Annotated in this window: 62 protein-coding genes (1 of these 62 cut by a window edge); 55 read left to right on the top strand and 7 right to left on the bottom strand. The window is 69.4% G+C overall.

The features are described 5' to 3' along the window. The first annotated feature begins 100 nt into the window (after window positions 1-100). From rplL to ACZ6CV_RS08395, 8 genes are all read left to right on the top strand, one after another. Window positions 101-484 (top strand): 50S ribosomal protein L7/L12, encoded by a 384-nt coding sequence (rplL, locus tag ACZ6CV_RS08430; RefSeq protein WP_362363412.1) that lies wholly within the window; start codon window positions 101-103, stop codon window positions 482-484. Window positions 485-1,076: 592 nt separating this feature from the next. Further along, on the top strand, window positions 1,077-4,562 hold the full coding sequence (gene rpoB, locus ACZ6CV_RS08425) for a DNA-directed RNA polymerase subunit beta (RefSeq protein WP_355803861.1): 3,486 nt from the start codon (window positions 1,077-1,079) through the stop codon (window positions 4,560-4,562). A 124-nt stretch (window positions 4,563-4,686) separates the two neighbouring features. After that, window positions 4,687-8,601: a DNA-directed RNA polymerase subunit beta' gene (locus tag ACZ6CV_RS08420; RefSeq protein ID WP_469250105.1), complete on the top strand. Its 3,915-nt coding sequence runs from the start codon at window positions 4,687-4,689 to the stop codon at window positions 8,599-8,601. 474 nt (window positions 8,602-9,075) lie between these two features. Continuing rightward, the gene (rpsL, locus tag ACZ6CV_RS08415; protein WP_003948652.1) at window positions 9,076-9,447 is read left to right on the top strand and encodes a 30S ribosomal protein S12; all 372 of its coding nucleotides are present in this window, start codon (window positions 9,076-9,078) and stop codon (window positions 9,445-9,447) included. 2 nt (window positions 9,448-9,449) lie between these two features. Then, complete coding sequence (gene rpsG / locus ACZ6CV_RS08410; RefSeq protein ID WP_003974303.1) at window positions 9,450-9,920, top strand: 30S ribosomal protein S7; 471 nt, start codon at window positions 9,450-9,452, stop codon at window positions 9,918-9,920. A gap of 39 nt (window positions 9,921-9,959) precedes the next feature. Further along, window positions 9,960-12,086, top strand: coding sequence for an elongation factor G (gene fusA / locus ACZ6CV_RS08405; RefSeq protein WP_362363435.1), 2,127 nt, complete (start codon window positions 9,960-9,962; stop codon window positions 12,084-12,086). A 142-nt stretch (window positions 12,087-12,228) separates the two neighbouring features. Then, window positions 12,229-13,422, top strand: a complete 1,194-nt coding sequence (gene tuf, locus ACZ6CV_RS08400) for an elongation factor Tu (RefSeq protein ID WP_150171078.1) — start codon at window positions 12,229-12,231, stop codon at window positions 13,420-13,422. 160 nt (window positions 13,423-13,582) lie between these two features. Beyond that, on the top strand, window positions 13,583-14,104 hold the full coding sequence (locus tag ACZ6CV_RS08395) for a hypothetical protein (RefSeq protein ID WP_469250104.1): 522 nt from the start codon (window positions 13,583-13,585) through the stop codon (window positions 14,102-14,104). A 39-nt stretch (window positions 14,105-14,143) separates the two neighbouring features. On the opposite strand, the gene ACZ6CV_RS08390 is transcribed toward ACZ6CV_RS08395, so the two are convergent. Further along, complete coding sequence (locus ACZ6CV_RS08390; protein ID WP_469250103.1) at window positions 14,144-15,631, bottom strand: ADP-ribosylglycohydrolase family protein; 1,488 nt, start codon at window positions 15,629-15,631, stop codon at window positions 14,144-14,146. A gap of 478 nt (window positions 15,632-16,109) precedes the next feature. On the opposite strand from ACZ6CV_RS08390, the gene rpsJ reads away from it, so the two are divergent. The 31 genes from rpsJ (at window position 16,110) to truA (ending at window position 33,424) form a co-directional block, all read left to right on the top strand. Continuing rightward, complete coding sequence (gene rpsJ, locus ACZ6CV_RS08385; protein WP_003948644.1) at window positions 16,110-16,418, top strand: 30S ribosomal protein S10; 309 nt, start codon at window positions 16,110-16,112, stop codon at window positions 16,416-16,418. A 14-nt stretch (window positions 16,419-16,432) separates the two neighbouring features. Then, window positions 16,433-17,077: a 50S ribosomal protein L3 gene (rplC, locus tag ACZ6CV_RS08380; protein WP_055553489.1), complete on the top strand. Its 645-nt coding sequence runs from the start codon at window positions 16,433-16,435 to the stop codon at window positions 17,075-17,077. Window positions 17,078-17,085: 8 nt separating this feature from the next. Continuing rightward, window positions 17,086-17,739 (top strand): 50S ribosomal protein L4, encoded by a 654-nt coding sequence (gene rplD, locus ACZ6CV_RS08375; protein ID WP_355803850.1) that lies wholly within the window; start codon window positions 17,086-17,088, stop codon window positions 17,737-17,739. After that, entirely contained in the window at window positions 17,739-18,158 is a 420-nt protein-coding gene (gene rplW / locus ACZ6CV_RS08370) for a 50S ribosomal protein L23 (protein ID WP_055564827.1), read from the top strand. Before rplD ends, rplW begins: the two co-directional genes overlap by 1 nt. A gap of 39 nt (window positions 18,159-18,197) precedes the next feature. After that, window positions 18,198-19,034, top strand: a complete 837-nt coding sequence (gene rplB / locus ACZ6CV_RS08365; protein ID WP_355803847.1) for a 50S ribosomal protein L2 — start codon at window positions 18,198-18,200, stop codon at window positions 19,032-19,034. A 12-nt stretch (window positions 19,035-19,046) separates the two neighbouring features. Continuing rightward, a complete protein-coding gene (gene rpsS / locus ACZ6CV_RS08360) occupies window positions 19,047-19,328 on the top strand; it encodes a 30S ribosomal protein S19 (protein WP_069770399.1) in 282 nt (93 codons plus the stop codon). A 41-nt stretch (window positions 19,329-19,369) separates the two neighbouring features. After that, the gene (rplV, locus tag ACZ6CV_RS08355; RefSeq protein ID WP_004571827.1) at window positions 19,370-19,717 is read left to right on the top strand and encodes a 50S ribosomal protein L22; all 348 of its coding nucleotides are present in this window, start codon (window positions 19,370-19,372) and stop codon (window positions 19,715-19,717) included. Next, on the top strand, window positions 19,717-20,559 hold the full coding sequence (rpsC, locus tag ACZ6CV_RS08350) for a 30S ribosomal protein S3 (RefSeq protein WP_125514476.1): 843 nt from the start codon (window positions 19,717-19,719) through the stop codon (window positions 20,557-20,559). Before rplV ends, rpsC begins: the two co-directional genes overlap by 1 nt. A 5-nt stretch (window positions 20,560-20,564) precedes the next feature. Further along, window positions 20,565-20,984: a 50S ribosomal protein L16 gene (gene rplP / locus ACZ6CV_RS08345; protein ID WP_030782563.1), complete on the top strand. Its 420-nt coding sequence runs from the start codon at window positions 20,565-20,567 to the stop codon at window positions 20,982-20,984. Next, window positions 20,984-21,208: a 50S ribosomal protein L29 gene (gene rpmC, locus ACZ6CV_RS08340; RefSeq protein WP_127912615.1), complete on the top strand. Its 225-nt coding sequence runs from the start codon at window positions 20,984-20,986 to the stop codon at window positions 21,206-21,208. The genes rplP and rpmC overlap by 1 nt, the downstream gene beginning before the upstream one ends. Continuing rightward, window positions 21,208-21,495 (top strand): 30S ribosomal protein S17, encoded by a 288-nt coding sequence (rpsQ, locus tag ACZ6CV_RS08335; protein ID WP_150171090.1) that lies wholly within the window; start codon window positions 21,208-21,210, stop codon window positions 21,493-21,495. The genes rpmC and rpsQ overlap by 1 nt, the downstream gene beginning before the upstream one ends. Before the next feature lie 107 nt (window positions 21,496-21,602). Continuing rightward, window positions 21,603-21,971, top strand: coding sequence for a 50S ribosomal protein L14 (gene rplN, locus ACZ6CV_RS08330; RefSeq protein WP_003974257.1), 369 nt, complete (start codon window positions 21,603-21,605; stop codon window positions 21,969-21,971). Between the two features lie 2 nt (window positions 21,972-21,973). Next, window positions 21,974-22,297, top strand: coding sequence for a 50S ribosomal protein L24 (rplX, locus tag ACZ6CV_RS08325; RefSeq protein ID WP_016645174.1), 324 nt, complete (start codon window positions 21,974-21,976; stop codon window positions 22,295-22,297). Beyond that, on the top strand, window positions 22,297-22,854 hold the full coding sequence (gene rplE, locus ACZ6CV_RS08320) for a 50S ribosomal protein L5 (protein WP_355803841.1): 558 nt from the start codon (window positions 22,297-22,299) through the stop codon (window positions 22,852-22,854). Before rplX ends, rplE begins: the two co-directional genes overlap by 1 nt. Window positions 22,855-22,859: 5 nt before the next feature. Continuing rightward, window positions 22,860-23,045 carry a type Z 30S ribosomal protein S14 gene (locus ACZ6CV_RS08315; protein WP_003956452.1) on the top strand — a complete coding sequence of 62 codons (186 nt, stop codon included), beginning with the start codon at window positions 22,860-22,862 and terminating at the stop codon, window positions 23,043-23,045. 220 nt (window positions 23,046-23,265) lie between these two features. Beyond that, a complete protein-coding gene (gene rpsH, locus ACZ6CV_RS08310) occupies window positions 23,266-23,664 on the top strand; it encodes a 30S ribosomal protein S8 (RefSeq protein ID WP_018528360.1) in 399 nt (132 codons plus the stop codon). Window positions 23,665-23,685: 21 nt separating this feature from the next. Continuing rightward, window positions 23,686-24,225 (top strand): 50S ribosomal protein L6, encoded by a 540-nt coding sequence (gene rplF / locus ACZ6CV_RS08305; protein ID WP_362363444.1) that lies wholly within the window; start codon window positions 23,686-23,688, stop codon window positions 24,223-24,225. Between the two features lie 3 nt (window positions 24,226-24,228). Beyond that, window positions 24,229-24,612 carry a 50S ribosomal protein L18 gene (rplR, locus tag ACZ6CV_RS08300; protein WP_055564833.1) on the top strand — a complete coding sequence of 128 codons (384 nt, stop codon included), beginning with the start codon at window positions 24,229-24,231 and terminating at the stop codon, window positions 24,610-24,612. Between the two features lie 41 nt (window positions 24,613-24,653). Then, window positions 24,654-25,256 (top strand): 30S ribosomal protein S5, encoded by a 603-nt coding sequence (rpsE, locus tag ACZ6CV_RS08295; RefSeq protein ID WP_055553512.1) that lies wholly within the window; start codon window positions 24,654-24,656, stop codon window positions 25,254-25,256. Next, complete coding sequence (rpmD, locus tag ACZ6CV_RS08290) at window positions 25,256-25,438, top strand: 50S ribosomal protein L30 (RefSeq protein ID WP_030567278.1); 183 nt, start codon at window positions 25,256-25,258, stop codon at window positions 25,436-25,438. The genes rpsE and rpmD overlap by 1 nt, the downstream gene beginning before the upstream one ends. A gap of 1 nt (window position 25,439) precedes the next feature. Further along, window positions 25,440-25,895 (top strand): 50S ribosomal protein L15, encoded by a 456-nt coding sequence (gene rplO, locus ACZ6CV_RS08285; RefSeq protein ID WP_098244248.1) that lies wholly within the window; start codon window positions 25,440-25,442, stop codon window positions 25,893-25,895. Between the two features lie 226 nt (window positions 25,896-26,121). Next, window positions 26,122-27,435 carry a preprotein translocase subunit SecY gene (gene secY / locus ACZ6CV_RS08280; protein ID WP_362363447.1) on the top strand — a complete coding sequence of 438 codons (1,314 nt, stop codon included), beginning with the start codon at window positions 26,122-26,124 and terminating at the stop codon, window positions 27,433-27,435. Next, window positions 27,435-28,088 (top strand): adenylate kinase, encoded by a 654-nt coding sequence (locus ACZ6CV_RS08275; protein ID WP_355803833.1) that lies wholly within the window; start codon window positions 27,435-27,437, stop codon window positions 28,086-28,088. The genes secY and ACZ6CV_RS08275 overlap by 1 nt, the downstream gene beginning before the upstream one ends. A gap of 115 nt (window positions 28,089-28,203) precedes the next feature. Then, window positions 28,204-29,040, top strand: a complete 837-nt coding sequence (gene map, locus ACZ6CV_RS08270) for a type I methionyl aminopeptidase (RefSeq protein WP_362363453.1) — start codon at window positions 28,204-28,206, stop codon at window positions 29,038-29,040. A 175-nt stretch (window positions 29,041-29,215) separates the two neighbouring features. Further along, window positions 29,216-29,437, top strand: coding sequence for a translation initiation factor IF-1 (gene infA, locus ACZ6CV_RS08265; protein WP_003948620.1), 222 nt, complete (start codon window positions 29,216-29,218; stop codon window positions 29,435-29,437). 58 nt (window positions 29,438-29,495) lie between these two features. After that, the gene (rpmJ, locus tag ACZ6CV_RS08260; protein ID WP_003948619.1) at window positions 29,496-29,609 is read left to right on the top strand and encodes a 50S ribosomal protein L36; all 114 of its coding nucleotides are present in this window, start codon (window positions 29,496-29,498) and stop codon (window positions 29,607-29,609) included. A gap of 213 nt (window positions 29,610-29,822) precedes the next feature. After that, entirely contained in the window at window positions 29,823-30,203 is a 381-nt protein-coding gene (gene rpsM / locus ACZ6CV_RS08255) for a 30S ribosomal protein S13 (RefSeq protein WP_355803828.1), read from the top strand. A 65-nt stretch (window positions 30,204-30,268) separates the two neighbouring features. Then, window positions 30,269-30,673 carry a 30S ribosomal protein S11 gene (gene rpsK / locus ACZ6CV_RS08250; protein WP_003948617.1) on the top strand — a complete coding sequence of 135 codons (405 nt, stop codon included), beginning with the start codon at window positions 30,269-30,271 and terminating at the stop codon, window positions 30,671-30,673. A 124-nt stretch (window positions 30,674-30,797) separates the two neighbouring features. Beyond that, window positions 30,798-31,820 carry a DNA-directed RNA polymerase subunit alpha gene (locus tag ACZ6CV_RS08245; RefSeq protein ID WP_016645160.1) on the top strand — a complete coding sequence of 341 codons (1,023 nt, stop codon included), beginning with the start codon at window positions 30,798-30,800 and terminating at the stop codon, window positions 31,818-31,820. A 181-nt stretch (window positions 31,821-32,001) separates the two neighbouring features. Beyond that, window positions 32,002-32,490, top strand: a complete 489-nt coding sequence (rplQ, locus tag ACZ6CV_RS08240; protein ID WP_358712079.1) for a 50S ribosomal protein L17 — start codon at window positions 32,002-32,004, stop codon at window positions 32,488-32,490. A gap of 79 nt (window positions 32,491-32,569) precedes the next feature. Further along, on the top strand, window positions 32,570-33,424 hold the full coding sequence (gene truA / locus ACZ6CV_RS08235) for a tRNA pseudouridine(38-40) synthase TruA (RefSeq protein ID WP_469250102.1): 855 nt from the start codon (window positions 32,570-32,572) through the stop codon (window positions 33,422-33,424). A 48-nt stretch (window positions 33,425-33,472) separates the two neighbouring features. On the opposite strand, the gene ACZ6CV_RS08230 is transcribed toward truA, so the two are convergent. Next, complete coding sequence (locus tag ACZ6CV_RS08230) at window positions 33,473-34,339, bottom strand: hypothetical protein (RefSeq protein WP_469250101.1); 867 nt, start codon at window positions 34,337-34,339, stop codon at window positions 33,473-33,475. Window positions 34,340-34,413: 74 nt separating this feature from the next. Between ACZ6CV_RS08230 and ACZ6CV_RS08225 the strand changes: the two genes are divergently transcribed. The 4 genes from ACZ6CV_RS08225 to glmM all read left to right on the top strand — a co-directional run bounded on the left by ACZ6CV_RS08225 (window position 34,414) and on the right by glmM (window position 38,394). After that, window positions 34,414-35,634, top strand: coding sequence for a glycosyltransferase family 87 protein (locus ACZ6CV_RS08225; protein WP_469250100.1), 1,221 nt, complete (start codon window positions 34,414-34,416; stop codon window positions 35,632-35,634). A 238-nt stretch (window positions 35,635-35,872) separates the two neighbouring features. Further along, a complete protein-coding gene (rplM, locus tag ACZ6CV_RS08220) occupies window positions 35,873-36,316 on the top strand; it encodes a 50S ribosomal protein L13 (RefSeq protein ID WP_362363468.1) in 444 nt (147 codons plus the stop codon). Window positions 36,317-36,358: 42 nt separating this feature from the next. Continuing rightward, window positions 36,359-36,880: a 30S ribosomal protein S9 gene (rpsI, locus tag ACZ6CV_RS08215; protein ID WP_355803815.1), complete on the top strand. Its 522-nt coding sequence runs from the start codon at window positions 36,359-36,361 to the stop codon at window positions 36,878-36,880. 155 nt (window positions 36,881-37,035) lie between these two features. Then, on the top strand, window positions 37,036-38,394 hold the full coding sequence (glmM, locus tag ACZ6CV_RS08210; RefSeq protein WP_362363471.1) for a phosphoglucosamine mutase: 1,359 nt from the start codon (window positions 37,036-37,038) through the stop codon (window positions 38,392-38,394). On the opposite strand, the gene ACZ6CV_RS08205 is transcribed toward glmM, so the two are convergent. Both ACZ6CV_RS08205 and coaA read right to left on the bottom strand, forming a co-directional pair. After that, window positions 38,391-39,359: a DUF389 domain-containing protein gene (locus tag ACZ6CV_RS08205; RefSeq protein ID WP_469250099.1), complete on the bottom strand. Its 969-nt coding sequence runs from the start codon at window positions 39,357-39,359 to the stop codon at window positions 38,391-38,393. The genes glmM and ACZ6CV_RS08205 overlap by 4 nt on opposite strands. A gap of 52 nt (window positions 39,360-39,411) precedes the next feature. Next, window positions 39,412-40,392, bottom strand: coding sequence for a type I pantothenate kinase (gene coaA / locus ACZ6CV_RS08200; protein WP_362363477.1), 981 nt, complete (start codon window positions 40,390-40,392; stop codon window positions 39,412-39,414). A gap of 115 nt (window positions 40,393-40,507) precedes the next feature. On the opposite strand from coaA, the gene ACZ6CV_RS08195 reads away from it, so the two are divergent. From ACZ6CV_RS08195 to ACZ6CV_RS08170, 6 genes are all read left to right on the top strand, one after another. Then, window positions 40,508-40,876 (top strand): holo-ACP synthase, encoded by a 369-nt coding sequence (locus tag ACZ6CV_RS08195; RefSeq protein WP_362363480.1) that lies wholly within the window; start codon window positions 40,508-40,510, stop codon window positions 40,874-40,876. A 1,142-nt stretch (window positions 40,877-42,018) separates the two neighbouring features. Then, on the top strand, window positions 42,019-43,455 hold the full coding sequence (locus tag ACZ6CV_RS08190) for an NAD(P)H-hydrate dehydratase (RefSeq protein WP_469250098.1): 1,437 nt from the start codon (window positions 42,019-42,021) through the stop codon (window positions 43,453-43,455). Between the two features lie 527 nt (window positions 43,456-43,982). Further along, window positions 43,983-45,134 carry an alanine racemase gene (gene alr / locus ACZ6CV_RS08185; RefSeq protein ID WP_469250097.1) on the top strand — a complete coding sequence of 384 codons (1,152 nt, stop codon included), beginning with the start codon at window positions 43,983-43,985 and terminating at the stop codon, window positions 45,132-45,134. 49 nt (window positions 45,135-45,183) lie between these two features. Further along, a complete protein-coding gene (locus tag ACZ6CV_RS08180; RefSeq protein WP_469250096.1) occupies window positions 45,184-46,425 on the top strand; it encodes an alpha/beta fold hydrolase in 1,242 nt (413 codons plus the stop codon). A gap of 45 nt (window positions 46,426-46,470) precedes the next feature. Beyond that, a complete protein-coding gene (gene tsaE, locus ACZ6CV_RS08175) occupies window positions 46,471-46,983 on the top strand; it encodes a tRNA (adenosine(37)-N6)-threonylcarbamoyltransferase complex ATPase subunit type 1 TsaE (protein ID WP_469250095.1) in 513 nt (170 codons plus the stop codon). Window positions 46,984-47,235: 252 nt separating this feature from the next. Next, window positions 47,236-47,451, top strand: a complete 216-nt coding sequence (locus tag ACZ6CV_RS08170; RefSeq protein WP_469250094.1) for a hypothetical protein — start codon at window positions 47,236-47,238, stop codon at window positions 47,449-47,451. Between the two features lie 28 nt (window positions 47,452-47,479). Here ACZ6CV_RS08170 and ACZ6CV_RS08165 read toward each other — a convergent pair whose 3' ends face one another. After that, window positions 47,480-48,034 carry a hypothetical protein gene (locus ACZ6CV_RS08165; RefSeq protein ID WP_469250093.1) on the bottom strand — a complete coding sequence of 185 codons (555 nt, stop codon included), beginning with the start codon at window positions 48,032-48,034 and terminating at the stop codon, window positions 47,480-47,482. A gap of 122 nt (window positions 48,035-48,156) precedes the next feature. Between ACZ6CV_RS08165 and tsaB the strand changes: the two genes are divergently transcribed. From tsaB to ACZ6CV_RS08145, 4 genes are read left to right on the top strand one after another with little or no spacing between them, the layout of a single operon-like run. After that, window positions 48,157-48,813 carry a tRNA (adenosine(37)-N6)-threonylcarbamoyltransferase complex dimerization subunit type 1 TsaB gene (gene tsaB / locus ACZ6CV_RS08160; RefSeq protein WP_362363497.1) on the top strand — a complete coding sequence of 219 codons (657 nt, stop codon included), beginning with the start codon at window positions 48,157-48,159 and terminating at the stop codon, window positions 48,811-48,813. 41 nt (window positions 48,814-48,854) lie between these two features. Further along, window positions 48,855-49,337, top strand: coding sequence for a ribosomal protein S18-alanine N-acetyltransferase (gene rimI, locus ACZ6CV_RS08155; protein ID WP_355804231.1), 483 nt, complete (start codon window positions 48,855-48,857; stop codon window positions 49,335-49,337). Next, window positions 49,330-50,442 (top strand): tRNA (adenosine(37)-N6)-threonylcarbamoyltransferase complex transferase subunit TsaD, encoded by a 1,113-nt coding sequence (tsaD, locus tag ACZ6CV_RS08150; protein WP_362363500.1) that lies wholly within the window; start codon window positions 49,330-49,332, stop codon window positions 50,440-50,442. The genes rimI and tsaD overlap by 8 nt, the downstream gene beginning before the upstream one ends. Next, window positions 50,439-50,696, top strand: a complete 258-nt coding sequence (locus tag ACZ6CV_RS08145) for a hypothetical protein (RefSeq protein WP_469250092.1) — start codon at window positions 50,439-50,441, stop codon at window positions 50,694-50,696. The genes tsaD and ACZ6CV_RS08145 overlap by 4 nt, the downstream gene beginning before the upstream one ends. Here the strand turns inward: ACZ6CV_RS08145 and ACZ6CV_RS08140 are convergent. Continuing rightward, window positions 50,693-51,292 (bottom strand): class I SAM-dependent methyltransferase, encoded by a 600-nt coding sequence (locus tag ACZ6CV_RS08140; RefSeq protein WP_469250091.1) that lies wholly within the window; start codon window positions 51,290-51,292, stop codon window positions 50,693-50,695. The genes ACZ6CV_RS08145 and ACZ6CV_RS08140 overlap by 4 nt on opposite strands. 318 nt (window positions 51,293-51,610) lie before the next feature. Between ACZ6CV_RS08140 and ACZ6CV_RS08135 the strand changes: the two genes are divergently transcribed. Then, window positions 51,611-52,849: an RNA polymerase sigma factor gene (locus ACZ6CV_RS08135; protein ID WP_469250311.1), complete on the top strand. Its 1,239-nt coding sequence runs from the start codon at window positions 51,611-51,613 to the stop codon at window positions 52,847-52,849. 43 nt (window positions 52,850-52,892) lie between these two features. On the opposite strand, the gene ACZ6CV_RS08130 is transcribed toward ACZ6CV_RS08135, so the two are convergent. Continuing rightward, complete coding sequence (locus ACZ6CV_RS08130; protein ID WP_469250090.1) at window positions 52,893-54,131, bottom strand: class I SAM-dependent methyltransferase; 1,239 nt, start codon at window positions 54,129-54,131, stop codon at window positions 52,893-52,895. Between the two features lie 82 nt (window positions 54,132-54,213). Between ACZ6CV_RS08130 and ACZ6CV_RS08125 the strand changes: the two genes are divergently transcribed. Then, window positions 54,214-54,776, top strand: partial view of a polysaccharide deacetylase family protein gene (locus tag ACZ6CV_RS08125; protein ID WP_469250089.1) — the 5' portion only. The gene runs 361 nt beyond the window's last position; only the first 563 of its 924 coding nucleotides appear in the window; it begins with the start codon at window positions 54,214-54,216; its stop codon lies beyond the right edge, outside the window.

The raw sequence follows: 54,776 nt of genomic DNA, 5'->3' as shown, positions 1-54,776 counted from the left end.
GCACATTGACCGCCGCCTGAGGCGACGGTCACAGCGGGCCCAACGTACGCCCGCCTCCATGTACACACGGCACCAGCCGAATTAGTGGAAGGACGCCATCATGGCGAAGCTGTCCCAGGACGACCTGCTCGCGCAGTTCGAAGAGATGTCCCTCATCGAGCTCTCCGAGTTCGTGAAGGCCTTCGAGGAGAAGTTCGACGTCACCGCCGCCGCTCCGGTCGCCGTTGCCGCTGGTGGCGCCGCTGCCGCCCCGGCCGAGGCCGAGGCCGAGCAGGACGAGTTCGACGTCATCCTCACCGGCGCCGGCGAGAAGAAGATCCAGGTCATCAAGGTCGTGCGTGAGCTGACCTCGCTGGGTCTCAAGGAGGCCAAGGACCTCGTCGACGGCACCCCGAAGCCGGTCCTCGAGAAGGTCGCCAAGGACGCCGCTGAGAAGGCCGCCGAGGCCCTCAAGGGCGCCGGCGCCTCCGTCGAGGTCAAGTGACCTCACGAGTCGTCTGACTCTCTTTCCCGTGCCGCGGCGGAAACGCTGTAACGCACGGGCCGCCAAGGGCGATCACCCATGTGGGTGGTCGCCTTTCGGCGTTCCTGGGCCACCCGTGAAGGCTGCCTTGCGATGTCGTTCGCGACGAGTATGGTGATCTTCGTTGTGCCTCGGAACGGCCCGTGACGGTGACGTTCTCAGGGCCAAGTCGGGGCAGGGGGGCCTTGACGAACCGCACGCAGCGCGCAATTCTCAGGACGCGTCGTCACAACGATCCGGATCCGAGGCATGGATCGGCGGCGAAGAGGGCAGTATCGATGTGCGTTGAGGACGTGGCTTGCAGCAGGGGTTGAGAACAACGAGGGTCTCCCAGAACCCGCACTGGACATCAGTGGGCCGTTTGGCTACACTGACCCTTTGCGCTGCCTGTTAGCTGCCTCCTGCCCGTCACCAGGGGCATACCCATACTTGAGCACCGTGGACCGGAACTTCCCTGACCTGGCCAAATGGCTAAATCAGGAAGACCTGTCCCTGTGTCCAGCTTGGGACCGGTACGCGCGTAGTGAGTCCGAGCCCTCGGAAGGACCCCCTCTTGGCCGCCTCGCGCACTGCCTCGACCGCGAATACGAACAACGGCGCAAGCACCGCCCCGCTGCGCATCTCCTTTGCAAAGATCAAGGAGCCCCTCGAGGTTCCGAACCTTCTTGCGCTGCAGACCGAAAGCTTTGACTGGCTGCTCGGCAATGACGCGTGGAAGGCTCGTGTCGAGGCGGCTCTGGACAGCGGACAGGACGTCCCCACCAAGTCCGGTCTGGAGGAGATCTTCGAGGAGATCTCCCCGATCGAGGACTTCTCCGGGTCGATGTCCCTGACGTTCCGCGACCACCGTTTCGAGCCTCCGAAGAACTCGATCGACGAGTGCAAGGAGCGCGACTTCACGTTCGCCGCCCCGCTCTTCGTCACCGCCGAGTTCACCAACAACGAGACCGGTGAGATCAAGTCTCAGACGGTCTTCATGGGCGACTTCCCGCTCATGACGAACAAGGGCACCTTCGTCATCAACGGCACCGAGCGTGTCGTGGTGTCGCAGCTGGTCCGTTCGCCCGGCGTCTACTTCGATTCCTCGATCGACAAGACGTCCGACAAGGACATCTTCTCCGCCAAGATCATCCCGTCCCGGGGTGCCTGGCTGGAGATGGAGATCGACAAGCGCGACATGGTCGGTGTGCGCATCGACCGCAAGCGCAAGCAGTCGGTCACCGTTCTGCTCAAGGCTCTCGGTTGGACGACCGAGCAGATCCTCGAGGAGTTCGGCGAGTACGAGTCCATGCGCGCCACCCTGGAGAAGGACCACACCCAGGGCCAGGACGACGCGCTGCTCGACATCTACCGCAAGCTCCGTCCGGGCGAGCCGCCGACCCGTGAGGCCGCTCAGACGCTGCTCGAGAACCTCTACTTCAACCCCAAGCGCTACGACCTCGCGAAGGTCGGCCGCTACAAGGTCAACAAGAAGCTGGGTGCGGACGCTCCGCTCGACGCGGGCATCCTCACGGTCGAGGACATCATCGCCTCGATCAAGTACCTGGTGAAGCTGCACGCCGGTGAGGTCGAGACCGTCGGCGACAGCGGCACGTCGATCGTCGTCGAGACCGACGACATCGACCACTTCGGCAACCGTCGTCTGCGCAACGTCGGCGAGCTCATCCAGAACCAGGTCCGCACGGGTCTGGCTCGTATGGAGCGCGTCGTCCGCGAGCGCATGACGACCCAGGACGTCGAGGCGATCACGCCGCAGACCCTGATCAACATCCGCCCCGTGGTGGCGTCGATCAAGGAATTCTTCGGCACCTCGCAGCTGTCGCAGTTCATGGACCAGAACAACCCGCTGTCGGGTCTCACCCACAAGCGCCGTCTGTCGGCGCTTGGCCCGGGTGGTCTCTCCCGTGAGCGGGCCGGCTTCGAGGTCCGTGACGTGCACCCGTCCCACTACGGCCGCATGTGCCCGATCGAGACGCCCGAAGGCCCGAACATCGGTCTGATCGGTTCGCTCGCCTCGTACGGCCGCGTCAACGCGTTCGGCTTCGTCGAGACGCCGTACCGCAAGGTCGTCGAGGGCCAGGTCACCGACGACGTCGACTACCTGACGGCCGACGAGGAGGACCGCTTCGTCATCGCGCAGGCCAACGCGCCGCTGACGGAGGACCTCCACTTCGCCGAGGCCCGCGTCCTGATCCGCCGCCGTGGCGGAGAGATCGACTACGTGCCCGGCACGGACGTCGACTACATGGACGTCTCGCCGCGCCAGATGGTGTCGGTCGCGACCGCCATGATCCCGTTCCTCGAGCACGACGACGCCAACCGTGCCCTCATGGGCGCGAACATGATGCGTCAGGCCGTGCCGCTGATCACCGCCGAGGCTCCCCTCGTCGGCACCGGCATGGAGTACCGCTGCGCGGTCGACGCCGGTGACGTGATCAAGGCCGAGAAGGCGGGTGTGGTCCAGGAGGTCTCCGCGGACTACGTCACCGTCACCAACGACGACGGCACGTACACCACGTACCGCATCGCCAAGTTCTCCCGGTCGAACCAGGGCACCTCCGTCAACCAGAAGGTTGTCGTCGACGAGGGCGCCCGCGTGATCGAGGGCCAGGTCCTGGCCGACGGTCCCGCGACCGAAGAGGGCGAGATGGCCCTCGGCAAGAACCTGCTCGTGGCGTTCATGCCCTGGGAGGGTCACAACTACGAGGACGCGATCATCCTGTCGCAGCGCCTCGTGCAGGACGACGTCCTCTCCTCGATCCACATCGAGGAGCACGAGGTCGACGCCCGTGACACCAAGCTGGGCCCGGAGGAGATCACCCGGGACATCCCGAACGTCTCCGAGGAGGTCCTCGCCGACCTCGACGAGCGCGGCATCATCCGTATCGGTGCCGAGGTCGTCGCCGGCGACATCCTCGTCGGCAAGGTCACGCCCAAGGGTGAGACCGAGCTGACGCCGGAGGAGCGCCTGCTCCGCGCGATCTTCGGTGAGAAGGCGCGCGAGGTGCGCGACACCTCCCTGAAGGTGCCGCACGGCGAGATCGGCAAGGTCATCGGCGTCCGCGTCTTCGACCGTGAAGAGGGCGACGAGCTGCCGCCGGGCGTGAACCAGCTGGTTCGTGTCTACGTGGCGCAGAAGCGCAAGATCACGGACGGCGACAAGCTCGCCGGCCGGCACGGCAACAAGGGCGTCATCTCGAAGATCCTGCCCATCGAGGACATGCCGTTCCTCGAGGACGGAACTCCGGTCGACATCATCCTCAACCCGCTGGGTGTGCCGTCCCGAATGAACCCGGGACAGGTCCTGGAGATCCACCTCGGCTGGCTCGCCAGCCGCGGCTGGGACGTCTCCGGCCTCGGTGACGAGTGGGCCCAGCGCCTGCAGGCCATCGGCGCCGACCAGGTCGACCCCGGCACGAACGTCGCCACCCCCGTCTTCGACGGTGCGCGTGAGGACGAGCTCGCCGGTCTGCTCCAGCACACCATCCCGAACCGCGACGGCGAGCGCATGGTGCTCCCGTCCGGCAAGGCGCAGCTGTTCGACGGCCGCTCCGGTGAGCCGTTCCCGGACCCGATCTCGGTCGGGTACATGTACATCCTCAAGCTGCACCACCTGGTCGACGACAAGCTGCACGCGCGGTCGACCGGTCCGTACTCCATGATCACCCAGCAGCCGCTGGGTGGTAAGGCCCAGTTCGGTGGTCAGCGCTTCGGTGAGATGGAGGTGTGGGCGCTCGAGGCGTACGGCGCCGCGTACGCACTCCAGGAGCTCCTGACGATCAAGTCCGACGACGTGACCGGCCGCGTGAAGGTCTACGAGGCCATCGTCAAGGGCGAGAACATCCCCGAGCCCGGCATTCCCGAGTCCTTCAAGGTCCTCATCAAGGAAATGCAGTCGCTCTGCCTCAACGTGGAGGTGCTGTCCTCGGACGGCATGTCCATCGAGATGCGCGACACCGACGAGGACGTCTTCCGTGCGGCGGAGGAGCTCGGTATCGACCTGTCCCGGCGCGAGCCGAGCAGCGTCGAAGAGGTCTGACGGGTCTGGCCGGGACCTCCTCGTGAGGTCCCGGCCCTGCCCCGGACCCGTACAGACCATGATGAAGCGCCTTATTACTCGCTAACGCGAGGGGCACAACCCCGAAAGAGGGATTGACGACAAAGTGCTCGACGTCAACTTCTTCGACGAGCTGCGGATCGGCCTTGCCACCGCGGACGACATCCGACAGTGGTCGCACGGCGAGGTCAAGAAGCCGGAGACCATCAACTACCGCACCCTGAAGCCCGAAAAGGACGGACTCTTCTGCGAGAAGATCTTCGGTCCGACCCGGGACTGGGAGTGCTACTGCGGCAAGTACAAGCGTGTCCGCTTCAAGGGCATCATCTGTGAGCGCTGTGGCGTCGAGGTCACGCGCGCCAAGGTGCGCCGTGAGCGGATGGGCCACATCGAACTGGCCGCCCCCGTCACCCACATCTGGTACTTCAAGGGCGTCCCGTCGCGCCTCGGCTACCTCCTCGACCTCGCCCCGAAGGACCTCGAGAAGGTCATCTACTTCGCGGCGTACATGATCACGTTCGTGGACGAGGAGCGCCGCACCCGCGACCTGCCCTCCCTGGAGGCGCACGTCTCCGTGGAGCGCCAGCAGATCGAGAACCGTCGCGACTCCGACCTGGAGGCCCGCGCCAAGAAGCTCGAGACCGACCTGGCCGAGCTCGAGGCCGAGGGCGCCAAGGCCGACGTGCGCCGCAAGGTGCGCGAAGGTGCCGAGCGCGAGATGAAGCAGCTGCGCGACCGTGCGCAGCGCGAGATCGACCGTCTCGACGAGGTGTGGAACCGCTTCAAGAACCTCAAGGTCCAGGACCTCGAGGGCGACGAGCTGCTCTACCGCGAGCTGCGTGACCGCTTCGGCACGTACTTCGACGGCTCGATGGGCGCCGCCGCGCTGCAGAAGCGCCTGGAGTCCTTCGACCTCGACGAGGAGGCCGAGCGCCTCCGCGAGATCATCCGTACCGGCAAGGGCCAGAAGAAGACCCGTGCGCTCAAGCGCCTCAAGGTCGTCTCCGCGTTCCTGCAGACCAGCAACAGCCCCAAGGGCATGGTGCTCGACTGCGTGCCGGTCATCCCGCCGGACCTGCGTCCGATGGTGCAGCTGGACGGTGGCCGCTTCGCGACCTCCGACCTGAACGACCTGTACCGCCGCGTGATCAACCGCAACAACCGCCTGAAGCGCCTTCTCGACCTCGGTGCGCCCGAGATCATCGTGAACAACGAGAAGCGCATGCTCCAGGAGGCCGTGGACGCCCTCTTCGACAACGGTCGTCGTGGTCGCCCGGTCACCGGTCCCGGCAACCGCCCGCTGAAGTCCCTGAGCGACATGCTCAAGGGCAAGCAGGGTCGTTTCCGTCAGAACCTCCTCGGCAAGCGTGTGGACTACTCCGCGCGTTCCGTGATCGTCGTCGGTCCGCAGCTGAAGCTGCACCAGTGCGGTCTGCCGAAGGCCATGGCGCTGGAGCTCTTCAAGCCGTTCGTGATGAAGCGCCTGGTCGACCTGAACCACGCGCAGAACATCAAGAGCGCCAAGCGGATGGTCGAGCGCGGCCGCACGGTCGTGTACGACGTCCTCGAAGAGGTCATCGCCGAGCACCCGGTTCTGCTGAACCGTGCGCCCACGCTGCACCGCCTCGGCATCCAGGCCTTCGAGCCGCAGCTGGTCGAGGGCAAGGCCATCCAGATCCACCCGCTCGTCTGCACCGCGTTCAACGCGGACTTCGACGGTGACCAGATGGCCGTGCACCTGCCGCTCTCCGCGGAGGCGCAGGCCGAGGCCCGCATCCTGATGCTGTCCTCGAACAACATCCTCAAGCCGGCCGACGGCCGTCCGGTCACGATGCCGACCCAGGACATGGTCCTCGGTCTGTTCTTCCTGACCACCGACGGTGAGCTCCGTGACACCAAGGGCGAGGGCCGCGCGTTCGGCTCCACGGCCGAGGCGATCATGGCGTTCGACGCCGGCGAGCTCGCGCTCCAGTCGACCGTCGACATCCGCTTCCCGGTGGGCACCATCCCGCCGCGCGGCTGGACCCCGCCGGTCTCCGAGGAGGGCGACGAGGGCGTCGAGGAGCGGCCGTACCAGCAGGGCGACAGCTTCCGGCTGCGTACGTCGCTGGGCCGCGCGCTCTTCAACGAGCTGCTGCCCGAGGACTACCCCTTCGTCGACTACTCGGTCGGCAAGAAGCAGCTCTCCGAGATCGTCAACGACCTCGCCGAGCGCTACCCCAAGGTCATCGTGGCGGCGACGCTCGACAACCTGAAGGCGGCGGGCTTCTACTGGGCGACCCGTTCCGGCGTCACCGTGGCCATCTCCGACGTCGTGGTCCCCGAGGCCAAGAAGGAGATCGTCGCGGGCTACGAGGCCCAGGACGAGAAGGTCCAGAAGCAGTACGAGCGCGGTCTGATCACCAAGGACGAGCGCACGCAGGAGCTCATCGCGATCTGGACCAAGGCGACCAACGAGGTCGCCGAGGCGATGAACGCGAACTTCCCGAAGACGAACCCCATCTTCATGATGGTCGACTCGGGTGCCCGAGGAAACATGATGCAGATGCGTCAGATCGCGGGTATGCGTGGTCTGGTGTCGAACGCGAAGAACGAGACCATCCCGCGTCCCATCAAGGCCTCGTTCCGCGAGGGCCTCACGGTCCTCGAGTACTTCATCTCCACGCACGGTGCCCGTAAGGGTCTGGCGGACACGGCTCTGCGTACCGCCGACTCCGGTTACCTCACCCGTCGTCTGGTCGACGTCTCGCAGGACGTCATCATTCGCGAGGAGGACTGTGGCACCGAGCGCGGTCTGAAGCTGAAGATCGCGGTCAAGGGCGAGGACGGTGTCCTGCGCAAGACGGAGAACGTCGAGACCTCGGTGTACGCCCGCATGCTGGCCGAGGACGTCGTCATCGACGGCAAGGTCATCGCGCCGGCCAACGTCGACCTCGGTGACGTCCTCATCGACGCCCTGGTCGCCAACGGCGTCGAGGAGGTCAAGACCCGCTCGGTCCTGACCTGTGAGTCCGCGGTCGGCACCTGTGCCTTCTGCTACGGCCGCTCGCTCGCCACCGGCAAGCTGGTCGACATCGGTGAGGCGGTCGGCATCATCGCCGCCCAGTCCATCGGTGAGCCCGGTACCCAGCTGACGATGCGTACCTTCCACACCGGTGGTGTGGCCGGTGACGACATCACCCAGGGTCTGCCCCGTGTCGTCGAGCTCTTCGAGGCTCGTACGCCGAAGGGTGTCGCCCCGATCTCCGAGGCCGCGGGCCGTGTCCGCATCGAGGAGACCGAGAAGACGAAGAAGCTCGTCGTGACCCCGGACGACGGCAGCGACGAGACGGCGTTCCCGATCTCGAAGCGCGCCAAGGTCCTGGTCCGCGAGGGCGACCACGTCGAGGTGGGCCAGAAGCTCACCTTCGGTGCCACCAACCCGCACGACGTGCTGCGGATCCTCGGTCAGCGCGCGGTCCAGGTCCACCTGGTCGGCGAGGTCCAGAAGGTCTACAACTCGCAGGGTGTGTCGATCCACGACAAGCACATCGAGATCATCATCCGGCAGATGCTGCGCCGCGTGACGATCATCGAGTCCGGCGACGCGGAGCTGCTGCCGGGCGAGCTCGTCGAGCGCTCGAAGTTCGAGACCGAGAACCGTCGTGTGGTCACGGAAGGCGGCCACCCGGCCTCCGGCCGTCCGCAGCTGATGGGTATCACCAAGGCCTCGCTGGCGACGGAATCCTGGCTGTCGGCCGCCTCCTTCCAGGAGACGACCCGAGTCCTGACGGATGCGGCGATCAACGCCAAGTCCGACAGCCTCATCGGCCTCAAGGAGAACGTCATCATCGGTAAGCTCATCCCGGCCGGTACGGGTCTGTCCCGCTACCGCAACATCCGGGTCGAGCCCACCGAAGAGGCCAAGGCCGCGATGTACTCGGCCGTCGGCTACGACGACATCGACTACTCCCCGTTCGGCACGGGCTCCGGCCAGGCCGTTCCGCTGGAGGACTACGACTACGGGCCGTACAACCAGTAAGGCCTACGTCTGTTGAAGGGCGGCCATCCCGGTTCTCCGGGGTGGCCGCCCTTCGGCGTTCTCCTTGGTTGCGACCCGGTGCGGCGGCGGGTGAAGTGCGCCGTACGGGACGGCGCGGCCCGTACGCGGGCGTACGGGCATCCGTCGGCCCCGGGGGACCGCCGCGCCTCCGTCGGCCGCTCACGGGCTATGGGGCGGTCGTCCGTGATCCGGCCAGATGCCCGGCGTGTCGCCCCCCATCGCATTTGTTTTGACCAGACTCGATGAGGTAGGTACGCTCAGACCTTGTGCCTGGGGTGTGCCTGGGCTCGTGCGCGTGTCTTCAACCGCATCGCGAGTCCGTCAACGGCCACCGTAATCTGCGCCCCTTTCCGCCTTGCGGCGGGAGTCTGCAGCATTCGACACACCCGACCGCGTGGGTCGGCGATGTTCCGGGTTAGCTTTACTATTCGGCACACAGAAACCGGAGAAGTAGTGCCTACGATCCAGCAGCTGGTCCGCAAGGGCCGGCAGGACAAGGTCGAGAAGAACAAGACGCCCGCACTCGAGGGTTCGCCCCAGCGCCGTGGCGTCTGCACGCGTGTGTTCACGACCACCCCGAAGAAGCCGAACTCGGCCCTCCGTAAGGTCGCGCGTGTGCGTCTGACCTCTGGGATCGAGGTCACGGCCTACATTCCGGGTGAGGGACACAACCTGCAGGAGCACTCCATCGTGCTCGTGCGTGGTGGCCGTGTGAAGGACCTGCCTGGTGTTCGCTACAAGATCATCCGCGGTTCCCTCGACACCCAGGGTGTCAAGAACCGCAAGCAGGCCCGCAGCCGCTACGGCGCCAAGAAGGAGAAGTAAGAATGCCTCGTAAGGGCCCCGCCCCGAAGCGCCCGGTCATCATCGACCCGGTCTACGGTTCTCCTCTGGTGACCTCCCTCATCAACAAGGTGCTGCTGAACGGCAAGCGCTCCACCGCCGAGCGCATCGTGTACGGCGCCATGGAGGGCCTGCGCGAGAAGACCGGCAACGACCCGGTCATCACGCTGAAGCGCGCGCTGGAAAACATCAAGCCGACCCTCGAGGTCAAGTCCCGCCGTGTCGGTGGCGCGACCTACCAGGTCCCGATCGAGGTCAAGCCGGGCCGTGCGAACACGCTCGCCCTGCGCTGGCTGGTCGGTTACTCCCGCGCCCGTCGCGAGAAGACCATGACCGAGCGTCTGCTCAACGAGCTCCTCGACGCCTCCAACGGCCTCGGTGCCGCTGTGAAGAAGCGCGAGGACACCCACAAGATGGCCGAGTCCAACAAGGCCTTCGCGCACTACCGCTGGTAGTCGCTACCCACATCGAGACCGAGAGAAGACTGAGCCGACATGGCTACCACTTCACTTGACCTGGCCAAGGTGCGCAACATCGGCATCATGGCCCACATCGACGCGGGCAAGACGACGACCACCGAGCGGATCCTGTTCTACACCGGTGTCTCGTACAAGATCGGTGAGGTCCACGACGGCGCCGCGACGATGGACTGGATGGAGCAGGAGCAGGAGCGTGGCATCACGATCACCTCTGCTGCCACCACCTGTCACTGGCCGCTGAACGACGTCGATCACACCATCAACATCATCGACACCCCGGGCCACGTCGACTTCACCGTCGAGGTGGAGCGTTCGCTCCGCGTGCTCGACGGTGCCGTGACGGTGTTCGACGGCGTCGCCGGCGTTGAGCCCCAGTCCGAGACCGTGTGGCGTCAGGCGGACCGCTACGGCGTCCCGCGCATCTGCTTCGTCAACAAGCTCGACCGCACCGGTGCCGAGTTCCACCGCTGTGTCGACATGATCGTCGACCGCCTCGGTGCGACCCCGCTCGTCATGCAGCTGCCCATCGGCGCAGAAGCTGACTTCAAGGGCGTCGTCGACCTCGTCACCATGAAGGCCTTCGTCTGGTCCGCCGAGACCAAGATGGGCGAGGCCTACGACATCGTCGACATCCCCGACACGCACACCGAGGCTGCCGAGGAGTACCGCGGCAAGCTGCTCGAGGCCGTCGCGGAGAACGACGAAGAGATGATGGAGCTGTACCTCGAGGGCCAGGAGCCCTCGGTGGACCAGCTGTACGCGGCGATCCGTCGCATCACCATCGCCTCCGGCAAGGGCGGCGACACCACCGTCACCCCCGTCTTCTGCGGTACCGCGTTCAAGAACAAGGGCGTCCAGCCCCTGCTCGACGCGGTCGTGCGCTACCTGCCGTCCCCCCTGGACGTCGAGGCCATCGAGGGCCACGACGTGAAGGACCCGGAGACGGTCATCAAGCGCAAGCCGTCCGACGACGAGCCGCTGTCGGCCCTCGCGTTCAAGATCGCGAGCGACCCGCACCTCGGCAAGCTCACCTTCGTCCGGATCTACTCCGGTCGCCTGGACTCCGGCACCGCGGTGCTGAACTCCGTCAAGGGCAAGAAGGAGCGCATCGGCAAGATCTACCGCATGCACGCGAACAAGCGTGAGGAGATCGAGTCGGTGGGCGCCGGTGACATCGTCGCCGTCATGGGCCTGAAGCAGACCACCACGGGTGAGACGCTCAGTGACGACAAGCAGCCGGTGATCCTGGAGTCCATGGACTTCCCGGCGCCGGTCATCGAGGTCGCCATCGAGCCGAAGTCCAAGGGTGACCAGGAGAAGCTGGGTGTCGCCATCCAGCGTCTCTCGGAGGAGGACCCCTCCTTCCGCGTTCACTCGGACGAGGAGACCGGCCAGACCATCATCGGTGGTATGGGCGAGCTTCACCTCGAGGTGCTCGTCGACCGCATGAAGCGCGAATTCCGCGTCGAGGCGAACGTCGGCAAGCCGCAGGTGGCGTACCGCGAGACGATCCGCAAGGCCGTCGAGCGCGTCGACTTCACCCACAAGAAGCAGACCGGTGGTACCGGTCAGTTCGCGAAGGTGCAGATCGCCGTCGAGCCCATCGAGGGCGGCGACGCGTCGTACGAGTTCGTGAACAAGGTCACCGGTGGCCGCATCCCCAAGGAGTACATCCCCTCGGTGGACGCGGGTGCTCAGGAGGCCATGCAGTTCGGCATCCTGGCCGGCTACGAGATGACGGGCGTCCGCGTCACGCTCATCGACGGCGCCTACCACGAGGTCGACTCCTCGGAGCTCGCCTTCAAGATCGCCGGTTCGCAGGCCTTCAAGGAGGCCGCGCGCAAGGCCAGCCCCGTGCTGCTCGAGCCGATGATGGCCGTCGAGGTCACCACGCCCGAGGACTACATGGGCGATGTCATCGGTGACATCAACTCCCGCCGTGGCCAGATCCAGGCCATGGAGGAGCGCAGCGGCGCTCGCGTCGTGAAGGGCCTCGTGCCCCTCTCGGAGATGTTCGGCTACGTCGGAGACCTCCGCAGCAAGACGTCGGGTCGCGCAAGCTACTCAATGCAGTTCGACTCCTACGCCGAGGTTCCGCGGAACGTCGCCGAGGAGATCATCGCGAAGGCCAAGGGCGAGTAACTCACCCGAGTTCACGCTTTAGGCTTGACACCATCCGTCGGGGTTCGACCCCAAAGGCAAGAACCCCGGCGGCTGGCTTCCCAGCAAAGATCACCTGGCGCCGATGAAGCAAGGCGTACAGAACCACTCCCAGGAGGACCCAGTGGCGAAGGCGAAGTTCGAGCGGACTAAGCCGCACGTCAACATCGGCACCATCGGTCACATTGACCACGGTAAGACGACCCTCACGGCCGCCATTACCAAGGTGCTGCACGACGCGTACCCCGACCTGAACGAGGCCTCGGCCTTCGACCAGATCGACAAGGCTCCCGAGGAGCGCCAGCGCGGTATCACGATCTCGATCGCGCACGTCGAGTACCAGACCGAGGCGCGTCACTACGCCCACGTCGACTGCCCCGGTCACGCGGACTACATCAAGAACATGATCACGGGTGCCGCGCAGATGGACGGCGCCATCCTCGTGGTCGCCGCCACCGACGGCCCGATGCCGCAGACCAAGGAGCACGTGCTCCTGGCCCGCCAGGTCGGCGTTCCGTACATCGTTGTCGCCCTGAACAAGGCCGACATGGTGGACGACGAGGAGATCCTGGAGCTCGTCGAGCTCGAGGTCCGTGAGCTCCTCTCCGAGTACGAGTTCCCGGGCGACGACCTGCCGGTCGTCAAGGTCTCCGCTCTGAAGGCCCTTGAGGGCGACAAGGAGTGGGGCAACACCGTCCTCGAGCTCATGAAGGCCGTGGACGAGTCCATCCCGGAGCCCGAGCGCGACGTCGACAAGCCGTTCCTGATGCCGATCGAGGACGTCTTCACGATCACCGGTCGTGGCACCGTCGTCACCGGTCGCATCGAGCGTGGTGTCCTCAAGGTCAACGAGACCGTCGACATCATCGGCATCAAGACCGAGAAGACCACCACCACGGTCACCGGCATCGAGATGTTCCGCAAGCTGCTCGACGAGGGCCAGGCCGGTGAGAACGTCGGTCTGCTCCTCCGTGGCATCAAGCGCGAGGACGTCGAGCGCGGCCAGGTCATCATCAAGCCCGGTTCGGTCACGCCGCACACCGAGTTCGAGGCCCAGGCCTACATCCTGTCGAAGGACGAGGGTGGCCGTCACACCCCGTTCTTCAACAACTACCGCCCGCAGTTCTACTTCCGCACGACGGACGTGACCGGCGTCGTGACCCTCCCCGAGGGCACCGAGATGGTCATGCCGGGTGACAACACGGAGATGTCCGTGGAGCTCATCCAGCCCGTCGCCATGGAAGAGGGCCTGAAGTTCGCCATCCGTGAGGGTGGCCGGACCGTCGGCGCCGGCCAGGTCACCAAGATCAACAAGTAAGTCCGCTTACTTGCTGGGCTTGACGCCTGGTAGCTCCTGCGAGCTCTGAGAGGGCCCGTACGACTTCGGTCGTACGGGCCCTTTCGCGTGCGCGGCGGCTGCGTGCGGGGGCTGTCCGGGGGCGCCGATATGGTGCGGGTGGGGATGAGGGGGAGGGCCGTTGCGGACCAGAACGAGGACCACGTGGGGCGCCGGCGTCGTCGCGGCACTGGCCGTCGGACTGCTCGCCGCCGGGTGTTCCGTCCCGGACGCGGGGGACGGGCAGGCCACTGAGGGGCGTGACTGGCATTGGGATCCCGAGGCGGGGCCTGATGAAGCGGCCGCGTTCATGGAGGTGGCGGTGCCCGAGGGGGCTACCGGGGTCAAAGGGGCCGTGCAGGTCAATCCGCAGGAGGATCAGTACGTCCTGACCTTCGTGACCAGCGAGAAGGCGGCCGAGGAGCTTGCGGCATCCCTGCACTCAGAGGAGCCCCTCACGGCACGGAAGAACGAGATCAAACCCTGGTCCGTGCTGCTCGAACACCTGGGACTGGCCAAGCCATACGCCCTGAAGGGAGCGCGCTGGGCAGGAGTCTGTCCCCCGTGCGTGTCGGATCCCCGGCGCAAGAAGGTTCAGTGGATCGAGATTTACGTCCGGGGGCTCAAGGGTGATCGGGCGCGCGTGTACCTTTCGGCGTTCTGACGGCTGCCGTCCGCCTCGGGGGCCGGCTCCGGCTCAGGATCAGTCCCGGTCCCACGCCTCCCCCAGCCACGTCAGCCGGTTCCCGTACTCCACCGTCTCCGTCCACTCCGGTGGCCAGTCCTGTGCGCCCCGGTGTGCCCCTGCCAGCGCGCCCGCCAGGGCTGCCGTCGCCGCCGAGGCGCCGGAGGTGTGTGACGCGCGGCGCAACGTGTCGCGGGGGTGGGCGGCCGTCGTGAGGAAGGCGTAGAGGGCGCCGGCCAGCACGTCGTCGGCGGTCCACGCCGAGCCCACGGCCCTGCCGGGGTCGCGGGAGACGTCGTCCGTGCTCAGCGCCGTCTCCACCGCGGACAGGGCCGACACGCACTCGTCCCACCCCATCGCGATGAACGCCGCCGCGTCGGTACGGGACGCCAGGTCGCCCAGCCAGTCGGCGCGGTAGACGTACCGTGACGTCTCCGCGTGAACGCGCAGCTCCGTCAGCAGGTCGGCGGGCGCGCAGCGGTGCCGCAGGAGGTCCACCGCGTGGGACGCCAGGTCGCTCGCCGCCAAGGCGGTGGGATGGCCGTGGGTGAGGGCCGCCTGGAGCTGGGCGATCCCCGAGCGCTGGTCGGCGCTCAGGTACGGCGCCAGGCCCACCACGGCCGCCCGTGCCACCGTCGCGCACCCCTTCGACCCCGCGGCGGTCGCCTGCTGCCACGGCACCGGTCTCCCCAGCGCCTCGCACGCGTCCAGCGTCGTACGGCCGGGGGCGCGGTCGTTGTGGGGGGAGTGGCGCCAGGCCACCAGGTGCGTGCGCAGCGCCGTCGTGACGGCCGCCGGGGTCAGCCAGGGCGGGGCCGGCAGGGCGCCCCGTACCGTCAGAGCCCGCCGCGCCTCCGCCTCCGGCAGGGGAGCCGCCACCGCCACCCCCGCGAGCGCCTCGCCCACGGCCAGGGAGAGCTGGGTCTGGTCGGAGACGCGGACCGTGCCGTCGGCGGACAGGGGGAGCTCCATCGCCTCCCAGGAGCCGTACACGGCACTCACGTCGTCCAGGGGCAGCGTGGCGAGCGGGCGGCCCATCGCGTCGCCGATCGCCAGGCCGAAGAGGGCTCCGCGGGCCGAGCGCCACCGGGGGGCCCGGAACGGCTGGTCCGCCAGGGCGTACAGGGACGCCAGGTCGGGGGCCGTGGTGAGCGAGCCGGGCACCGCGGCGGGGGAGCCCGCCACCTCGGTGAGGACCGCCGTCGGGGGCACCCCGCGCGCCTTGCCCTCGCGCAGCCGGGTCAGCCAGCGGCTGTCGTTGACGGCGCGCTGGTCCGCGTCCCTGCGGACGATCCATCCGGCCGCGTCGTCCTCGTCGCAGGCCCACACGTACGTGGTGACCGTGCCCCGCTCGTCGGCCACGGCGACGTACCGCACCGGGCGCGCGGTCCTCCCTGCGTACTCTTCTGGGCCGCTGACCAGCGAGAACGCCATGTCGTCGGCGAAGCGCGGATTGATGTGCTTCCGTGGGACGAAGCGCGGGCCGTGCGGGGTCGCATCACTCATCCCGCCCACCTTGCCCCAACGGAGTTCCGGCGCGCCCACCGCACTCCGGGTTTGATCTCCGTCACCCAACGGGTACGATCTCCGGCTCGATTGGCACCCGGCATGCCCCGTATGGCAGACTGTCGGGGTTGCTCGGTTGAGTGCCGATGCTGCGCGCCTCCCGCCGGGAGGACCGGAAGCGAGTCCCACAGTACTCGTCGCCCCATCTGTCGAAGGGTCCGCAAGGATTCGCAGGCAGCGCTGAGGCGGACGTACGGGAATCTTTCGGGAAGTGCGGTGCGGTCGCCCGACCAGGCGCCCGGTGGGTTTCTTCCCCCGGACCCGCGGTCAGCTGGGCCGCAGCCCCTGTGCAGGGATTCTCCTTCGGGAGAACCGTGTGGGCGGGACTGCGACACGCCCGACCGCGTGGGTCGGAGGAAGTAGAAAAAAGGGCCCCCGAGGTGCCAGAGCGTTCGAGACGAAGGACTACTAAGTAGCCATGGCGGGACAGAAGATCCGCATCCGGCTCAAGGCCTACGACCACGAGGTCATCGACTCCTCGGCGAAGAAGATCGTCGAGACGGTGACGCGTACTGGTGCGTCGGTCGCGGGCCCGGTGCCGCTGCCCACTGAGAAGAACGTGTACTGCGTCATCAAGTCGCCGCACAAGTACAAGGACTCGCGCGAGCACTTCGAGATGCGCACGCACAAGCGCCTGATCGACATCCTCGACCCGACGCCCAAGACCGTTGACTCGCTGATGCGCCTGGACCTTCCGGCCGGCGTTGACATCGAGATCAAGCTCTGAAGGGCGCGGAGAAGATGACCAAGCAGATCAAGGGCATCCTGGGCGAGAAGCTCGGCATGACCCAGGTCTGGGACGAGAACAACCGCATCGTCCCGGTGACCGTGGTCAAGGCCGGACCCTGCGTCGTTACCCAGGTCCGTACGAATGACAGCGACGGCTACGAGTCGGTCCAGATCGCCTTCGGCGAGATCGACCCGCGCAAGGTGAACAAGCCCCTCAAGGGCCACTTCGCCAAGGCCGACGTGACCCCCCGTCGCCACCTCGTCGAGATCCGTACCGCTGGTGCCAGCGAGTACACCCTCGGCCAGGAGCTGACTGCCGAGACGTTCGAGGCCGGTATCAAGGTCGACGTCACCGGTAAGAGCAAGGGCAAGGGCTTCGCCGGTGTGATGAAGCGTCACAACTTCGCCGGTGGCAAGGCCTCCCACGGTGCCCACCGCGTGCACCGCAAGCCCGGCTCCATCGGTGGCTGCGCCACGCCTGGCCGTGTCTTCAAGGGCCAGCGCATGGCCGGTCGCATGGGCAACGAGCGGGTCACCACCCAGAACCTGACCGTCCACGCCGTTGACGCGGAGAAGGGCCTGCTCCTGATCAAGGGCGCGGTTCCTGGTCCGAACGGCGGCCTCGTCCTGGTCCGTACCGCGGCCAAGGGGGCCTGAGGTAACCCATGAGCACCATTGACATCCTTTCGCCGGCAGGCGACAAGACCGGGACGGTCGAGCTCCCCGCGGAGATCTTCGACGTCGAGAAGATCAGCATCCCGCTGATCCACCAGGTCGTCGTCGCACAGCTGGCCGCGGCCCGTCAGGGCACGCACAAGACCAAGCGTCGCGGCGAAGTCCGCGGTGGCGGCAAGAAGCCGTACCGCCAGAAGGGCACCGGCCGCGCGCGCCAGGGTTCGACCCGTGCGCCGCAGTTCGCCGGCGGTGGCGTCGTCCACGGCCCGCAGCCGCGTGACTACTCGCAGCGGACCCCGAAGAAGATGAAGGCCGCGGCCCTGCGCCACGCCCTCACCGACCGGGCCCGCAACGCTCGTATCCACGTTGTCACCAACGTGGTCGAGGGCGACATCTCCACCAAGGCCGCGAAGACGCTGCTCGGCAAGGTCAGCGAGCGCAAGAACGTGCTCCTGGTCATCGACCGCGCGGACGAGACTTCGCTGCTCTCCGCCCGCAACCTGCCCCAGGTGCACATCCTGGAGCCGGGCCAGCTGAACACGTACGACGTGCTCGTGTCGGACGACGTGGTCTTCACCAAGGCCGCGTTCGAGTCCTTCGTGTCCGGCCCGCAGGCCACTGACACCGAAGGGAGCGAAGCCTGATGGCCATCCGTCACCAGAGCATCGCGTCCAAGGCTGCGAAGGCCGCCAAGGCCGCGCGCGTCGCCAAGGCGAAGCGCATCGCGACCGAGGGCAAGATCGCCGTTGAGCCCACCCCGCTGAGCAAGTCCTTCTCGGACCCGCGCGACGTCCTCGTCAAGCCGGTCGTCTCCGAGAAGTCCTACGCGCTGCTCGACGAGGGCAAGTACACGTTCATCGTGGCCCCCGGCGCCAACAAGACCCAGATCAAGCAGGCCGTCGAGGCGGTCTTCTCGGTCAAGGTCACCGGCGTCAACACGATCAACCGTCAGGGCAAGCGGAAGCGCACGCGCACCGGGTTCGGCAAGCGTGCCGACACCAAGCGCGCCATCGTGACCCTTGCTGAGGGCGACCGTATCGACATCTTCGGCCAGGCCTCCTAACGGAGCGCCCTGGTCCGAATATCGGACGAGGACTGAGAAATGGGAATCCGCAAGTACAAGCCGACTACGCCGGGCCGCCGTGGCTCCTCCGTAGCCGACTTCGTCGAGGTAACGCGGTCCACGCCGGAGAAGTCGCTGGTTCGCCCGCTGCACAGCAAGGGCGGCCGTAACAATTCCGGTCGTGTGACCGTTCGCCACCAGGGTGGCGGACACAAGCGCGCCTTCCGCGTGATCGACTTCCGTCGTCACGACAAGGACGGTGTGCCGGCCAAGGTCGCGCACATCGAGTACGACCCCAACCGCACCGCGCGCATCGCGCTGCTGCACTACGCGGACGGCGAGAAGCGCTACATCCTCGCCCCGCGCGGCACGCAGCAGGGTGACCGGATTGAGAGCGGCCCCGGTGCCGACATCAAGCCCGGCAACAACATGGCGCTGCGCAACATCCCGGTGGGTACGACGCTCCACGCCATCGAGCTGCGGCCCGGCGGCGGCGCGAAGTTCGCCCGCTCCGCGGGTGCCTCCGTGCAGCTGCTCGCGAAGGAAGGCGCCATGGCGCACCTTCGCATGCCGTCCGGTGAGATCCGCCTGGTCGACGTCCGCTGCCGCGCCACCATCGGCGAGGTCGGCAACGCCGAGCAGTCGAACATCAACTGGGGCAAGGCCGGCCGCATGCGCTGGAAGGGCGTCCGCCCGACCGTGCGTGGTGTCGTGATGAACCCGGTCGACCACCCGCACGGTGGTGGCGAAGGCAAGACCTCCGGTGGTCGTCACCCGGTCTCGCCGTGGGGCAAGAAGGAGGGTCGTACTCGTGATCGCAACAAGGCGAGCAACAAGTACATCGTCCGTCGCCGCAAGTCGAACAAGAAGCGCTAGGAGCGGGTTTAGATGCCGCGCAGTCTCAAGAAGGGGCCCTTCGTCGACGACCACCTCGTAAAGAAGGTGGACGCTCAGAACGAAGCCGGTTCCAAGAACGTCATCAAGACCTGGTCCCGTCGCTCGATGATCATTCCCAGCATGCTGGGTCACACGATCGCGGTGCACAACGGCAAGACCCACATCCCGGTGTTCGTCACCGAGTCGATGGTCGGCCACAAGCTCGGCGAGTTCTCGCCGACTCGCACCTTCCGCGGCCACGTCAAGGACGACCGGAAGTCGAAGCGCCGCTAGCGCGGGGTGGAACGACTATGACTAACACCGAAGGGACAACCATGGAAGCCAGGGCCCAGGCGCGGTACATCCGCGTCACGCCCATGAAGGCCCGCCGCGTGGTGGACCTCATCCGTGGCATGGATGCCACGGAGGCTCAGGCGGTCCTGCGTTTCGCCCCGCAGGCCGCGAGCGTGCCGGTCGGCAAGGTGCTGGACAGCGCCATTGCCAACGCCGCGCACAACTACGACCACACCGACGCCTCTTCGCTGGTCATCAGCGAGGCGTACGTGGATGAGGGCCCGACCCTGAAGCGGTTCCGTCCGCGTGCTCAGGGCCGTGCCTACCGGATCCGTAAGCGGACCAGCCACATCACCGTGGTCGTCAGCAGCAAGGAAGGAACCCGGTAATGGGCCAGAAGGTAAACCCGCACGGGTTCCGGCTCGGTGTCACGACCGACTTCAAGTCGCGTTGGTACGCCGACAAGCTGTACAAGGACTACGTCAAGGAAGACGTCGCCATCCGTCGGATGATGACGTCCGGCATGGAGCGCGCCGGCATCTCGAAGGTGGAGATCGAGCGCACCCGTGACCGCGTGCGTGTGGACATCCACACCGCTCGTCCCGGCATCGTCATCGGCCGCCGTGGCGCCGAGGCCGACCGCATCCGCGGTGACCTCGAGAAGCTCACGGGCAAGCAGGTCCAGCTGAACATCCTCGAGGTCAAGAACCCCGAGGTCGACGCTCAGCTCGTGGCCCAGGCCGTGGCGGAGCAGCTGTCCTCCCGCGTCTCCTTCCGTCGTGCCATGCGCAAGAGCATGCAGTCGGCGATGAAGGCGGGCGCCAAGGGCATCAAGATCCAGTGTGGTGGCCGTCTCGGCGGCGCCGAGATGTCGCGCTCGGAGTTCTACCGCGAGGGCCGCGTGCCCCTGCACACGCTCCGCGCCAACGTCGACTACGGCTTCTTCGAGGCCAAGACGACCTTCGGCCGCATCGGCGTGAAGGTCTGGATCTACAAGGGCGACGTCAAGAACATCGCCGAGGTCCGCGCCGAGAACGCCGCTGCCCGTGCGGGTAACCGCCCGGCCCGTGGCGGCGGCAACGACCGCCCGGCCCGTGGTGGCCGCGGTGGCGAGCGTGGCGGCCGCGGCCGCAAGCCGCAGCAGCAGTCCGCGCCGGCTGCCGAGGCCCCCAAGGCCGACGCTCCCGCCGCCGCTGCCGCTCCGGCTGAGAGCACCGGAACGGAGGCCTGACCGAAATGCTGATCCCCCGTAGGGTCAAGCACCGCAAGCAGCACCACCCCAAGCGCCGCGGTCAGGCCAAGGGTGGTACGACGGTCGCATTCGGCGAGTACGGCATTCAGGCCCTCACGCCGGCGTACGTGACCAACCGCCAGATCGAGGCGGCTCGTATCGCGATGACCCGCCACATCAAGCGTGGCGGCAAGGTCTGGATCAACATCTACCCGGACCGCCCCCTCACCAAGAAGCCTGCCGAGACCCGCATGGGTTCCGGTAAGGGTTCTCCGGAGTGGTGGGTCGCGAACGTTCACCCGGGACGGGTGATGTTCGAGCTGTCGTACCCGAACGAGAAGATTGCTCGTGAGGCGCTCACCCGCGCTGCTCACAAGCTTCCGATGAAGTGCCGCATCGTCCGGCGCGAGGCAGGTGAGTCGTGATGTCGGCCGGTACCAAGGCGTCCGAGCTGCGCGAACTGGGCGACGAGGAGCTTGTCAACAAGCTTCGCGAAGCCAAGGAAGAGCTGTTCAACCTCCGCTTCCAGGCGGCGACGGGCCAGCTCGAGAACCACGGTCGGCTCAAGGCCGTCCGTAAGGACATCGCGCGGATCTACACCCTGATGCGTGAGCGCGAGCTGGGCATCGAGACGGTGGAGAGCGCCTGATGAGCGAGAGCAACGTGACTGAAGAGACGAAGGCCGCCCGCGGCTTCCGCAAGACCCGTCAGGGTCTTGTCGTCAGCGACAAGATGGACAAGACCGTCGTCGTCGCTGTCGAGGACCGCGTGACCCACGCGCTGTACGGCAAGGTCATCCGCCGTACGAACAAGCTCAAGGCGCACGACGAGCAGAACGCTGCCGGTGTCGGCGACCGCGTCCTCCTGATGGAGACGCGTCCGCTGTCCGCCACCAAGCGCTGGCGCATCGTCGAGATCCTCGAGAAGGCCAAGTAATTTCCGAGGGGGTTTCCCCTCGGATCAGTTCCGCCAGGCTCGGTGGGGGCCGTTTCCCGTAAGGGATTCGCCCCCGCCGGGAACCGGCAGACAAACAGGAGATAGACGTGATCCAGCAGGAGTCGCGACTGCGCGTCGCCGACAACACGGGTGCGAAGGAAATTCTCACCATCCGTGTTCTCGGTGGCTCGGGTCGCCGCTACGCGGGCATCGGTGACGTCATCGTCGCCACCGTGAAGGACGCGATCCCCGGTGGCAACGTGAAGAAGGGTGACGTCGTCAAGGCGGTCATCGTTCGCACCGTCAAGGAGCGCCGCCGTCCGGACGGCTCGTACATCCGCTTCGACGAGAACGCCGCCGTCATTCTGAAGAACGACGGCGACCCTCGCGGCACCCGTATCTTCGGCCCCGTCGGCCGTGAGCTGCGCGAGAAGAAGTTCATGAAGATCATCTCGCTCGCGCCGGAGGTGCTGTAAGCATGAAGATCAAGAAGGGCGACCTGGTCCAGGTCATCACCGGTAAGGACAAGGGCAAGCAGGGCAAGGTCATTGCCGCTTACCCGCGCGACGAGCGCGTCCTGGTCGAGGGTGTCAACCGGGTCAAGAAGCACACGAAGGCCGGCCCGACCGCCAGCGGCTCGCAGGCCGGCGGCATCGTGACCACCGAGGCCCCCGTCCACGTCTCCAACGTCCAGCTGGTCGTGGAGAAGGACGGCAACAAGGTCGTCACGCGCGTCGGTTACCGCTTCGACGACGAGGGCAACAAGATCCGCGTTGCCAAGCGGACGGGTGAGGACATCTGATGACGACCACCACCACTCCGCGTCTCAAGACGAAGTACCGCGAGGAGATCGCGGGCAAGCTGCAGGAAGAGTTCTCCTACGAGAACGTCATGCAGATCCCCGGTCTCGTCAAGATCGTGGTCAACATGGGTGTCGGCGACGCCGCCCGTGACTCGAAGCTCATGGACGGTGCCGTCCGTGACCTGACCACCATCACGGGTCAGAAGCCGGCCATCACCAAGGCCCGGAAGTCCATCGCGCAGTTCAAGCTGCGCGAGGGTCAGCCGATCGGCTGCCACGTCACGCTCCGTGGCGACCGCATGTGGGAGTTCCTGGACCGCACCCTGTCGCTCGCGCTGCCGCGCATCCGCGACTTCCGTGGTCTGTCCCCCAAGCAGTTCGACGGCCGTGGCAACTACACCTTCGGTCTCACGGAGCAGGTCATGTTCCACGAGATCGACCAGGACAAGATCGACCGCGTCCGGGGTATGGACATCACCGTGGTCACCACGGCGACCAACGACGCTGAGGGCCGTGCGCTCCTTCGTCACCTCGGCTTCCCGTTCAAGGAGGCGTAAGCGAGATGGCGAAGAAGGCTCTGATTGCCAAGGCTGCTCGTAAGCCCAAGTTCGGTGTGCGTGCGTACACCCGCTGCCAGCGCTGCGGCCGCCCGCACTCCGTCTACCGCAAGTTCGGCCTCTGCCGCGTGTGCCTTCGTGAGATGGCTCACCGTGGCGAGCTGCCGGGCGTGACCAAGAGCTCCTGGTAGTCCCACCTTTTCGAAGGTTTTGGGACTGTCTGGATCTCTCGGTAAGTAAAGGGTCGGCAGATGCGCTCCTCCACATGGCTTAGGCTAGGAGGGTTGGGCGTCTGCCGCCCTGACCGACTTACTACGCCGTAGGTCCCCGCGCCGCACCCGTCCCGCCTCTGAGTGGGGAGAGGGATGGCGCAGATAGGAAACCCCGGCGAGAGAGGCCGAAGGCCAATTCATGACCATGACTGATCCGATCGCGGACATGCTGACTCGTCTGCGTAACGCGAACTCGGCGTACCACGACACCGTGGCGATGCCGCACAGCAAGATCAAGTCTCACATCGCGGAGATCCTCCAGCAGGAGGGCTTCATCACGGGCTGGAAGGTCGAGGACGCCGAGGTCGGCAAGAACCTCGTTCTCGAGCTGAAGTTCGGCCCGAACCGTGAGCGCTCCATCGCGGGCATCAAGCGGATCTCCAAGCCCGGTCTCCGGGTTTACGCGAAGTCCACCAACCTGCCGAAGGTCCTCGGCGGCCTCGGCGTGGCGATCATCTCCACGTCGCACGGTCTCCTGACCGGCCAGCAGGCAGGCAAGAAGGGCGTAGGTGGGGAAGTCCTCGCCTACGTCTGGTAGTCGGGAACGGAGGAATAGCTAATGTCGCGTATTGGCAAGCTCCCCATCACGGTTCCCGCCGGCGTGGACGTCACCATCGACGGCCGTACGGTCGCTGTGAAGGGCCCCAAGGGTTCCCTCTCGCACACCGTTGTCGCGCCGATCGAGATCGCTAAGGACGAGGACGGCGTTCTGAACGTCACCCGTCCGAACGACGAGCGTCAGAACAAGGCCCTGCACGGCCTGTCCCGCACGCTGGTGGCGAACATGATCACCGGCGTGACCCAGGGTTACGTGAAGAAGCTCGAAATCAGCGGTGTCGGTTACCGCGTCCTCGCGAAGGGCTCCAACCTGGAGTTCTCGCTGGGCTACAGCCACCCGATCCTGGTCGAGGCCCCCGAGGGCATCACCTTCAAGGTGGAGTCCGCGACCCGTTTCTCGGTCGAGGGCATCGACAAGCAGAAGGTCGGCGAGGTTGCGGCCAACATCCGCAAGCTGCGCAAGCCCGACCCGTACAAGGCCAAGGGCGTCAAGTACGAAGGCGAAGTCATCCGCCGCAAGGTCGGAAAGGCGGGTAAGTAAGCCATGGCATACGGTGTCAAGATTGCTAAGGGCGACGCTTACAAGCGTGCTGCCATCAAGCGTCGTCACATCCGCATCCGTAAGCACATCTCGGGTACGGCTGAGCGTCCGCGCCTGGTCGTGACGCGCTCCAACCGCCACATCGTGGCCCAGGTCATCGACGACATCAAGGGTCACACCCTGGCGTCGGCGTCGACCCTGGACACCACGATCCGCGGTGCCGAGGGCGACAAGTCCGCGGCCGCCAAGTCGGTCGGCGCCCTGGTCGCCGAGCGCGCCAAGGCCGCCGGTGTCGAGACTGTCGTGTTCGACCGTGGTGGTAACCAGTACGCCGGGCGCATCGCCGCCCTGGCGGACGCCGCCCGCGAAGCCGGACTCAAGTTCTGAGTCGGTTCCGTAGCTAGCGGAAACAGAGAGAGGTAATTCCAATGGCTGGACCCCAGCGCCGCGGTGGCGGTGCCGGTGGCGGCGAGCGGCGGGACCGGAAGGGTCGCGACGGTGGCGCTGCCGCCGAGAAGACCGCATACGTTGAGCGCGTTGTCGCGATCAACCGTGTCGCCAAGGTTGTGAAGGGTGGTCGTCGCTTCAGCTTCACTGCGCTCGTCGTAGTGGGCGACGGTGACGGCACCGTGGGTGTCGGTTACGGCAAGGCCAAGGAGGTGCCGGCCGCCATCGCCAAGGGTGTTGAGGAGGCCAAGAAGCACTTCTTCAAGGTCCCCCGTATCCAGGGCACCATCCCGCACCCCATCCAGGGCGAGAAGGCCGCGGGCGTCGTCCTGCTCAAGCCTGCTTCCCCCGGTACCGGTGTTATCGCCGGTGGCCCGGTGCGTGCCGTGCTCGAGTGCGCCGGCGTGCACGACATCCTGTCGAAGTCCCTGGGCTCCGACAACGCGATCAACATCGTGCACGCGACCGTGGCGGCCCTCAAGGGCCTGCAGCGTCCCGAGGAGATCGCGGCTCGCCGTGGTCTGCCCCTCGAGGACGTCGCCCCCGCGGCTCTGCTTCGTGCGCGTGCGGGAGCGGGTGCGTAATGGCACAGCTCAAGATCACGCAGACGAAGTCGTACATCGGCAGCAAGCAGAACCACCGCGACACCCTGCGCTCTCTTGGTCTCAAGGGCATCAACACGCAGGTCGTCAAGGAGGACCGCCCCGAGTTCCGCGGCATGGTGCAGACCGTCCGCCACCTCGTGACGGTTGAGGAGGTCGACTGACATGGCGGAGCAGAACCCGCTGAAGGTCCACAACCTCCGGCCCGCCCCGGGCGCCAAGACCGCCAAGACCCGTGTGGGTCGTGGTGAGGCGTCCAAGGGTAAGACCGCTGGTCGTGGTACCAAGGGCACCAAGGCCCGTTACCAGGTTCCGGAGCGCTTCGAGGGTGGCCAGATGCCCCTCCACATGCGTCTCCCGAAGCTCAAGGGCTTCAAGAACCCGTTCAAGACCGAGTTCCAGGTCGTGAACCTCGACAAGCTGAGCGCGCTGTTCCCCGAGGGTGGCGAGGTCACCGTCGAGGCCCTCGTGGCCAAGGGTGCGGTTCGCAAGAACAGCCTCGTCAAGGTCCTCGGCCAGGGTGAGGTCACCGTGGCGCTGCAGGTGACGGTCGACGCCGTCTCCGGTTCCGCCAAGGAGAAGATCACCGCCGCCGGCGGTACCGTCACCGAGCTCGTCTGATATTCCCTCAGACGTGTCGATGACATGAGCGATTCCCAGCCGGGGATGCCCCACAAAAGGGGCATCCCCGGTTGGTCGTTCCAAGGGGGGCACGGTCGCCGGTAAGGTGGCGTGCACTGTCTAAGCTCCGTGCGGCCTGGCCGCACGGTTTTCTTGACTGATACGTATTCGTCGAACCTCAGACCACCACCTCTGACGCACGCGCGCGGGGGTCGCAGGAGGCACCGTGCTCACCGCGTTCGCCCGGGCGTTCAAGACGCCCGACCTGCGCAAGAAGCTGCTCTTCACGCTCGGCATCATCGTGATCTACCGGGTGGGCACGCATGTGCCGATCCCCGGTATCGACTACAAGAACGTGCAGACCTGCATTGACAACGCCAATGCGAACCAGGGCCTGTTCGGTCTCGTCAACATGTTCAGCGGTGGCGCGCTGCTGCAGATCACGATCTTCGCGCTCGGCATCATGCCGTACATCACGGCGAGCATCATTCTGCAGCTGCTGACCGTGGTGATCCCGCGACTCGAGGCCCTCAAGAAGGAGGGCCAGGCCGGCACAGCGAAGATCACGCAGTACACGCGCTATCTGACCATCGCGCTCGCGATCCTGCAGGGCACCGGCCTGGTGGCCACCGCCCGCACCGGCACCCTCTTCCAGAGCTGCCCCGTCGCCAGCGAGATCGTCCCCGACCAGTCGATCTTCGTGACCATCACGATGGTCATCACGATGACCGCGGGCACGGCCTGTGTGATGTGGCTCGGCGAGCTCATCACCGACCGCGGCATCGGCAACGGCATGTCGATCCTGATGTTCATCTCGATCGCCGCGACCTTCCCGAGCGCCCTGTGGGCCATCAAGCAGCAGGGCGACCTGGCGGGCGGCTGGATCGAGTTCGGCACCGTCATCGCGGTCGGTCTGGTCATGGTCGGCCTGGTGGTCTTCGTCGAGCAGGCGCAGCGCCGCATTCCGGTCCAGTACGCGAAGCGCATGATCGGCCGCCGGTCCTACGGCGGTACGTCGACCTACATTCCGCTGAAGGTCAATCAGGCGGGCATCATCCCTGTGATCTTCGCCTCGTCGCTGCTCTACATTCCGGCGCTGGTCGCCCAGTTCGCGGGCGGCAACTCGGGATGGAAGACGTGGATCGAGGCGAACCTGACCAAGGGTGACCACCCGATTTACATCGCCACGTACTTCATCCTGATCGTCTTCTTCGCCTTCTTCTACGTCGCGATCTCGTTCAACCCCGAGGAAGTCGCCGACAACATGAAGAAGTATGGTGGCTTCATCCCGGGCATCCGGGCTGGCCGTCCGACCGCTGAGTATCTGAGTTACGTACTCAACCGGATCACGTGGCCGGGTTCGCTGTATCTGGGTCTGATCGCTCTTGTGCCGACGATGGCGTTGGTGGGCTTCGGGGCAAACCAGAACTTCCCGTTCGGCGGGACGAGCATCCTCATCATCGTGGGTGTGGGTCTGGAAACCGTGAAGCAGATCGAGAGCCAGCTCCAGCAGCGCAATTACGAAGGGTTCCTCCGCTGATGCGAATCGTCCTCGTCGGGCCGCCCGGTGCGGGCAAGGGAACGCAGGCCGCGTTCCTCGCCAAGAACCTGTCGATCCCGCACATCTCCACGGGCGACCTCTTCCGCGCCAACATCAGCCAGGGCACGGAACTGGGCAAGGCGGCGAAGGCGTACATGGACGCCGGAAACCTCGTCCCGGACGAGGTGACCATCGGCATGGCGAAGGACCGCATGGCCCAGCCGGACGCCGTGAACGGCTTCCTGCTCGACGGGTTCCCGCGCAACGTGTCGCAGGCGGAGGCGCTGGACGTCGCGCTCAAGGCCGATGACGTGAAGCTCGACGCCGTCCTGGACCTGGAGGTCCCCGAGGACGAGGTCGTCAAGCGGATCGCCGGCCGGCGCATCTGCCGCAAGGACTCCAGCCACGTCTTCCACGTGACGTACTCGCAGCCGAAGCAGGACGGCGTCTGCGACGTCTGCGGCGGCGAGCTGTACCAGCGCGAGGACGACAGCGAGGACACGGTCCGCAAGCGCCTCGAGGTCTACCACACGCAGACCGAGCCGATCATCGACTACTACCGGACGCAGGGTCTGGTCGTGACGATCTCGGCGCTCGGCAAGGTCGACGAGGTCACCGCGCGCGCGATGGACGCCCTGAAGGGCGACAAGTAGTCAGTACGGTGTCACGGCCGCGGTGCCCCCAGGGGGACCGCGGCCGTACTGTTGTTCATGTACCGGTTCGGGTACGTGGCCGGTTTGTCGACGGATGACGGAGAGCGGAAGCCCCATGGTGCAGATCAAGACCCCCGAGCAGATCGCGAAGATGCGTGAGGCGGGCCTTGTCGTCGCCGCGATCCACGCCGCGACCCGTGCGGCCGCGGTGCCGGGCGCCACCACCAAGGACCTGGACGAGGTCGCCCGCAAGGTGATCGCCGAGCACGGCGCGAAGTCGAACTTCCTCGGGTACGGCGGCTTCCCCGCCACGATCTGCACCTCGGTCAACGAGGTCGTCGTGCACGGCATCCCCGACGACAAGACCGTCCTGAAGGACGGCGACATCATCTCCATCGACGCCGGCGCGATCATCGACGGCTGGCACGGCGACGCGGCGTACACCGCGTTCGTGGGCACCGGTCACGCTCCGGAGCTCGTCGAGCTCTCCCGGGTGACCGAGGAGTCGATGTGGGCCGGCATCGCGGCCATGAAGCAGGGCAACCGGCTCGTCGACATCTCGCGCGCCATCGAGACGTACATCCGCCGCCAGCCGAAGCCGGGCGGCGGCAAGTACGGGATCGTCGAGGACTACGGCGGCCACGGCATCGGCACCGAGATGCACATGGACCCGCACCTCCTGAACTACGTCGAGCGCCGCCGCGGCAAGGGCCCGAAGCTGGTCCCCGGCTTCTGCCTGGCGATCGAGCCGATGGTCTCCCTCGGAACCCCGCGCACGGAGGTCCTGGAGGACGACTGGACCGTCATCACGACGGACGGCACCTGGTCCTCGCACTGGGAGCACTCCATCGCGCTGACGGAGGAGGGGCCCCTCGTCCTTACGGCACCGGACTGCGGCAAGGAGCGGCTCGCCGCGTACGGCGTGACCCCCGCTCCGGACCCGTTGGGTTAGACCCCGCGTCGGTGCTGGGCAGGGTCTTGCTTAAGGATCTTGCTCAAGGGGCAGACTTTCCCGATTCGTCTTTCCGAGTGCACTGACGTAGACTGACGCGTCGGCTCTCGTGCATCCGTGTGTCTGCATGCGGTGAACGGCAGTCGATCAAGGTAGTCGATTCGAAGGGCGAAGCGTGGCCAAGAAGCAAGGTGCCATCGAGATCGAAGGCACTGTCGTCGAGTCTCTTCCGAACGCCATGTTCAAGGTGGAGCTCCAGAACGGCCACCAGGTCCTGGCACACATCAGCGGCAAGATGCGCATGCACTACATCCGCATCCTCCCTGACGACCGGGTCGTGGTGGAGCTGTCTCCGTACGACCTGACCCGTGGCCGGATCGTCTACCGGTACAAGTAGATCTTGCCCGCATCCCGCTCGCGCGGGGTGGTGGCACTGACCCGGAGAACCTCACCCAATGAAGGTCAAGCCGAGCGTCAAGAAGATCTGCGACAAGTGCAGGGTGATCCGCCGTCACGGCCGGGTCATGATCATTTGCGACAACCCGCGCCACAAGCAGCGCCAGGGCTGACGCACCACTGCAGTTCGCAGATTTTCGCGCGACGCACGTAAGTAGATACGCAGGACCCGTCCCTCTTCAGTTCCGCCGGTGATGTCACCGGTCATGGAGGGCGACACCCCCGGTCGGAGGCCGGGGACCCGTTCCGTACCGACCCTTTGCGAAGGGGACGGCGGCCGGGAGTGGTTCTGCTGAAGACCTCCGAAGAATCAACAGGAGCCATGAATGGCACGCGTTGAAGGCGTTGACCTCCCGCGCGAAAAGCGCATCGAGGTCGCCCTCACCTACGTGTTCGGCATCGGCCGCACGCTGGCCCAGCAGACGCTGGACGCCATCGAGGTGGACCGCAACACCCGCGTCCGCGACCTGACCGAGGAAGACCTCGTCAAGATCCGCGAGTACGTGGACGCCAACATCAAGACCGAGGGTGACCTCCGTCGCGAGATCCAGGCCGACATCCGCCGCAAGGTCGAGATCGGCTGCTACGCGGGTATCCGCCACCGTCGTGGCCTGCCCGTCCGCGGTCAGCGCACCAGCACGAACGCCCGCACCCGCAAGGGCCCGCGTCGCGCCATCGCCGGTAAGAAGAAGCCGGGCAAGAAGTAGTCCTCGCTCAGCGGTCTATCGACAGCTGTCGCTGCAGGACCGACCACCTCCCGTAGGAGTTATAGATGCCCCCCAAGGGTCGTCAGGGCGCTGCCAAGAAGGTGCGCCGCAAGGAAAAGAAGAACGTCGCTCACGGCCACGCGCACATCAAGAGCACGTTCAACAACACGATCGTGTCCATCACGGACCCGACCGGCAACGTGATCTCCTGGGCCTCCGCCGGCCACGTCGGCTTCAAGGGCTCGCGCAAGTCCACGCCGTTCGCCGCGCAGATGGCCGCCGAGTCGGCTGCCCGTCGCGCGCAGGAGCACGGCATGCGCAAGGTCGACGTCTTCGTCAAGGGTCCCGGCTCCGGCCGTGAGACCGCGATCCGTTCGCTGCAGGCGACCGGTCTCGAGGTCGGCTCGATCCAGGACGTGACGCCCACGCCGCACAACGGCTGCCGTCCCCCCAAGCGTCGCCGCGTCTGACGTTCGTACGTCGCTTGACTTGAGGTTTTCGGGCGGTACGGCTCCACGGGGCCGTGCCGCCCGTACCCTTGAAGCACCTCAGGGCATCAAATAGTGGGTGCCCCTGAACTGAAGGAATCACTTCATGCTGATCGCTCAGCGTCCCTCGTTGACCGAAGAGGTCGTCGACGAATTCCGCTCCCGGTTCGTGATCGAGCCGCTGGAGCCGGGCTTCGGCTACACCCTCGGCAACTCCCTCCGCCGCACCCTCCTCTCGTCGATCCCCGGCGCTGCTGTCACCAGCATCCGCATCGACGGTGTCCTGCACGAGTTCACCACCGTGCCGGGCGTCAAGGAGGACGTGACCGACCTCATCCTCAACATCAAGCAGCTGGTCGTCTCCTCGGAGCACGACGAGCCGGTCGTGATGTACCTGCGCAAGCAGGGCCCGGGTCTGGTCACCGCCGCCGACATCGCGCCCCCGGCCGGTGTCGAGGTGCACAACCCCGACCTCGTCCTCGCCACGCTCAACGGCAAGGGCAAGCTGGAGATGGAGCTGACCGTCGAGCGCGGTCGCGGCTACGTCTCCGCCGTGCAGAACAAGCAGGTCGGCCAGGAGATCGGCCGTATCCCGGTCGACTCGATCTACTCGCCGGTCCTCAAGGTCACCTACAAGGTCGAGGCGACCCGAGTCGAGCAGCGCACCGACTTCGACAAGCTCATCGTCGACGTCGAGACCAAGCAGGCCATGCGCCCGCGTGACGCCATGGCGTCGGCCGGCAAGACCCTGGTCGAGCTGTTCGGTCTCGCCCGCGAGCTGAACATCGACGCCGAGGGCATCGACATGGGCCCGTCCCCGACGGACGCCGCGCTCGCCGCCGATCTGGCCCTGCCGATCGAGGAGCTCGAGCTCACCGTTCGGTCGTACAACTGCCTCAAGCGCGAGGGCATCCACTCCGTGGGTGAGCTCGTGGCCCGCTCCGAGGCGGACCTGCTCGACATCCGCAACTTCGGTGCGAAGTCGATCGACGAGGTCAAGATGAAGCTCAACGGCATGGGTCTTGCGCTGAAGGACTCGCCTCCCGGCTTCGACCCGACCGCTGCGGCTGACGCGTTTGGCGCGGACGATGACGCGGACGCCGGCTTCGTCGAGACCGAGCAGTACTAAGAGCTCGGCGCTTTTTGCCGGATCTCGGGTGCGGGTGCGCTGTGGCTTGTCGCGCAGTTCCCCGCGCCCCTTCCGGACCCGCCCCTTCGGGGCGGCGTCCGGATCTCCGACGGGCGACCGCCCGCTCGGACACTGACCTCGGTACCTAGTACGGCCGGGGCAGACACTGAGGAGAAACACCATGCCGAAGCCCACCAAGGGTGCCCGTCTGGGCGGCAGCGCTGCGCACGAGAAGCTTCTGCTGGCGAACCTCGCCAAGCAGCTCTTCGAGTACGGCCGCATCACCACCACCGAGGCCAAGGCCCGCCGCCTGCGTCCCTACGCGGAGCGTCTGGTCACCAAGGCGAAGAAGGGCGACCTTCACAACCGCCGCCAGGTGCTGTCCGTCATCACCGACAAGAGCATCGTGCACACGCTCTTCACGGAGATCGGCCCGCGCTACGAGAACCGCCCCGGTGGTTACACCCGCATCACCAAGATCGGTAACCGTCGTGGCGACAACGCGCCCATGGCGATCATCGAGCTGGTCGAGGCCCTGACCGTGGCCCAGGAGGCCACCGGTGAGGCCGAGGCCGCCACGAAGCGCTCCGCCAAGGACGCCGAGGCCACCGACGCCAAGGTCGACACGGCCAAGGCCGACGAGGCTGCCGAGGAGTCGAAGGACGCCTAGGCGTTCTGCCCTTCAGGGCGTAGCGGGCCCGCCCCTTGCCGGGGTGGGCCCGCTTTTCGTTGTCGGAGAGGAACCACGAGTGAGTGACGAAGCAGAGCCCGGGTTCGTGCGGGTGCGGTTGGATCTGTCGTACGACGGCAGGGACTTCTCCGGCTGGGCCAAGCAGCGCCAGGGACAGCGGACCGTGCAGGGCGAGATCGAGGCCGCGCTGCGGACCGTGACACGGTCGCAGGAGACGTACGAGCTGACCGTCGCGGGCCGCACGGACAGCGGAGTGCACGCCCGCGGGCAGGTCGCCCATGTCGATCTGCCGGAGGGCGTGTGGGAGGAGCACCGGGAGAAGCTGCTGCGGCGGCTCGCCGGGCGGCTGCCGCACGACGTGCGGGTGTGGAAGGTCGCGGAGGCGCCGGCCGGCTTCAACGCGCGGTTCTCGGCCGTGTGGCGGCGCTACGCCTACCGCGTGACCGACCACCCCGGTGGCGTCGACCCGCTGCTGCGCGGCCATGTGCTGTGGCACGACTGGGAGTTGGACCTCGACGCGATGAACGCCGCCGCGCGGGGACTCATCGGGGAGCACGACTTCGCGGCGTACTGCAAGCGGCGCGAGGGCGCCACGACCATCCGCACGCTGCAGGAGCTGCGCTGGGAGCGGCGGCCCGACGGGATCTACGAGGCCACCGTGCGGGCGGACGCCTTCTGCCACAACATGGTGCGCTCGCTGGTCGGCGCGATGCTGTTCGTGGGGGACGGGCACCGGCCCGTGGAGTGGCCGGCGAAGGTCCTCGCGGCGGGCGTGCGGGACTCCGCGGTGCACGTGGTGCGGCCGCACGGGCTCACGCTGGAGGAAGTGGGCTACCCCGCCGACGAGTTGCTCGCCGCGCGCAGCAAGGAGGCGCGCAACAAGCGGACGCTGCCCGGGGCCGGGTGCTGCTGAGACCCCGCCCCGGCTTCCCGTACGGGTCGCTTCCCGTACGGGATACGGCTACTGCGGGGCCTGCGCCGCGGCGGAGGCCTGTGCCTCGCCCCGCTGGTTGATCCGCTGGAAGGCGAAGCGGGCGAGGTCGTCGCCGACGCCGTAGGCCTTGCGGTCGCCGGTCGTCACGTTCTTGCCGCTGGTGTAGCCCGTGGTGGTGAAGTAGGCATAGCGGCCATAGGAGTTGTACGTGCCGCGGCACACGCCCGTACGGCAGAAGGACGGCACGCCCTTGCCGGCGAGGGAGTCGACGAGGCCCTTCTTCACCTGGTCCTTGACCTTGGTGGCGTCGGCCGTGGTGTCGAAGACGGCGACGCCGACCGTGACCGCGACGCCGTCCCTGAGGTAGCTGGCGCGGATCAGCCGGGTGCAGTCGTTCTTGGCGAGGATCGAGCCGAGGGCGCTCTGGGTGACCGACGTGCACTTCGTGGTGGAGTCCGTCGCGCCCTTCTTGTAGACGTGCTCGCCCGAGCGCAGGGACGTGCCGGGGAAGAGGCCCTCGGGGGTGAGCGGCGCCTTGTCCTTCTTGGCGCTGGAGATGAAGTCCTTCGGGTCCGGCGGGGGCGGCGGCGTCGTCGCGTCGAAGGACGGCTCGGAGTCCTTGCTCGCGCCGGGGATGTCCGCGGCGGTCGGCAGCTCGCTCGCGGGCTTGTTCGACGAGGTGTTCTCGTCGCTGTTCGCGGAGACGACCGTGATGGCCACGGCCGCGGCGATGCCGACGGTGGCGAGAGCGCCGCCGCCGATCAGCAGCCACTTGCGCCGGCGGGTGCGCGCCTCGGAGGCCTCGGCGAGCGCCGCCCAGTCGGGCGTGGGCCCGCCGCCGGGCCCGCCCGTACCCCCCGGACCCCACTGAGGTCCCCCTTGCCCAAAGCTCATGGGGCGCATCTTAGACGGGCACTCCGGGATGTTGAGCGGGGGTCGCGTGGGGATCCCGGCCTAGCCTGAACCCCATGAACACGGGCAAAACGGCTGTTACGGGATGGCTGTCGCGGCCGGCCGAGTGGCAGGTCCGGTGGATCGTCGGTCTGGTGTTGGTCGCCGCGGTGGTCCGGGTGGGGCTGCGGGTCCCCGGCGGCGGGATGGACAACGCGATCGTGGTGCGGGCCGCGCAGGCCTGGCTCGACGGCCGCTCTCCCTATGCCGACCGCCACTTCCTCTATCTGCCGGGCGCGGTACTGGCCGCGGTGCCGCAGGCGCTGCTCCCCGCGGACCTGGTGCGCTACCTGGTGCCCGCCGGGGTGAGCGCGGCGCTCGTCACCGGGTGGGCGTGCGCGCTGCGGATCCACGGGGTCGCGTGGGGCAGCAGGTTCGCCGTCTACGGCCTGCTCGGGCTCGCGCTCGGCTTCGCGCCGTTCGGGCACCTCGTCGAGCTCGGCAACTGGACGGCGGGCTCCGCCGCCGCGCTGCCGCTCGCCCTGCTGTTCGCGTGCCGGGGCCGGTGGGCCGCGGCGGGGCTGGTCATCGGGGCCGCCGTCGCGGTGAAGCCGCTGCTCGCGCCCGTCGTGCTGCTCTTCGTCCTGGCCCGCAGGTGGCGGGCGCTGGGCCTCGCGGTGGGGGTGCCCGCGGTGGTCTCCGCGGCCGCTGCCCTCGCCCTGCCCCACCCCGCCGGGTTCTTCACCCGGACCCTGCCCTTCCTGCTCCGGGGCGACGACGCCTTCGTACGTCTCTACGAGGCATCGCCCTCCGCGGTGCTCGCGCGGCTCGGGGTGCCGCAGACGGGTGCCGCGCTGCTCGCCGGGTGCGCGGCGCTCGCGGGGCTGTGGTGTGCCCGGCAGCGGTGGCGGAGAGGGGACGAGGGGCCGGCGCGGGTGGTGGAGTGCGCCGCCATGCTGATGCTCTCGGCCTTCCTCGTCTCCCGTCCCTCGTACGACCACTACCTGCTCGTCGTGGTTCCGCTGCTGCTCGCGGGGGCGCTCACGCCGGGGGCGGCGGCGCGCAGTCCGTGGTTCTGGGTGGCGCTGGTGCCGCAGGTGCCGGGCTTCACCTGGCCGTGGCTGGAGCCGGCGACCAGGCGCGCCTTCAAGGACGCGGTGACGCTGTGCGTGCTGGCGGGCACGGCCGGGTGGGCGTGCGTGGCGGGCGCGGGCGCCGGTGAGCGGGGGGAGCGGGGCGGCGTCGCGGTGCCGGTGGGGCGGCGGACCGGGGCGGAGGAGACGGCCCGGAGCGGGTGAGGTGCGGTCTCCGGGACCGCGTTTTGACCCGTACAGGGCGGCACGGGTACTCTCGGAGACTGTTATGCGTATTGGTGTCATCGTTCTCACGCGAAGGGCCCATACGTAGGTTCCCTGGAGCAGTTACCAGTGGCTCGCATACGGGCAGCGTCCCCGGCATTGTGAGCCCCAGCTGCATGATCGCTTCCTGGGTGCCGTGTGTCTGGACCCCATCCACTGAAGAAGCGAAGGCTACGAAGTGCGTACGTACAGCCCTAAGCCCGGCGATGTGACCCGTCAGTGGCACGTCATCGACGCCCAGGACATCGTCCTGGGGCGTCTGGCGACCACCGCCGCCTCCCTCCTGCGGGGCAAGCACAAGGCGATCTACGCCCCCCACGTCGACACCGGTGACTTCGTCGTCATCATCAACGCCGACAAGGTGCACCTCTCGGGCAACAAGAAGACCCAGAAGATGGCCTACCGCCACTCCGGTTACCCGGGCGGTCTGCGCTCCGTCCGTTACGACGAGCTGCTCGAGAAGAACCCCGAGAAGGCCGTCGAGAAGGCCGTCAAGGGCATGCTCCCCAAGAACACCCTGGGCCGTCAGATGCTCTCGAAGCTGAAGGTCTACGCGGGCGACCAGCACCCGCACGGCGCTCAGCAGCCGGTCCCGTTCGAGATCACCCAGGTCGCGCAGTAGTTCCGGCCACCCCCTAAGACGAAAAGAAATCTGAGGAGAATCGTGGCCGAGACCACCGTTGAGCAGCCGGTCGAAGAGACCGAGGTTGTTGACGTCGAGCAGTACACCACCGAGTCCGACGCGCCCGTCGAGGGCGAGTACACCTCGGAGTCGAACGCCGCGCGCTTCGGCGACCCGCAGCCGGCCGCCGGCCTGGGCCGTCGCAAGAACGCCATCGCCCGCGTCCGGATCGTCCCGGGCACCGGCAAGTGGAAGGTCAACGGGCGCACGCTCGAGGACTACTTCCCGAACAAGGTCCACCAGCAGGAAGTCAACGAGCCCTTCAAGGTGCTCGAGCTCGACAACCGCTACGACGTCATCGCCCGCATCTCGGGTGGCGGCGTCTCCGGTCAGGCCGGTGCGCTCCGTCTCGGTGTCGCCCGTGCGCTGAACGAGGCCGACGTCGAGAACAACCGCGGCGCCCTGAAGAAGGCCGGTTACCTCAAGCGTGACGACCGTGCGGTCGAGCGCAAGAAGGCCGGTCTCAAGAAGGCCCGCAAGGCCCCGCAGTACAGCAAGCGCTGATCGCTGCCTGCAGTACTTCTCGTTCGCCCCGGCGGCACTCACCGTGCTGCCGGGGCGTTCGTCTATCAGGAACCCCCGTGGCCCCGGAACTGTCTTGACTCTGGGACTCTCTTCCCGGGGGTCCATTGGTTTTTTGGAACGTTCGGAGGACAGCAGTGGGACGACTCTTCGGCACGGACGGCGTGCGTGGTGTCGCCAACGCGGATCTGACGGCCGAGCTCGCGCTCGGACTCTCCGTGGCGGCGGCGCACGTACTGGCCGAGGTGGGCACCTTTGAAGGCCATCGCCCGGTGGCGGTGGTCGGGCGTGACCCGCGCGCGTCCGGGGAGTTCCTGGAGGCAGCGGTGGTCGCGGGCCTCGCGAGCGCGGGCGTGGACGTCCTGCGCGTCGGTGTGCTGCCCACCCCCGCGGTGGCCCATCTCACCGGTGCGCTGGGCGCCGACCTCGGCGTGATGCTCTCCGCGAGCCACAACGCCATGCCGGACAACGGCATCAAGTTCTTCGCCCGCGGCGGCCACAAGCTCGCCGACGAGCTGGAGGACCGCATCGAGTCCGTCTACGAGGAGCACCGCACCGGCGCCCCGTGGCAGCGGCCCACCGGCTCCGGCGTCGGCCGCGTGACCTCCTACGACCAGGGACTCGACCAGTACGTCGCGCACCTCATCGGGGTCCTGCCGAACCGTCTCGACGGGCTGAAGATCGTCCTCGACGAGGCGCACGGCGCCGCCGCCCGCGTCTCGCCGGAGGCCTTCGCGCGCGCCGGCGCCGAGGTCATCACGATCGGCGCCCAGCCGGACGGCCTGAACATCAACGACGGGTGCGGCTCCACGCACCTGGAGCTGCTCAAGGCCGCCGTCGTCGAGCACAAGGCCGACTTCGGCGTCGCGCACGACGGGGACGCGGACCGCTGCCTCGCGGTGGACGGCAACGGCGAAGAGGTCGACGGCGACCAGATCCTCGCCGTGCTCGCCCTCGCCATGCGGGAGCACGGCACGCTGCGCCACGACACCGTTGTCGCCACGGTCATGTCCAACCTCGGCTTCAAGCTCGCGATGGAGGGCCAGGGGCTGTCCCTGGTGCAGACCGCCGTCGGCGACCGGTACGTGTTGGAGTCCATGAAGGAGCACGGCTACGCCCTCGGCGGCGAGCAGTCCGGGCACGTGATCATCCTCGACCACGCGACCACGGGTGACGGCACGCTGACCGGCCTGCTCCTCGCGGCGCGGGTCGCCGAGACCGGGCGCTCGCTCGCGGAGCTGGCGAGCGTCATGGAGCGGCTTCCGCAGGTCCTCATCAACGTCCCCGACGTCGACAAGTCCCGCGTGAAGACCTCGCCGGAGCTGTCGGCCGCCGTCACCGAGGCCGAGCGCGAGCTGGGCTCCACGGGCCGGGTGCTGCTGCGCCCCTCCGGTACGGAGCCGCTGGTGCGGGTCATGGTCGAGGCCGCCGACATCGAGCAGGCGCGGTCCGTGGCGGGGCGGCTCGCCGACGTGGTGAAGTCGGCGCTGGGCTAGGCGCCGTGGTCGGGCCGGGCGCCGTGTGACGTTCTGGCCGTCCGGCGGCGCTGCTCGGCCCAGAGGAGTTTCTGGGCCAGCAGCGTCGCCGTACCGGCGAGGACGATGCCGAGCAGGTTCAGCAGGAGCTGTTCCGTCGAGCCCCAGGCCTGCTTGTACTCGCCGTAGCTGAAGGCGACCGCGGCGTTCGCCGCCGCGGGGACCGTCGTCACGGAGATCGCCACGCCGACCAGGGCGCCCGACTTCGCCGAGGTGAGCGAGAGCATGCCCGCGGCGCCCGCGAGGACCGCCACCACGAACGAGAACCAGTCCGGCCGGTAGATGAAGTTCGTGTTCGGGCGCTCCGCCTTCAGGGCGGCGTCACTGAACAGGTTCATCGCGTCCATCGCGTAGCTGAACCCGACGGTCACCACCATCGCGGCGGCGAAGCCCACGAGCAGCGCGGTCAGCGAGCGCGCCGCGAGCCGGGGCGCGCGCCGCACCAGCGCCGTGCAGAACCCCGCGAGCGGGCCGAACTCCGGGCCCACCGCCATCGCGCCGACGATCAGGATCGCGTTGTCGAGCACGACGCCGCAGGCGGCGATCATCGTGGCGATGGTGAGGAACGCGACGTAGGTGACCGAGAGCGTCGACTCCTCGTGCGTCGCGTCGGTGAGGTGCTCCCACAGGACCGCGTCCGCGCCCTCGCCCGGGGCGTCCTCCTCCGCCTGGTCCGCGCGCTGGGACAGCGACAGGTCGATGTTCTCCACCGCGATCGAGCCCGACTCGTCGATGCCGAGTGCGCGCAGGCCGCCGATCAGCTCGTCGGCCGCCTCACGGGCCACGTCGCACATGACCACGTCGCCCGCCGGGGTGCGGGCGGCGCCCGGCAGCACCGCGAGGTGGGTGGCGCCGACCGTGGTCTCGATCAGACGGACCACGGCGTCGGTCCCGGCGGGTGGGGTGATCAGGCGCAGGTGCAGCATGTGCGCAGGTTAGCGGGGGGCGACGGTCGGAGCGTGCGGGTACGGGGTACGGTCACAGCTTGCGCAGGCTCAGGCGCTGCACCTTGTGGTCGGGGCCCTTGCGGACGACGAGGGTGGCGCGGCTGCGGGTGGGGGCGACGTTCTCGACGAGGTTGAGCTTGTTGATCGTGCGCCAGGTGGTGCGGGCGTAGTCGAGGGCCTCCTCCTCCGACACCTGGGTGTACTTGCGGAAGTACGAGGACGGGTCCTGGAACGCCGTCTGGCGCAGCTTCTTGAAGCGGTTCAGGTACCAGCGCTCGATGTCGTCGGCGCGGGCGTCCACGTACACGCTGAAGTCGAAGTAGTCGGCGAGGCCCACGCGGGTGCGGCCGTCCTTGCCGGGGAGGGCGGGCTGCAGGACGTTCAGCCCCTCCACGATGAGGATGTCGGGGCGGCGGACCGTGAGGCGCCGGTCCGGCACGATGTCGTAGATCAGGTGGGAGTAGACGGGCGCCGTGACCTCGTCCTTGCCCGCCTTGATGTCGGCGACGAAACGGGTGAGGGCGCGGCGGTCGTACGACTCGGGGAACCCCTTGCGGGACATCAGGCCGCGGGCCTGCAGCTCCTTGGTGGGCAGCAGGAAGCCGTCCGTCGTGACGCGCTCCACGCGGGGGTGTTCCGGCCAGCGGGAGAGCAGGGCCTGGAGGAGGCGGGCGACGGTGGACTTGCCGACCGCCACGGAGCCGGCGACTCCTATGACGAAGGGCGTCCCCGACTGGGAGCCCTTCTCGCCGAGGAAGGTGTTGAGGGCGCCGCGCAGGCCGTCCGTCGCGCCGACGTAGAGGTTCAGGAGACGGGAGAGCGGGAGATAGATGTCGCGGACCTCGTCCAGGTCGATGACGTCGCCGAGGCCGCGCAGTTGTTCCACCTCCTCCGCGGTGAGGGGGAGGGGCGTCTTCTCGCGAAGCGCGCTCCACTCGGTGCGGGTGAGGTCGACGTAGGGAGTCGCCTCCGGCTTGGGCCGGTGGGCGCTCCGCGGTGCCGTCGCTGGCACAGAGACCGAAGAGATCACAGTCCATTGTTACGGCTGGTTGAACGGGATGGGGGGTGGGGTGGTGGGTGGGGTGCGTCACCCTGCGGGGCTGGGGCGGTCCTCGTAAGGTGCTCTCGTGATTATCGGGGTTGGCATCGATGTGGCCGAGATCGAGCGGTTCGGGGCGGCGCTGGAGCGGACGCCCGGGATGGCGGAGCGGCTGTTCCTGGAGAGCGAGTTGCTGCTGCCGGGCGGGGAGCGGCGCGGGGTCGCCTCGCTGGCCGCGCGGTTCGCGGCGAAGGAGGCGCTGGCGAAGGCGTTGGGGGCGCCGCCGGGGCTGCGGTGGACGGATGCGGAGGTGTACGTGGAGGAGAGCGGGCAGCCGCGGGTCCGGGTGAGGGGGACGGTGGCGGAGCGGGCGTCGGTGTTGGGGGTGCGGGCGTGGCATGTGTCGTTGAGCCATGATGCGGGGGTTGCTTCTGCGGTGGTGGTGGCGGAGGGCTGAGGGTTCTGGCGGGGGCGCCTTGGGGGGTGGGGGGTGGGGGGCTGCGTTTTGGGTCCGTTTGTGGGTGAGGGGGTGCGGGGGCGTGGGGGCTGGGGTCTGCGCCTCTTGCCCGTCTGTGGGTGCGGGGCCGCGGGGGTATGTGCGTACTCGCCATCCACTGTTCGCCACGCCTCGTGAAGGGCGGGGCTAGATTGCGCTCGGTGCTCCGTGCGCACATACCCCCACGTCCCCTCGCGAGCGTGGGCGGGTGCGACCCGGTGGGGGTCACCCGGGCCGCGTCGCCAGCCACAAGGGGGAGCCCCTCTGCCCACCCGCGCCGACTCTCGCCGTGCGGTCACCTGCCGGTCCCGACTCCCGCGGTGCGTGGCGGAGTAGATCCACCCACCCTTGCTCCCGCGCGCATCGCGGGATGCACCCCCTGCCCCGACCCTCGTGGTGTGCCGCGAGGTAGACCCGCCCGCCGTCCCGACTCTCGCCGCGCGCGTCACGGGGTGCGCCACCTGCCCACCCGCCTCGATTCCCGCTGTGCATCGCGGGGCGGACCCACCCACCCGCCTCGACTCCAGCCGTACGCCGCTTGGGTAGACCCACCCACCCGCCTCGGCCCCAGCCGTACGTCGCTTGGGTGGCCCACCCACCCGCCTCGACTCCAGCCGTACGCCGCTTGGGTAGACCCACCCACCCGCCTCGACTCCAGCCGTACGCCGCTTGGGTAGACCCACCCACCCGCCCCGAGTCCTGCCATGCGTACGCGGGGTGGACCCGCCCACCCGCCCCGGCTCCCGCCGCATGTCGCGGGGTGGACCGCCCACCCGCCCCGACTCCCGCCGCACGTCGCGGGGTGGACCGCCCACCCGCCCCGGCTCCCGCCGCACGTCGCGGGGTGTGCCCACGCGCCCGCCCTCTGCCTCCACGCTCGTCGCGGGGTGGACCCGCCCACCCGCCCCGACTCAGCCGCACGTCGCGGGGTGCGCCTACCCGCCCGCCCCTACCCCCGCAGGACGGTGCGGGGTGAACGGGTGGGTGGGTGGGAAGTGTTCGCCGCGGAGCGGCGGCTGTTTGTCGGCGCAGGTGGACGTGGGAGCAGAACCTCCCCGGGTTACCCGGGCGACCCGGTCGGCGGGGCGGGGCAGACTGGGGGGATGCGTAATGCGTACAGCGTGGAGAACGTGCGGGCCGCCGAGCAGCGGCTCATGGCCCAGGGCCCAGACGGCATGTTGATGCAGCGCGCCGCCGCCGGCCTCGCCGTCGAGTGCGCGCAGCTGCTCGGCAAGGTGTACGGATCCCGCGTCACCCTGCTGGTCGGCAGCGGGGACAACGGCGGCGACGCCCTGTACGCGGGCGCGCGGCTGGCCCGCAGAGGCGCCGGCGTCAGCGCCGTGCTGCTCGACCCCGACCGCGCCCACCCCGGCGGGCTCGCCGCGCTCCGGGCCGCCGGCGGCACGATCGTGCGGGCCACCGAGGAGCGGGCGCGGGACGTGGTCGCCGGGGCCCGGCTCGTGGTCGACGGGATCGTGGGGATCGGAGGGCGCGGCGGACTGCGGGAGCCCGCCGCGCGCCTCGTCGCCGCCGTACGCGACGACGCACGCATCGTCGCCGTCGACCTGCCCAGCGGCGTCGACGCCGACACCGGCGAGGTACGGGGCGAGGCCGTCCGCGCCGATGTGACGGTGACCTTTGGCGCGTACAAGCCGGGGCTGCTGATCGATCCGGCCCGGGAGTACGCCGGAGTCGTACGGCTCGTCGACATCGGGCTCGAACTCGCCGCCGACGAACGGGAGGTGGAGGCGCCGCAGTACGCGGACGTGGCGCGGCTGCTGCCCGTCCCGGGCGGCGAGAGCGACAAGTACCGGCGCGGTGTCGTCGGCGTCGTCGCCGGGTCCGCGCGGTACCCGGGCGCCGCCGTGCTCTGTGTGGCGGGCGCGCTGCGCGGCGGCGCGGGCGCCGTGCGGTACGTGGGGCCCGCCGCGGACGCCGTCCTCGCGCGCTTCCCCGAGACGCTGGTGTCCGCGGGGCCGCCGTCGAAGGCCGGGCGCGTGCAGGCCTGGGTCGCGGGGCCGGGCCTCGGCGACGACGAGGAGCGGCTGCGGGACGTGGTCGCCGCCGACGTGCCCGTACTGATCGACGCGGACGGGCTGCGGCTCGCGGGGGAGCGGGACGTACGGGCGCGGCGCGCGCCCACCCTGCTCACCCCGCACGCCGGCGAGGCCGCCGCGCTGCTCGGCGTGGCCCGCGCGGAGGTCGAGTCGGGGCGGCTCGCGGCCGTACGGGAGCTCGCGCGGCGGTACGGGGCGACGGTGCTCCTGAAGGGCTCCACCACGTTGATCGCGTCGGCCGAGGGAGCCGTACGCGTCAATCCGACGGGGACGCCCTGGCTGGCCACGGCGGGCAGCGGCGACGTGCTGTCAGGCCTCGCCGGCTCCCTGCTGGCGGCGGGCCTCGGCGCCCGGGACGCCGGATCCGTCGCCGCGTACCTGCACGGCCTAGCAGGCCGCCACGCGGCATCCGGCGCCCCCACGGCCGCCCAGGACGTGGCCGACGCGATCCCCACCGTGTGGCGAGACGTCAGCCGACGGTAGGGCTCCCGTTCTGGCTCAGGCCGGACCAGGGACCGGGGCCCGCCCCGCACGCGCCGTTGGCGTCACCCCTCCGGAGGGACGGACGCGGGGCGTCGGAGCGCGGCACGCTCTCCGCGACTCCGCCGGAGACCGACGTGCCCCCTCGTCCGCCCCGCCACCGAGCCGCCGGCCGACCGAGCCGCGAGGACACGCCCCGCGCCCGCGCCGAGCCCCTCGGCTCGGTCGACCAAGCCACGCCGCGCCAAGTCCGCCCGGGGCCCGCCGCGATCCACGCCGGCGCCCCTTCCATCGCCCAGCCCCTCGGCTCGGTCGACCAAGGCGCGCCGCGCCAAGTCCGCCCCGGGCCCGCCGCGATCCACGCCGGCGCCCCTTCCATCGCCCAGCCCCTCGGCTCGGTCGATCAAGTCACGCCGCGCCAATCCGCCCCGGGCCCACCGCGGTCCACGCCCGCGCCCCCTCCGTCCCGCCGGCCGGCCAGGCCCCGTGTGCGCGGGGCCCCTCCGTGGGCTCTGAGACACTTGTCCGCGATGAACGAGACAGCACCTTTCCGTGTCCGCGCCGAGATCGACCTCGGCGCCCTCCGCGCCAACGTGCGCTCGCTGCGTGCCCGCGCGCCGGGCGCCGCGTTCATGGCCGTGTTGAAGGCGGACGCGTACGGGCACGGGATGGTGGCCTGTGCCAAGGCCGCCCGGCAGGCGGGTGCCGGCTGGATCGGTACCGCCACCCCCGAGGAGGCCCTCGCCGTGCGCGCGGCGGGTGTGCCCGGCAGGATCATGTGCTGGCTGTGGACCCCGGGCGGGCCCTGGCGCGAGGGCGTCGAGGCCGACCTCGACATGTCGGTGAGCGCGCTCTGGGCGCTGCGCGAGGTGTGCGAGGCCGCCCGTGCGGCGGGACGGACCGCCCGTATCCAGCTCAAGGCCGACACCGGCCTCGGGCGCAACGGCTGCATGCCGGCCGACTGGCCCGAGCTCGTCGACCGGGCGCTGCGCGCCGAGGCGGACGGGCTGGTCACGGTCACCGGGCTCTGGTCGCACTTCGCCTGCGCCGACGAGCCGGGTCACCCCTCGATCGCCGCCCAGCTCACGGTCTTCCGCGAGATGGTGGCGTACGCCGAGGACCGCGGCATCCGGCCCGAGGTGCGGCACATCGCCAACTCGCCGGGGATGCTCACGCTTCCCGAGACCCACTTCGACCTGGTCCGTCCCGGCATCGCGATGTACGGGATCTCGCCGAGCCCCGAGGTCGGCACCCCCGAGGACTTCGGGCTGCGCCCCGTCATGACCCTCACCGCCTCGCTGGCCCACGTGAAGCACGCCCCGGCGGGCCACGGCGTGAGCTACGGCCACCATTACGTCACCCCCGGTGAGACGACGCTCGGGCTCGTCCCGGCCGGATACGGCGACGGCGTCCCGCGGCACGCCTCCGGCACCGCCCCGGTCCTCGTCGCCGGCAAGTGGCGGACGGTCGCGGGCCGGATCGCGATGGACCAGTTCGTGGTGGACCTCGGCGGGGACGAGCCCGAAGTGGGCGCGGAGGCGGTGCTGTTCGGCCCCGGCGACCGCGGCGAGCCGACCGCCGAGGACTGGGCGCAGGCGGCGGGCACCATCGCGTACGAGATCGTCGCCCGCATCGGATCGCGCGTCCCGCGCGTCTATGTGAACGAGCGGCCCGACGACTGAGCCGAGCGGCCTGCCCGACGACTGACCAGGAACGGACGAGGAGCGGCACGTGAGCGAGAGCAGCACGGGGGCTGCCGCGGCGGAAGCGGTGACGGACGTCGCCGCCGCGGCGGGGAGCTGGCGCCGGGCCGGGGTGGCGGGCGCCGCGATAGGCGTGCTCGCCGCGGGCGCGGCGGCGGGCGTCGCCATGGAGCGGCTCACGGTGGGCCGCGGCATGCGCAAGAAGGCCCGGCTCGCGCTGGACGCCTCGGGGCCGTACGGCTCGCTGCGCGGCATGCCCGGCACGGCGTACGCGGACGACGGCACGGAGCTCTCCTACGAGGTCGAGGAGGTCGAGGCCGACAGCGACCAGGCCGCGCGGCGGCGCCGTCTCTTCGGCCGCCGGGCGCCCGCGCCGGTCACCGTCGTCTTCAGCCACGGCTACTGCCTGAGCCAGGACTCCTGGCACTTCCAGCGGGCGGCCCTGCGCGGTGTCGTGCGCGCGGTCTACTGGGACCAGCGCAGTCACGCCCGCTCGGCGCGCGGCGTCGACCAGCTGGAGCGGGGCGCGCCGGTCTCCATCGACCAGCTCGGCCGCGACCTGAAGGCCGTCATCGACGCGGCGGCACCCGAGGGGCCGCTGGTCCTCGTCGGGCACTCGATGGGCGGCATGACGACCATGGCGCTTGCCGACCAGTTCCCGGAGCTGATCCGCGAGCGGGTGGTGGGCGTGGCGCTCGTGGGGACCTCGTCGGGGCAGCTCGGTCAGGTGAACTTCGGGCTGCCGGTGGCGGGCATGAACGCGGTGCGGCGGGTGCTGCCCGGCGTGCTGCGGGCGCTCGGCTCGCAGGCGGAACTGGTGGAGAAGGGGCGGCGGGCCACCGCGGACCTCTTCGCCGGTGTCATCAAGCGGTACTCGTTCTCGCGCAGGGACGTGGACCCGGCCATCGCCCGCTTCGCGGAGCGGATGATCGAGGCGACGCCGATCGACGTGGTCGCGGAGTTCTACCCGGCGTTCGCCGAGCACGACAAGGCGGAGGCGCTCAAGCACTTCGCCGACCTGCCGGTGCTCGTCCTGGCCGGGGACAAGGACCTGGTCACGCCGAGCGAGCACAGCGAGGCGATCGCCCAGCGGCTGCCCGACGCCGAGCTGGTCCTGGTACCGGACGCCGGGCACATGGTCATGCTGGAGCACCCGGAGGTCGTCATGGACCGCCTCGCGGACCTGCTGGTGCGGGCGGGCGCGGTCCCGGCGGCCGTTCGCGCGGGCGACGGGGGTTCGAGGACGGGCTCCAAGGGCGCCGGCGGCTGACGTCGGGGGACCGGGCGGCGGCGCGCAGCCGCTACCGTGGTCGTCATGGAAGCACCGCACCACCAGGCACCCGCAGGCGTACTGAAGATCACGGTCAACTCCCCCGCACAGATGGGCGAGTTGGGCCGCCGTCTGGCCAAGATCCTGCGCCCCGGCGACCTCGTCATGCTCACCGGTGAGCTCGGCGCAGGCAAGACGACGCTCACCCGCGGCCTGGGCGAGGGCCTCGGCGTGCGCGGCGCCGTCACCTCCCCGACCTTCGTCATCGCCCGCGTGCACCCGCCGCTCGGCGCCGGACCCGCGCTGGTGCACGTCGACGCGTACCGCCTGGGCGGCGGGCTCGACGAGATGGAGGACCTCGACCTCGACGTCTCCCTGCCGGAGTCGGTGATCGTCGTGGAGTGGGGCGACGGCAAGGTCGAGGAGCTCTCCGACGACCGGCTGCACGTCGTCATCGACCGGGCGACCGGGGACACCACGGACGAGGTGCGCGCGGTGACCCTCACCGGGCTCGGGCAGCGCTGGGTGGACGCGGACCTGGCGTCGCTGGCGGCTTGAGGCCGGGATACGGGGATGCCGCCGGCGGCCTGACGCCCGGATACGGGATCTCGCCGGCGGCCCGAGGCCGGGATACGGGCATACGGGGGCGCGTACGGGCGTGCCGCGGCCTGCCCTCGTACGTTCGCCCGAACGTTCCGACAACGCGTCGGCAAAATGTTGCGTTGCGCGCGTCGCACGTGGTCACATGGATGCCAGCACTGGTTAGGTCTACCTAACCACGTCTGCCCCCGGAGCGCCCAGGAGGCATCCATGTCGGCTTCAGAACGTGACGTACAGCCGCGGTCGCCCCGGCTGCCGGGGCCCTCGGGCGCACCGGAGCCGTCGCAGCTGTCGATGAGCGATCTGCTGGCGTCCTGCGCCGCGGCCACGGCGGTCTCCACGCCGCCCCGCGCTCCGTCCGGCCCACCGACCGGTGCTCCGGCCGGCGAGGACACCACGGCCGGGGAGCGACGGCTCCGCCGCTGAGGGTCGGCCGGTCGCCCCAACCAACCGGTCAGGGGATGACGACGACCTTGCGGCCGTGCGTCGCGAACTCCCACATCGCGTTGCCGTGCGCCCGCGACTCGCGGATGCCGCCCGTCCGCTTCGACGGGTCCGGCTTCGGCGTCGCGCCGTCCACCGCCGCGCTGAAGCCGATCGTGGTCCCCTCGACGGACGTGAACCGCACGACGTGCTCGATCGCCACACCGTCCGTGCCCTTGACGGAGCCCGTGCGGGAGCCGACCGTGTAGGTGCCCGGCGCCGGATCGACCGTACCCGGCGTGACCTTGTACGTGAGCTGCAGCTTCCCGGACTCCTCGACCAGCCAGACCCGGTCCTCGCTCACCGAGTACACGACCCGCTGGCCGGTCCCGGACTGCGCGGGCACCGCCGCCGGGTTCGCCTTCTCCTTGGGGGAGCGCGGCGCGGTGGCCGAGGGGGAGGGCTTGCCGGGGTGCTTGCCCAGGTCGTCCGGCGCGCTGGCCGACGCCTGGTAGGCGAGGAAGCCGACCGCGGCGAGCGCAGCCGCGGTGAGCCCGGCCACAAATCCCGAGCTGCTCCTTGACACCTTCGCCACCCACCTTTTCGTACTGCGTACGGCTACGGAGTGACGTTAGCAGCCACCGCACCCCTTGCCCCGGCAGCGGCGGACCGGCCGTGCGGCGCGCGCCGGAGCCGTAGGCTGTTCGCGTGCTCTTGCTCGCTCTGGATACCGCAACGCCCGCCGTCACCGTCGCCCTCCACGACGGCTCTTCCGTCATCGCGGAGTCGAGTCAGGTCGACGCCCGGCGGCACGGAGAACTGCTGCTACCGGCCGTCGACCGGGTGCTCGCCGACGCGGGCCTCCGCCTCGACGCCGTGACCGGCATCGTCGCCGGGGTGGGCCCCGGCCCCTACACCGGACTGCGCGTCGGCCTGATGACCGCCGACACCTTCGGCCTCGCCCTCGGCGTCCCGGTGCACGGCGTGTGCACGCTGGACGGCCTCGCGTACGCCTCGGGCATCGAGGAGGGCCCCTTCGTGGTGGCCACCGACGCCCGCCGCAAGGAGGTGTACTGGGCGCGCTACGACGACGTGCGCACCCGTTCGGGTGAAGCCGCGGTCGACCGGCCCGCCGACATCGCCGCCGAGGTGGCGGGCCTGCCCGCGGTCGGCGCGGGCGCGCTGCTCTACCCCGACACCTTCCCCGACGCCCGCGCCCCCGAGCACGTCTCGGCCGGCGCGCTCGCGTCCCTGGCCGCCGAGCGGCTGGCGGCGGGCGAGGAGCTCCTGGAGCCCCGGCCGCTCTATCTGCGCCGGCCCGACGCGCAGGTGCCCAAGAACTACAAGGTGGTCACCCCCAAGTGACCCAGCCGACCCGGGCGACCGAGGCCGCCGTGCTCCGTGAGATGCGCTGGTGGGACATCGAGGCGGTGTTCGCCCTGGAGAAGGAGCTCTTCCCGGACGACGCCTGGTCACGCGGGATGTTCTGGTCGGAGCTGGCCCACGCGCGCGGCCCGCTCGCCACCCGGCGCTACGTGGTCGCCGTCGACGGCGACCGGCTCGTCGGGTACGCGGGCCTCGCCGCGTCCGGCGACCTCGCCGACGTCCAGACCATCGCCGTCGCCCGCGACCACTGGGGCACCGGGCTCGGTGCCCGGCTCCTCACCGACCTGCTGCAGGCCGCGACCGCCTTCGAGTGCGCCGAGGTCATGCTGGAAGTGCGGGTCGACAACACCCGGGCGCAGAAGCTGTACGAGCGGTTCGGCTTCGAGCCCATCGGCTTCAGGCGCGGCTACTACCAGCCCGGCAACGTGGACGCCCTGGTCATGCGCCGCACCGATCCCTCCACCTCCGTATCCGGCGTACAAGGAACCGAGATTCATGGCTGACTCGCGCGACGAACCCCTCGTCCTCGGCATCGAGACCTCCTGCGACGAGACCGGCGTCGGCATCGTCCGCGGCACCACTCTGCTCGCCGACGCCGTCGCCTCCAGCGTCGACGAACACGCGCGCTTCGGCGGCGTCGTGCCCGAGGTCGCCTCCCGCGCGCACCTCGAAGCGATGGTGCCGACCATCCAGCGCGCCCTGAAGGACGCGGGCGTGAGCGCGAAGGACCTCGACGGCATCGCGGTGACCGCGGGGCCCGGCCTCGCCGGCGCGCTGCTCGTCGGCGTCTCGGCGGCCAAGGCGTACGCGTACGCGCTCGGCAAGCCGCTCTACGGCGTCAACCACCTCGCCTCGCACATCTGCGTCGACCAGCTGGAGCACGGGCCGCTGCCCGAGCCGACCATGGCGCTGCTCGTCTCCGGCGGCCACTCCTCGCTGCTGCTCTCCTCGGACATCACCTCGGACGTGCGGCCGCTCGGCTCGACCATCGACGACGCCGCGGGCGAGGCCTTCGACAAGATCGCGCGGGTGCTGAACCTCGGCTTCCCGGGCGGCCCGGTCATCGACCGCTACGCGCGCGAGGGCGACCCGGCGGCCATCGCCTTCCCGCGCGGGCTCACCGGACCGCGCGACGCGGCGTACGACTTCTCCTTCTCGGGTCTGAAGACGTCCGTCGCCCGCTGGATCGAGGCGAAGCGGGCCGCCGGCGAGGAGGTGCCGGTACGGGACGTGTCGGCGTCCTTCCAGGAGGCGGTCGTCGACGTGCTGACCCGCAAGGCCGTACGGGCCTGCAAGGACGAGGGCGTCGACCACCTCATGATCGGCGGTGGCGTGGCCGCCAACTCGCGGCTTCGCGCCCTCGCCCAGGAGCGGTGCGAGAAGGCGGGCATCCGGCTGCGCGTGCCGCGCCCCAAGCTCTGCACGGACAACGGCGCGATGGTCGCGGCCCTCGGCGCCGAGATGGTGGCCCGCAACCGGGCGGCCTCGTCCTGGGACCTGTCGGCGGACTCCTCGCTGCCGGTGACGGAGCCGCACGTGCCGGGGCACACGCACGGTCACGACCACGACCACGTGCACGAGGTCAGCAAGGAGAACCTCTACTCATGACGGTCGCGCTGATGTGGGAGGCCCGGGCGGCGGAGGGGCGCGGCGGCGAACTGCTCGACTGGGCCCGGTCCCAGCGGCTCGACGGCGCCCCGGTCCGCCGCGAGACCTTCCAGGCACCGCAGGACCGGGTGCTCGTCATCACCTGGTGGGACGCGGAACTCGACGCCGAGCTCCCCGAAATCCCGGAGCCCGCGCCGGAGTTGGTGACGCGCGCGGTGCACCGGTGGCGCTTCGAGTCGGTCGAGCTGGTCTAGGTCCGCTCCGTCGGCTTCCGGTACGTCAACAAGTAGCGCCAGAACAGCAGTTGGCGTACGCGACTGCCGGGCAGGAGGCGGGCCGCCTCGGCCCGGATCTGCGGCAGCGTCATGTCCGGCTGCCGCACGGGCGCCTTGAGCGGGGGCGGGTGCGCGCCGCGCAGGCGCTCGCCCGCGAAGACCGCCACCCGGGCCACCGCGTTGGCGGGCGAGGCCACCACGTCCCACGCCGTCGTCCCGGCGTGGCAGCCGAGGACGAGCAGCGTGCCGCCGGGGGCGAGGGCGTCGCGCAGCCGGGTGACGGTGCCGAAGGGCATGTGGTGCAGGCTCGCCAGACAGGTGACGGCGTCGTAGTGGCTCGCGGGCAGCTCCTCGGCGGTCACGTCCGCCCGCCGGAACCGGGGCCCGCCACCGGCCGCCTCGGCCTCGGCGATGACCTCCGCCGACGGGTCGAGCGCGTCGACCTGATAGCCGCGCTCCGCGAGGCGGCGGGCGAACCGCCCGGTGCCGCAGCCGACGTCGAGGGCGGTGCGGCCCCCCGGCGGCAGGCTCCGCAGCAGGAGCCGGTGGTAGTGGTCGTTGTGGTCGAAGGGCATGCGGGCGAGCCTGGCACGGGCGGATGAGCCGAGGTGCCGGTCCGGAGGAAACCCGCGGGCGGAGACCCCGCCGCCACGCGCCGCGAGACCGCCGTGCCGCGCCGTCCGCCGATGATCCGCGTCGACGGGGGACAACGCCCCCGAGGGCGGTCCGCCGGGCCCGAGGGCAGGCCCGCGGCAGCCGCCGCAACCGGTCGGGGAACGGCTTCCAGCCTTTGCGGGCGGTCCGTGGGGGTGTTCTGATGGGTGGCCGTGAGCCATCCGCCGGAGCACCCCCGTCACCCGTCCCCGGAGCGGCAGCCCCGCCAGCCCCGCCACATCTGCGAGACCGTTTTCCGCATCGAGTCGCCCCGCATCATCGCCGGGGTGACCCGGATCGTACGAGACGTCGGCATCGCCGAGGAACTCGCGCAGGACGCCCTCGTGGCGGCCCTCGCACACTGGCCCGCGCAGGGCGTCCCGGAGAACCCGGGCGCCTGGCTCATGGCCACCGCCAAGCACCGCGCCGTCGACCTGGTGCGCCGCCGCGAGCGGTACGCGCAGAAGCTGGCGGAGGCCGGCCGCGACCCGGAGACCCTGCAGACCCACACGGACGATCCGGCCGGCCCCGACGCCGTCGACGACGACCTGCTCCGCCTCGTCTTCACCGCCTGCCACCCGCTGCTCTCCGCCGCGGCCCGCGTGGCGCTCACCCTGCGCCTGCTCGGCGGGCTGACCACCGCGGAGATCGCCCGCGCGGTGCTCGCCGCCGAGCCGACCGTGGCCCAGCGCCTCGTGCGCGCCAAACGCATCCTCGCCGCCAAGGACATCCCCTTCGAGGTCCCCCGCGGCCCGGAGCGCGCCGCCCGCCTCGCCTCGGTCCTCGAAGTCGTCCACCTGATCTTCAACGAGGGGTGCGCCGCCACGGCGGGCGACGACCGGCTGCGCCCGTCCCTGTGCGAGGAGGCCCTGCGCCTCGCCCGGGTGCTCACCGGTCTGATGCCCGAGGAGTCCGAGGCGCACGGCCTGGCCGCCCTCCTCGAACTGCAGGCCTCGCGCGCGGCGGCGCGCATCGGGCCGGCCGGCGAGGCGGTGCTGCTCAAGGAGCAGAGCCGGGCCCGCTGGAACCGGACGCTGATCGGCCGCGGGTACGCGGCCCTCGCGCGGGCCCGCGGCACGGCCGAGTCGTCCAGGGCGCTCGGCCCGTACGCGCTGCAGGCCGCCATCGCCGCCTGCCACGCGCGGGCCGACACGTACGAGGAGACCGACTGGCGGCAGATCGCCGTCCTGTACGGCCTGCTCGCCGCCCGCAGCCCGTCCCCGGTCGTCGAGCTGAACCGCGCGGTCGCCGTCTCGATGGCCCAGGGCCCGGAGCCGGGTCTCTCCTTGGTCGACGTGCTCACCGCGGAAGGAGCCCTGCGCGACCACCACCTGCTGCCCAGCGTCCGCGGCGACCTGCTCGAACGGCTCGGCAGGGCGGGCGAGGCCTGCGCGGAGTTCGAGCGGGCGGCGGCGCTGGCGGGCGACGAACGGGAACGGGAGCTGCTGCTCGCACGGGCGGCGTCCTGCCGGCTCTGACCGGTCCAGGGCACCCCCGGGCGGGCCTTCGGGGCCTCGGGCCTCAGGGGGCCGGGTGGCCGATCAGCATCGTCGGGGCGCCCGCCACCCGCGTCAGGAAGACCGTCGCGGCGTTCTTCCCCTGCGGCTTCACCTTGCGCCGCAGCTCCTCCGGCTCGACGGCGGACCCGCGCTTCTTCACGGTGAGGATCCCGACCCCGCGCTCGCGCAGCAGCGCCTTCAGCTTCTTCACGTTGAAGGGCAGCTGGTCGGTGATCTCGTAGGCGGTGGCGTACGGGGTGTCGTGCCGGGCGTCGGAGGTGACGTACGCGATGGTCTCGTCGATCAGGCCGCCGTCGACCCGGGCCGCGACCTCGGCGACCAGGTGGGCGCGGATGACGGCGCCGTCCGGCTCGTACAGATAGCGCCCGACCGGACGCACCCCGGGGTCGGGCAGCATCGTGTCGAGCGCGGACCACAGGGTGGCGCCGCCGGGCAGGAGCGTCGCGCGGTGCGAGGCCGGGGTGTCCGTGCCGAACCACAGCACGGCCTCCTTCACGTCGCCGCCGTCCGAGATCCACTCGGCGCCCGCCGCGGCGGGGATCGCCTCGTGCGGGATGCCGGGGGCGATCTTCAGGGCGGCGAGCGGGGCCTTGAGCGCCGTCTCGACCGCCCAGGACAGGGGCGGCGAGTAGGACTCCGGGTCGAAGATGCGGCCGCGCCCCGACGAGCGCCGCGCCGGGTCCACGAACACCGCGTCGTACGCGGAGGTGTCCACCTCCGTGACGTCGGCCTCGCGCACCTCGATCAGCTCGGCGAGCCCCAGAGCCTCCGCGTTGGCGCGGGCGACGGCGCAGGTCAGCGGGTCACGGTCGACGGCGAGCACGGAGATGCCGGCCCGCGCGAGGGCGAGCGCGTCGCCGCCGATGCCGCAGCACAGATCGGCGAGCGAGCGCACCCCGAGGGCCTGGAAGCGCGCGGCGCGGTGCGCGGCGACGGAGGAGCGGGTGGACTGCTCGACGCCGTTCGGCGTGAAGAACATCCGGGCCGCGTCCTCGGCGCCGAACTTCGCCGCGGCCCGCCGCCGCAGCCGCGCCTGCGCGAGGGCGGCCGAGACCAGGGGCGCGGAGTGCGTGCGGCGCAGCCGGGTGGCGGCGGCGAGTTCCTGCGCGGGCTCGACGTCCCGTACTTCGTCGAGCAGGGCCCGGCCCTCGGCGGTGCGCAGGGCGGCGAAGGCGGCGAGGGGATCGCCCAGGTCGGCAGGGTGGCCGCTCGGCGTGTTCGGGTCGTTCACCCGCCCCATTGTGGGCCAGTCGGTGGATGGTGCGCGGCCGACGGCGGTGTCGGACCCCGGAGGCGGCCGTCAGCTGCGAGGATCCGGCGCCATGCAACTAGTACGACAAACAGGGAAATACGCCAGAAGACGGAAGAACCAGGTGCGTGCCGCGGTGGCCGTCCTGGCCGCGTCGGCGATCGTGTCGGGCTGCGCCGGCGGCGACTCCGAGGGTGCGCGCGGCGCCCACGGCCAGCAGCCGCTCAAGGCGCCGCCCGCCCGCGCCCTCGACTCCTACGCCCAGAAGCTCGGCGCGATCCAGGCGGCCCGCGTCGCGGCGACCAAGCGCTGGGGCCTGGCGAAGGTCCCGCTCCCCGCGCCCCCGCCGCCCCGCACCAAGCCGAAGCTCACCACCCGCAAGGGCTTCGAGGTCAAGGGCCAGGCGAGCCTGCCGCCGGTCTTCACGACGATCCCCACCAAGGACAAGGTCGTCTTCCTGACCATCGACGACGGCGCCGAGAAGGACCCGCAGCTGCTGAAGATGATGGGCGAGCTGCACCTGCCGTACACCGCGTTCCTCAGCGACTACCTGGTCAAGGAGGACTACGGCTACTTCAAGAAGATGCAGGACCGCGGCGTCACCCTGAACAACCACACGCTGCACCACCGCTACCT

It is taken from the genome of Streptomyces sp. NPDC041713, from assembly GCF_055591085.1.
Note: the sequence above shows the minus strand (reverse complement) of the source record. Positions and strands in the feature narration are given on the sequence as shown.

Bases quoted from the DNA above. Each gene is read 5' to 3' on its own strand.
- rpsK (WP_003948617.1), top strand. From the start codon at position 30,269: ATGCCCCCCAAGGGTCGTCAGGGCGCTGCCAAGAAGGTGCGCCGCAAG.
- map (WP_362363453.1), top strand. From the start codon at position 28,204: ATGGTGCAGATCAAGACCCCCGAGCAGATCGCGAAGATGCGTGAGGCG.
- fusA (WP_362363435.1), top strand. From the start codon at position 9,960: ATGGCTACCACTTCACTTGACCTGGCCAAGGTGCGCAACATCGGCATC.
- ACZ6CV_RS08145 (WP_469250092.1), top strand. From the start codon at position 50,439: ATGACGGTCGCGCTGATGTGGGAGGCCCGGGCGGCGGAGGGGCGCGGC.
- tsaE (WP_469250095.1), top strand. From the start codon at position 46,471: ATGGAAGCACCGCACCACCAGGCACCCGCAGGCGTACTGAAGATCACG.
- rpsG (WP_003974303.1), top strand. From the start codon at position 9,450: ATGCCTCGTAAGGGCCCCGCCCCGAAGCGCCCGGTCATCATCGACCCG.
- tsaD (WP_362363500.1), top strand. From the start codon at position 49,330: ATGGCTGACTCGCGCGACGAACCCCTCGTCCTCGGCATCGAGACCTCC.
- rplB (WP_355803847.1), top strand. From the start codon at position 18,198: ATGGGAATCCGCAAGTACAAGCCGACTACGCCGGGCCGCCGTGGCTCC.
- rpsC (WP_125514476.1), top strand. From the start codon at position 19,717: ATGGGCCAGAAGGTAAACCCGCACGGGTTCCGGCTCGGTGTCACGACC.
- rpsJ (WP_003948644.1), top strand. From the start codon at position 16,110: ATGGCGGGACAGAAGATCCGCATCCGGCTCAAGGCCTACGACCACGAG.
- rplQ (WP_358712079.1), top strand. From the start codon at position 32,002: ATGCCGAAGCCCACCAAGGGTGCCCGTCTGGGCGGCAGCGCTGCGCAC.
- rpsE (WP_055553512.1), top strand. From the start codon at position 24,654: ATGGCTGGACCCCAGCGCCGCGGTGGCGGTGCCGGTGGCGGCGAGCGG.
- rplL (WP_362363412.1), top strand. From the start codon at position 101: ATGGCGAAGCTGTCCCAGGACGACCTGCTCGCGCAGTTCGAAGAGATG.
- ACZ6CV_RS08170 (WP_469250094.1), top strand. From the start codon at position 47,236: ATGTCGGCTTCAGAACGTGACGTACAGCCGCGGTCGCCCCGGCTGCCG.
- rplF (WP_362363444.1), top strand. From the start codon at position 23,686: ATGTCGCGTATTGGCAAGCTCCCCATCACGGTTCCCGCCGGCGTGGAC.
- rplX (WP_016645174.1), top strand. From the start codon at position 21,974: ATGAAGATCAAGAAGGGCGACCTGGTCCAGGTCATCACCGGTAAGGAC.
- rplV (WP_004571827.1), top strand. From the start codon at position 19,370: ATGGAAGCCAGGGCCCAGGCGCGGTACATCCGCGTCACGCCCATGAAG.
- alr (WP_469250097.1), top strand. From the start codon at position 43,983: ATGAACGAGACAGCACCTTTCCGTGTCCGCGCCGAGATCGACCTCGGC.
- ACZ6CV_RS08130 (WP_469250090.1), bottom strand. From the start codon at position 54,131: ATGGGGCGGGTGAACGACCCGAACACGCCGAGCGGCCACCCTGCCGAC.
- rplR (WP_055564833.1), top strand. From the start codon at position 24,229: ATGGCATACGGTGTCAAGATTGCTAAGGGCGACGCTTACAAGCGTGCT.
- ACZ6CV_RS08275 (WP_355803833.1), top strand. From the start codon at position 27,435: ATGCGAATCGTCCTCGTCGGGCCGCCCGGTGCGGGCAAGGGAACGCAG.
- ACZ6CV_RS08225 (WP_469250100.1), top strand. From the start codon at position 34,414: ATGAACACGGGCAAAACGGCTGTTACGGGATGGCTGTCGCGGCCGGCC.
- rpmD (WP_030567278.1), top strand. From the start codon at position 25,256: ATGGCACAGCTCAAGATCACGCAGACGAAGTCGTACATCGGCAGCAAG.
- rplD (WP_355803850.1), top strand. From the start codon at position 17,086: ATGAGCACCATTGACATCCTTTCGCCGGCAGGCGACAAGACCGGGACG.
- rpsM (WP_355803828.1), top strand. From the start codon at position 29,823: ATGGCACGCGTTGAAGGCGTTGACCTCCCGCGCGAAAAGCGCATCGAG.
- rplO (WP_098244248.1), top strand. From the start codon at position 25,440: ATGGCGGAGCAGAACCCGCTGAAGGTCCACAACCTCCGGCCCGCCCCG.
- ACZ6CV_RS08390 (WP_469250103.1), bottom strand. From the start codon at position 15,631: ATGAGTGATGCGACCCCGCACGGCCCGCGCTTCGTCCCACGGAAGCAC.
- rpsQ (WP_150171090.1), top strand. From the start codon at position 21,208: ATGAGCGAGAGCAACGTGACTGAAGAGACGAAGGCCGCCCGCGGCTTC.
- rplC (WP_055553489.1), top strand. From the start codon at position 16,433: ATGACCAAGCAGATCAAGGGCATCCTGGGCGAGAAGCTCGGCATGACC.
- ACZ6CV_RS08315 (WP_003956452.1), top strand. From the start codon at position 22,860: ATGGCGAAGAAGGCTCTGATTGCCAAGGCTGCTCGTAAGCCCAAGTTC.
- rpsS (WP_069770399.1), top strand. From the start codon at position 19,047: ATGCCGCGCAGTCTCAAGAAGGGGCCCTTCGTCGACGACCACCTCGTA.
- rimI (WP_355804231.1), top strand. From the start codon at position 48,855: ATGCGCTGGTGGGACATCGAGGCGGTGTTCGCCCTGGAGAAGGAGCTC.
- ACZ6CV_RS08245 (WP_016645160.1), top strand. From the start codon at position 30,798: ATGCTGATCGCTCAGCGTCCCTCGTTGACCGAAGAGGTCGTCGACGAA.
- rplW (WP_055564827.1), top strand. From the start codon at position 17,739: ATGGCCATCCGTCACCAGAGCATCGCGTCCAAGGCTGCGAAGGCCGCC.
- rplE (WP_355803841.1), top strand. From the start codon at position 22,297: ATGACGACCACCACCACTCCGCGTCTCAAGACGAAGTACCGCGAGGAG.
- ACZ6CV_RS08205 (WP_469250099.1), bottom strand. From the start codon at position 39,359: ATGCTGCACCTGCGCCTGATCACCCCACCCGCCGGGACCGACGCCGTG.
- rpmC (WP_127912615.1), top strand. From the start codon at position 20,984: ATGTCGGCCGGTACCAAGGCGTCCGAGCTGCGCGAACTGGGCGACGAG.
- ACZ6CV_RS08190 (WP_469250098.1), top strand. From the start codon at position 42,019: ATGCGTAATGCGTACAGCGTGGAGAACGTGCGGGCCGCCGAGCAGCGG.
- ACZ6CV_RS08230 (WP_469250101.1), bottom strand. From the start codon at position 34,339: ATGAGCTTTGGGCAAGGGGGACCTCAGTGGGGTCCGGGGGGTACGGGC.
- rpsH (WP_018528360.1), top strand. From the start codon at position 23,266: ATGACCATGACTGATCCGATCGCGGACATGCTGACTCGTCTGCGTAAC.
- ACZ6CV_RS08140 (WP_469250091.1), bottom strand. From the start codon at position 51,292: ATGCCCTTCGACCACAACGACCACTACCACCGGCTCCTGCTGCGGAGC.
- rplP (WP_030782563.1), top strand. From the start codon at position 20,565: ATGCTGATCCCCCGTAGGGTCAAGCACCGCAAGCAGCACCACCCCAAG.
- rpmJ (WP_003948619.1), top strand. From the start codon at position 29,496: ATGAAGGTCAAGCCGAGCGTCAAGAAGATCTGCGACAAGTGCAGGGTG.